The organism is Mycobacterium sp. MS1601, from assembly GCF_001984215.1.
Taxonomy (GTDB): domain Bacteria; phylum Actinomycetota; class Actinomycetes; order Mycobacteriales; family Mycobacteriaceae; genus Mycobacterium.
Window position 1 is genome coordinate 1,929,324 of the sequence record NZ_CP019420.1, and the last position, 55,227, is coordinate 1,984,550.

Annotated in this window: 60 protein-coding genes (2 of these 60 running past the window's edge); 21 read left to right on the forward strand and 39 right to left on the reverse strand. The window is 66.5% G+C overall.

Annotated elements, in window-relative coordinates; translation table 11 throughout:
• From BVC93_RS09465 to carD, 6 genes are all read right to left on the reverse strand, one after another.
• Window positions 1-175 carry the 5' end (the start) of a glycerophosphodiester phosphodiesterase gene (locus tag BVC93_RS09465; RefSeq protein WP_083736942.1) on the reverse strand. It extends 794 nt beyond the left edge of the window, so only the first 175 of its 969 coding nucleotides appear in the window; its start codon is at window positions 173-175; its stop codon lies off the left edge, out of view.
• Window positions 176-237: 62 nt separating this feature from the next.
• Window positions 238-1,179: a 23S rRNA (guanosine(2251)-2'-O)-methyltransferase RlmB gene (gene rlmB, locus BVC93_RS09470; protein ID WP_083736943.1), complete on the reverse strand. Its 942-nt coding sequence runs from the start codon at window positions 1,177-1,179 to the stop codon at window positions 238-240.
• Window positions 1,180-1,181: 2 nt separating this feature from the next.
• A complete protein-coding gene (cysS, locus tag BVC93_RS09475) occupies window positions 1,182-2,564 on the reverse strand; it encodes a cysteine--tRNA ligase (protein WP_236950426.1) in 1,383 nt (460 codons plus the stop codon).
• Between the two features lie 49 nt (window positions 2,565-2,613).
• Window positions 2,614-3,099, reverse strand: a complete 486-nt coding sequence (gene ispF, locus BVC93_RS09480; RefSeq protein WP_083736945.1) for a 2-C-methyl-D-erythritol 2,4-cyclodiphosphate synthase — start codon at window positions 3,097-3,099, stop codon at window positions 2,614-2,616.
• Window positions 3,096-3,758 (reverse strand): 2-C-methyl-D-erythritol 4-phosphate cytidylyltransferase, encoded by a 663-nt coding sequence (gene ispD, locus BVC93_RS09485; protein WP_083736946.1) that lies wholly within the window; start codon window positions 3,756-3,758, stop codon window positions 3,096-3,098. The genes ispF and ispD overlap by 4 nt, the downstream gene beginning before the upstream one ends.
• A 2-nt stretch (window positions 3,759-3,760) precedes the next feature.
• A complete protein-coding gene (gene carD, locus BVC93_RS09490; RefSeq protein WP_083736947.1) occupies window positions 3,761-4,249 on the reverse strand; it encodes an RNA polymerase-binding transcription factor CarD in 489 nt (162 codons plus the stop codon).
• Between the two features lie 331 nt (window positions 4,250-4,580).
• Here carD and BVC93_RS09495 point away from each other — a divergent pair, with 331 nt between their 5' ends.
• From BVC93_RS09495 to disA, 3 genes are all read left to right on the forward strand, one after another.
• Complete coding sequence (locus BVC93_RS09495; protein WP_236950306.1) at window positions 4,581-5,153, forward strand: hypothetical protein; 573 nt, start codon at window positions 4,581-4,583, stop codon at window positions 5,151-5,153.
• 104 nt (window positions 5,154-5,257) lie between these two features.
• Window positions 5,258-6,760 carry a DNA repair protein RadA gene (gene radA, locus BVC93_RS09500; RefSeq protein WP_083736948.1) on the forward strand — a complete coding sequence of 501 codons (1,503 nt, stop codon included), beginning with the start codon at window positions 5,258-5,260 and terminating at the stop codon, window positions 6,758-6,760.
• Window positions 6,757-7,839, forward strand: a complete 1,083-nt coding sequence (disA, locus tag BVC93_RS09505) for a DNA integrity scanning diadenylate cyclase DisA (protein WP_083736949.1) — start codon at window positions 6,757-6,759, stop codon at window positions 7,837-7,839. The genes radA and disA overlap by 4 nt, the downstream gene beginning before the upstream one ends.
• 6 nt (window positions 7,840-7,845) lie before the next feature.
• Here disA and BVC93_RS09510 read toward each other — a convergent pair whose 3' ends face one another.
• Together BVC93_RS09510 and BVC93_RS09515 are read right to left on the reverse strand one after the other, a co-directional pair.
• Window positions 7,846-8,643, reverse strand: a complete 798-nt coding sequence (locus BVC93_RS09510) for a hypothetical protein (protein WP_083736950.1) — start codon at window positions 8,641-8,643, stop codon at window positions 7,846-7,848.
• 82 nt (window positions 8,644-8,725) lie between these two features.
• On the reverse strand, window positions 8,726-9,343 hold the full coding sequence (locus BVC93_RS09515) for a carbonic anhydrase (RefSeq protein ID WP_083736951.1): 618 nt from the start codon (window positions 9,341-9,343) through the stop codon (window positions 8,726-8,728).
• Here BVC93_RS09515 and BVC93_RS09520 point away from each other — a divergent pair.
• On the forward strand, window positions 9,342-10,337 hold the full coding sequence (locus BVC93_RS09520) for an A/G-specific adenine glycosylase (protein WP_083736952.1): 996 nt from the start codon (window positions 9,342-9,344) through the stop codon (window positions 10,335-10,337). The two genes, BVC93_RS09515 and BVC93_RS09520, sit on opposite strands and share 2 nt — an antisense overlap.
• Here BVC93_RS09520 and BVC93_RS09525 read toward each other — a convergent pair.
• Window positions 10,334-11,299 (reverse strand): GlxA family transcriptional regulator, encoded by a 966-nt coding sequence (locus tag BVC93_RS09525; protein WP_083736953.1) that lies wholly within the window; start codon window positions 11,297-11,299, stop codon window positions 10,334-10,336. The two genes, BVC93_RS09520 and BVC93_RS09525, sit on opposite strands and share 4 nt — an antisense overlap.
• Before the next feature lie 71 nt (window positions 11,300-11,370).
• Here BVC93_RS09525 and BVC93_RS09530 point away from each other — a divergent pair, with 71 nt between their 5' ends.
• The gene (locus BVC93_RS09530) at window positions 11,371-11,565 is read left to right on the forward strand and encodes a hypothetical protein (RefSeq protein WP_083736954.1); all 195 of its coding nucleotides are present in this window, start codon (window positions 11,371-11,373) and stop codon (window positions 11,563-11,565) included.
• Here the strand turns inward: BVC93_RS09530 and BVC93_RS09535 are convergent.
• Window positions 11,539-12,309, reverse strand: coding sequence for an alpha/beta fold hydrolase (locus BVC93_RS09535; protein ID WP_083736955.1), 771 nt, complete (start codon window positions 12,307-12,309; stop codon window positions 11,539-11,541). The genes BVC93_RS09530 and BVC93_RS09535 overlap by 27 nt on opposite strands.
• 23 nt (window positions 12,310-12,332) lie before the next feature.
• On the opposite strand from BVC93_RS09535, the gene mhuD reads away from it, so the two are divergent.
• The 3 genes from mhuD to BVC93_RS09550 are packed head-to-tail and all read left to right on the forward strand — an operon-like array spanning window position 12,333 to window position 15,390.
• Complete coding sequence (gene mhuD, locus BVC93_RS09540) at window positions 12,333-12,644, forward strand: mycobilin-forming heme oxygenase MhuD (protein WP_068914705.1); 312 nt, start codon at window positions 12,333-12,335, stop codon at window positions 12,642-12,644.
• Complete coding sequence (locus BVC93_RS09545) at window positions 12,625-13,971, forward strand: serine hydrolase (RefSeq protein WP_192860247.1); 1,347 nt, start codon at window positions 12,625-12,627, stop codon at window positions 13,969-13,971. The genes mhuD and BVC93_RS09545 overlap by 20 nt, the downstream gene beginning before the upstream one ends.
• A gap of 54 nt (window positions 13,972-14,025) precedes the next feature.
• Window positions 14,026-15,390, forward strand: a complete 1,365-nt coding sequence (locus BVC93_RS09550) for a GGDEF domain-containing protein (protein ID WP_083736956.1) — start codon at window positions 14,026-14,028, stop codon at window positions 15,388-15,390.
• A gap of 9 nt (window positions 15,391-15,399) precedes the next feature.
• Here BVC93_RS09550 and BVC93_RS09555 read toward each other — a convergent pair whose 3' ends face one another.
• From BVC93_RS09555 to lysS, 6 genes are all read right to left on the reverse strand, one after another.
• Window positions 15,400-15,948, reverse strand: coding sequence for a histidine phosphatase family protein (locus BVC93_RS09555; RefSeq protein ID WP_083736957.1), 549 nt, complete (start codon window positions 15,946-15,948; stop codon window positions 15,400-15,402).
• Window positions 15,945-16,748 (reverse strand): CbtA family protein, encoded by an 804-nt coding sequence (locus BVC93_RS09560; RefSeq protein WP_083736958.1) that lies wholly within the window; start codon window positions 16,746-16,748, stop codon window positions 15,945-15,947. The genes BVC93_RS09555 and BVC93_RS09560 overlap by 4 nt, the downstream gene beginning before the upstream one ends.
• Window positions 16,749-16,767: 19 nt before the next feature.
• Window positions 16,768-16,983, reverse strand: coding sequence for a CbtB domain-containing protein (locus BVC93_RS09565; RefSeq protein WP_083736959.1), 216 nt, complete (start codon window positions 16,981-16,983; stop codon window positions 16,768-16,770).
• Between the two features lie 220 nt (window positions 16,984-17,203).
• The gene (gene clpC1, locus BVC93_RS09570) at window positions 17,204-19,720 is read right to left on the reverse strand and encodes an ATP-dependent protease ATP-binding subunit ClpC (RefSeq protein WP_083736960.1); all 2,517 of its coding nucleotides are present in this window, start codon (window positions 19,718-19,720) and stop codon (window positions 17,204-17,206) included.
• A gap of 284 nt (window positions 19,721-20,004) precedes the next feature.
• Complete coding sequence (lsr2, locus tag BVC93_RS09575) at window positions 20,005-20,346, reverse strand: histone-like nucleoid-structuring protein Lsr2 (RefSeq protein WP_083736961.1); 342 nt, start codon at window positions 20,344-20,346, stop codon at window positions 20,005-20,007.
• Between the two features lie 133 nt (window positions 20,347-20,479).
• Complete coding sequence (gene lysS, locus BVC93_RS09580; protein ID WP_083740932.1) at window positions 20,480-21,982, reverse strand: lysine--tRNA ligase; 1,503 nt, start codon at window positions 21,980-21,982, stop codon at window positions 20,480-20,482.
• 38 nt (window positions 21,983-22,020) lie between these two features.
• On the opposite strand from lysS, the gene BVC93_RS09585 reads away from it, so the two are divergent.
• A complete protein-coding gene (locus BVC93_RS09585) occupies window positions 22,021-23,265 on the forward strand; it encodes an alanine racemase (protein ID WP_083736962.1) in 1,245 nt (414 codons plus the stop codon).
• Between the two features lie 22 nt (window positions 23,266-23,287).
• On the opposite strand, the gene BVC93_RS09590 is transcribed toward BVC93_RS09585, so the two are convergent.
• The 11 genes from BVC93_RS09590 to ftsH all read right to left on the reverse strand — a co-directional run bounded on the left by BVC93_RS09590 (window position 23,288) and on the right by ftsH (window position 34,267).
• Window positions 23,288-24,100 (reverse strand): type III pantothenate kinase, encoded by an 813-nt coding sequence (locus BVC93_RS09590; RefSeq protein WP_083736963.1) that lies wholly within the window; start codon window positions 24,098-24,100, stop codon window positions 23,288-23,290.
• Window position 24,101: 1 nt separating this feature from the next.
• Window positions 24,102-25,034 (reverse strand): pantoate--beta-alanine ligase, encoded by a 933-nt coding sequence (gene panC, locus BVC93_RS09595; RefSeq protein ID WP_442929075.1) that lies wholly within the window; start codon window positions 25,032-25,034, stop codon window positions 24,102-24,104.
• A 2-nt stretch (window positions 25,035-25,036) separates the two neighbouring features.
• Window positions 25,037-25,948, reverse strand: coding sequence for a Rossmann-like and DUF2520 domain-containing protein (locus tag BVC93_RS09600; RefSeq protein ID WP_083736965.1), 912 nt, complete (start codon window positions 25,946-25,948; stop codon window positions 25,037-25,039).
• A 39-nt stretch (window positions 25,949-25,987) separates the two neighbouring features.
• Window positions 25,988-27,193, reverse strand: a complete 1,206-nt coding sequence (locus BVC93_RS09605) for a DUF6779 domain-containing protein (protein WP_083736966.1) — start codon at window positions 27,191-27,193, stop codon at window positions 25,988-25,990.
• 82 nt (window positions 27,194-27,275) lie between these two features.
• Window positions 27,276-28,760 (reverse strand): sugar transferase, encoded by a 1,485-nt coding sequence (locus BVC93_RS09610; RefSeq protein ID WP_083736967.1) that lies wholly within the window; start codon window positions 28,758-28,760, stop codon window positions 27,276-27,278.
• A gap of 171 nt (window positions 28,761-28,931) precedes the next feature.
• A complete protein-coding gene (locus tag BVC93_RS09615; RefSeq protein ID WP_083736968.1) occupies window positions 28,932-29,408 on the reverse strand; it encodes a DUF3180 domain-containing protein in 477 nt (158 codons plus the stop codon).
• Window positions 29,408-29,929, reverse strand: a complete 522-nt coding sequence (gene folK, locus BVC93_RS09620; RefSeq protein WP_083736969.1) for a 2-amino-4-hydroxy-6-hydroxymethyldihydropteridine diphosphokinase — start codon at window positions 29,927-29,929, stop codon at window positions 29,408-29,410. The genes BVC93_RS09615 and folK overlap by 1 nt, the downstream gene beginning before the upstream one ends.
• Before the next feature lie 108 nt (window positions 29,930-30,037).
• Entirely contained in the window at window positions 30,038-30,412 is a 375-nt protein-coding gene (gene folB / locus BVC93_RS09625) for a dihydroneopterin aldolase (RefSeq protein WP_083736970.1), read from the reverse strand.
• The gene (gene folP, locus BVC93_RS09630; RefSeq protein WP_442929076.1) at window positions 30,405-31,214 is read right to left on the reverse strand and encodes a dihydropteroate synthase; all 810 of its coding nucleotides are present in this window, start codon (window positions 31,212-31,214) and stop codon (window positions 30,405-30,407) included. The genes folB and folP overlap by 8 nt, the downstream gene beginning before the upstream one ends.
• A gap of 20 nt (window positions 31,215-31,234) precedes the next feature.
• Window positions 31,235-31,855 carry a GTP cyclohydrolase I FolE gene (gene folE / locus BVC93_RS09635; protein WP_083740933.1) on the reverse strand — a complete coding sequence of 207 codons (621 nt, stop codon included), beginning with the start codon at window positions 31,853-31,855 and terminating at the stop codon, window positions 31,235-31,237.
• A gap of 33 nt (window positions 31,856-31,888) precedes the next feature.
• Entirely contained in the window at window positions 31,889-34,267 is a 2,379-nt protein-coding gene (gene ftsH, locus BVC93_RS09640; protein ID WP_083736972.1) for an ATP-dependent zinc metalloprotease FtsH, read from the reverse strand.
• 243 nt (window positions 34,268-34,510) lie between these two features.
• Here ftsH and BVC93_RS09645 point away from each other — a divergent pair, with 243 nt between their 5' ends.
• Window positions 34,511-35,692: an LLM class flavin-dependent oxidoreductase gene (locus BVC93_RS09645; protein ID WP_083736973.1), complete on the forward strand. Its 1,182-nt coding sequence runs from the start codon at window positions 34,511-34,513 to the stop codon at window positions 35,690-35,692.
• Window positions 35,692-36,711 carry a zinc-binding dehydrogenase gene (locus tag BVC93_RS09650; protein WP_083736974.1) on the forward strand — a complete coding sequence of 340 codons (1,020 nt, stop codon included), beginning with the start codon at window positions 35,692-35,694 and terminating at the stop codon, window positions 36,709-36,711. The genes BVC93_RS09645 and BVC93_RS09650 overlap by 1 nt, the downstream gene beginning before the upstream one ends.
• Window positions 36,712-36,973: 262 nt before the next feature.
• Here the strand turns inward: BVC93_RS09650 and BVC93_RS09655 are convergent, their stop codons facing one another.
• From BVC93_RS09655 to BVC93_RS09680, 7 genes are all read right to left on the reverse strand, one after another.
• Complete coding sequence (locus BVC93_RS09655) at window positions 36,974-37,624, reverse strand: nitroreductase (RefSeq protein WP_083736975.1); 651 nt, start codon at window positions 37,622-37,624, stop codon at window positions 36,974-36,976.
• 1 nt (window position 37,625) lies between these two features.
• The gene (locus BVC93_RS09660) at window positions 37,626-38,348 is read right to left on the reverse strand and encodes an SDR family NAD(P)-dependent oxidoreductase (RefSeq protein WP_083736976.1); all 723 of its coding nucleotides are present in this window, start codon (window positions 38,346-38,348) and stop codon (window positions 37,626-37,628) included.
• The gene (locus tag BVC93_RS09665) at window positions 38,345-38,830 is read right to left on the reverse strand and encodes an SDR family oxidoreductase (RefSeq protein ID WP_335583128.1); all 486 of its coding nucleotides are present in this window, start codon (window positions 38,828-38,830) and stop codon (window positions 38,345-38,347) included. The genes BVC93_RS09660 and BVC93_RS09665 overlap by 4 nt, the downstream gene beginning before the upstream one ends.
• The gene (locus BVC93_RS34600) at window positions 38,764-39,090 is read right to left on the reverse strand and encodes an NAD-dependent epimerase/dehydratase family protein (RefSeq protein WP_335583129.1); all 327 of its coding nucleotides are present in this window, start codon (window positions 39,088-39,090) and stop codon (window positions 38,764-38,766) included. The genes BVC93_RS09665 and BVC93_RS34600 overlap by 67 nt, the downstream gene beginning before the upstream one ends.
• On the reverse strand, window positions 39,087-39,842 hold the full coding sequence (locus BVC93_RS09670) for an SDR family oxidoreductase (protein WP_083736977.1): 756 nt from the start codon (window positions 39,840-39,842) through the stop codon (window positions 39,087-39,089). The genes BVC93_RS34600 and BVC93_RS09670 overlap by 4 nt, the downstream gene beginning before the upstream one ends.
• The gene (locus tag BVC93_RS09675) at window positions 39,839-40,246 is read right to left on the reverse strand and encodes a cupin domain-containing protein (protein WP_083736978.1); all 408 of its coding nucleotides are present in this window, start codon (window positions 40,244-40,246) and stop codon (window positions 39,839-39,841) included. Before BVC93_RS09675 ends, BVC93_RS09670 begins: the two co-directional genes overlap by 4 nt.
• A gap of 193 nt (window positions 40,247-40,439) precedes the next feature.
• The gene (locus BVC93_RS09680) at window positions 40,440-40,775 is read right to left on the reverse strand and encodes a YnfA family protein (protein ID WP_083736979.1); all 336 of its coding nucleotides are present in this window, start codon (window positions 40,773-40,775) and stop codon (window positions 40,440-40,442) included.
• A 470-nt stretch (window positions 40,776-41,245) separates the two neighbouring features.
• Between BVC93_RS09680 and BVC93_RS09685 the strand changes: the two genes are divergently transcribed.
• Window positions 41,246-41,968 (forward strand): SIMPL domain-containing protein, encoded by a 723-nt coding sequence (locus BVC93_RS09685; protein ID WP_157516836.1) that lies wholly within the window; start codon window positions 41,246-41,248, stop codon window positions 41,966-41,968.
• Here the strand turns inward: BVC93_RS09685 and BVC93_RS09690 are convergent.
• A complete protein-coding gene (locus BVC93_RS09690) occupies window positions 41,961-44,168 on the reverse strand; it encodes a molybdopterin-dependent oxidoreductase (protein WP_083736981.1) in 2,208 nt (735 codons plus the stop codon). The two genes, BVC93_RS09685 and BVC93_RS09690, sit on opposite strands and share 8 nt — an antisense overlap.
• A gap of 168 nt (window positions 44,169-44,336) precedes the next feature.
• Between BVC93_RS09690 and BVC93_RS09695 the strand changes: the two genes are divergently transcribed.
• Genes BVC93_RS09695 through BVC93_RS09730 form a run of 8 tightly spaced genes read left to right on the forward strand, consistent with a single transcriptional unit; the run spans window position 44,337 to window position 50,666 of the window.
• Window positions 44,337-45,413 carry an LLM class flavin-dependent oxidoreductase gene (locus tag BVC93_RS09695; RefSeq protein ID WP_083736982.1) on the forward strand — a complete coding sequence of 359 codons (1,077 nt, stop codon included), beginning with the start codon at window positions 44,337-44,339 and terminating at the stop codon, window positions 45,411-45,413.
• The gene (locus BVC93_RS09700) at window positions 45,410-46,180 is read left to right on the forward strand and encodes an amino acid ABC transporter ATP-binding protein (protein ID WP_269466574.1); all 771 of its coding nucleotides are present in this window, start codon (window positions 45,410-45,412) and stop codon (window positions 46,178-46,180) included. Before BVC93_RS09695 ends, BVC93_RS09700 begins: the two co-directional genes overlap by 4 nt.
• A 9-nt stretch (window positions 46,181-46,189) precedes the next feature.
• Window positions 46,190-46,861, forward strand: a complete 672-nt coding sequence (locus BVC93_RS09705; protein WP_083736983.1) for an amino acid ABC transporter permease — start codon at window positions 46,190-46,192, stop codon at window positions 46,859-46,861.
• A complete protein-coding gene (locus tag BVC93_RS09710) occupies window positions 46,854-47,600 on the forward strand; it encodes an amino acid ABC transporter permease (RefSeq protein ID WP_083736984.1) in 747 nt (248 codons plus the stop codon). Before BVC93_RS09705 ends, BVC93_RS09710 begins: the two co-directional genes overlap by 8 nt.
• Window positions 47,601-47,613: 13 nt before the next feature.
• Entirely contained in the window at window positions 47,614-48,369 is a 756-nt protein-coding gene (locus BVC93_RS09715) for an SDR family NAD(P)-dependent oxidoreductase (RefSeq protein WP_083736985.1), read from the forward strand.
• A gap of 32 nt (window positions 48,370-48,401) precedes the next feature.
• The gene (locus BVC93_RS09720) at window positions 48,402-49,298 is read left to right on the forward strand and encodes an ABC transporter substrate-binding protein (RefSeq protein ID WP_192860250.1); all 897 of its coding nucleotides are present in this window, start codon (window positions 48,402-48,404) and stop codon (window positions 49,296-49,298) included.
• The gene (locus BVC93_RS09725) at window positions 49,295-50,080 is read left to right on the forward strand and encodes an SDR family NAD(P)-dependent oxidoreductase (protein ID WP_192860251.1); all 786 of its coding nucleotides are present in this window, start codon (window positions 49,295-49,297) and stop codon (window positions 50,078-50,080) included. The genes BVC93_RS09720 and BVC93_RS09725 overlap by 4 nt, the downstream gene beginning before the upstream one ends.
• Before the next feature lie 31 nt (window positions 50,081-50,111).
• Window positions 50,112-50,666 carry an Lrp/AsnC family transcriptional regulator gene (locus tag BVC93_RS09730; RefSeq protein WP_083736988.1) on the forward strand — a complete coding sequence of 185 codons (555 nt, stop codon included), beginning with the start codon at window positions 50,112-50,114 and terminating at the stop codon, window positions 50,664-50,666.
• Here BVC93_RS09730 and hpt read toward each other — a convergent pair.
• From hpt to dacB, 4 genes are all read right to left on the reverse strand, one after another.
• Entirely contained in the window at window positions 50,663-51,238 is a 576-nt protein-coding gene (gene hpt, locus BVC93_RS09735; RefSeq protein WP_083736989.1) for a hypoxanthine phosphoribosyltransferase, read from the reverse strand. The two genes, BVC93_RS09730 and hpt, sit on opposite strands and share 4 nt — an antisense overlap.
• 71 nt (window positions 51,239-51,309) lie before the next feature.
• Window positions 51,310-52,287, reverse strand: coding sequence for a tRNA lysidine(34) synthetase TilS (gene tilS, locus BVC93_RS09740; RefSeq protein WP_083736990.1), 978 nt, complete (start codon window positions 52,285-52,287; stop codon window positions 51,310-51,312).
• Window positions 52,266-53,309 (reverse strand): zinc-dependent metalloprotease, encoded by a 1,044-nt coding sequence (locus BVC93_RS09745; RefSeq protein WP_083736991.1) that lies wholly within the window; start codon window positions 53,307-53,309, stop codon window positions 52,266-52,268. Before BVC93_RS09745 ends, tilS begins: the two co-directional genes overlap by 22 nt.
• Window positions 53,306-54,679: a D-alanyl-D-alanine carboxypeptidase/D-alanyl-D-alanine endopeptidase gene (dacB, locus tag BVC93_RS09750; RefSeq protein ID WP_083736992.1), complete on the reverse strand. Its 1,374-nt coding sequence runs from the start codon at window positions 54,677-54,679 to the stop codon at window positions 53,306-53,308. Before dacB ends, BVC93_RS09745 begins: the two co-directional genes overlap by 4 nt.
• Window positions 54,680-54,741: 62 nt before the next feature.
• Here dacB and BVC93_RS09755 point away from each other — a divergent pair, with 62 nt between their 5' ends.
• Window positions 54,742-55,227, forward strand: the 5' portion of a protein-coding gene (locus tag BVC93_RS09755) for an inorganic diphosphatase (protein ID WP_083736993.1). Its footprint extends 3 nt past the window's final position; only the first 486 of its 489 coding nucleotides appear in the window; its start codon is at window positions 54,742-54,744; its stop codon lies off the right edge, out of view.

Genomic DNA, 55,227 nt, shown 5'->3' on the forward strand with positions numbered 1-55,227 from the left:
CCAGTGTGCTGACGCCGAGTTCGATCGATTTGGCGAAGGCCCGCAGTGATTCCTCGGTGGTCTCCCCGCGGCCACCGCGATGGGACTGCAGATCGAACTCCGCGGGTTCGGCAGATGCTGGCGGAGCCGCAGCAACCGCGAACGTCAGGGCCGCCAACGCGGCGAAGGTGCGCACACTGTCGACGTTAGCGGTGATCAGTGCCCGATGCCGCCCGGCACCGAGATGTCACCGAGTGTTCAATTGCGGCGCTGGCGTGCGATCTCGGCCAGCACCACACCAGCTGCCACCGAAGCGTTCAGCGACTCCGTGGGGCCGGCCATCGGGATGGAGACGATGGCATCGCAGTGCGATCGCACCAACCGCGACAACCCTTTTCCTTCCGATCCCACAACCACCACCACAGGACCGCTGGCGTCCAACTGGTCCAAGGTGGTGTCGCCTTCGGCGTCCAGACCGATGACCGTGAGGCCGGCGTCGGACCAATCCTTCAGTGTCCGATTGAGATTGGTGGCTCGTGCCACCGGCAGCCGGGCCGCTGCCCCGGCACTGGTGCGCCAGGCGACCGCGGTGACCGAGGCCGAACGACGCTGCGGAATCACCACACCCTGTCCACCGAAGGCAGCCACCGACCGCACGATGGCGCCGAGGTTACGCGGATCGGAGATGTTGTCCAGCGCCACCAGCAGAGCCGGGTGCACATCGGACTTGGCGTTACGCAGCATGTCATCGGGGTGGGCGTAGATGTACGGCGGCACCTGCAAGGCGATGCCCTGGTGCAGGCCGTTGGTGCTCATCCGGTCCAGATCGGTGCGGGGCACCTCCAGAATCGGGATACCGGAATCAGCTGCGCGCGTGACGGATTCGGTGAGCCGTTCGTCGGCCTCGGCACCGAGGGCCACGTACAGCGCGGTGGCGGGCACCCCGGCCCGCAGACACTCCACCACGGGATTGCGCCCGAGCACCATCTCGGTGTCGTCGGTTTTCTTGGGCCGCCCCTGCGCCGCCTTGGCGGCCCGGTTGGCCTTCTTGGCCGCTGGATGGTTGGGACGCTGATGAGCCGGTGGTGTTGCGCCACGACCTTCGAGACCGCGGCGACGAACGCCGCCGGAACCCACGGTAGGTCCCTTCTTGGTTCCGGCTTTGCGCACCGCGCCTCGGCGCTGCGAGTTGCCAGCCACCTTCAGACCTCTTCTTTTCGGTTGTTGTCCAACAGTGCCCACTGCGGACCGTCGGCGGTGTCGGTGACGTCGATACCGGCCTCTTTGAGCCGGTCGCGGATCTGGTCGGCGGCGGCCCAGTCACGCGCTGCACGGGCTTCGGCCCGGCCGGCCAGGGCCCAGTGCACCAGGACGTCCACCGCGGCCAGTGCGGCCGAGGTCTCGTCGCGCAGCTCCCAACGCTCATCGAGGGGGTCACAGCCGAGGATCCCCATCATGGCGCGGATGGACGTGGCCGCCGCCATGGCTGCGTCGTGATCACCGGCGTCGAGCGCGCGGTTGCCGTCCGCTCGGGTGGCGTGCACCTCGGCCAGTGCCATCGGCACCGAAAGGTCGTCGTCGAGAGCGGCGGCGAACTTCTCGGTCCAGGTGCCGGGCACCACCGCACCCACCCGGGTGCGGACCCGGTGCAGGAAGTCCTCGATGCCGGTGTAGGCCTTCACCGCGTCCTGCAGCGCCACCTCGGTGAACTCCAGCATCGAGCGATAGTGCGCGCTGCCCAGGTAGTAGCGCAGCTCTGCGGGCCGAACACGTTGCAGCACAGCCGGAATGGACAAGACATTGCCCAGCGACTTGCTCATCTTCTCGCCACCCATGGTGACCCAGCCGTTGTGCAGCCAGTATTGGGCGAAGCCGTCTCCGGCCGCCCGCGCCTGGGCTATTTCGTTCTCGTGGTGCGGGAAGATCAGATCCATACCGCCGCAGTGGATGTCGAACTCGGCACCGAGGTACTCGTGGGCCATCGCCACACACTCGGAGTGCCAGCCCGGACGTCCGCGGCCCCACGGAGTCGGCCACGCCGGCTCCCCTGGTTTGGCGCCCTTCCACAGGGTGAAGTCGCGCTGGTCACGCTTGCCCGTGGCCACACCTTCACCCTGGTGCACGTCGTCGACGCGATGCCCCGACAGCGCCCCGTACTCCGGGAAGCTCATGACGTCGAAGTACACGTCACCTGCACCGGTGTAGGCGTGCCCACCGTCGATCAGCCGCTCGATCAGTTCGACAATCTGGGTGATGTGCCCGGTAGCCCGGGGTTCGGCAGACGGCGGCAGCACCCCGAGGGCGTCGTAGGCCGCGGAAAACGCCCGTTCATGGGTGGCGGCCCACTCCCACCAGGGCCGGCCCGCAGCGGCGGCCTTGGTGAGGATCTTGTCGTCGATGTCGGTGACGTTGCGGATGAAGGCCACGTCCAGTCCCTTGGCGAGCAGCCAGCGGCGAAGCACGTCGAACGCCACGCCGCTGCGAACATGCCCGATGTGGGGTAGACCCTGCACAGTGGCGCCACAGAGGTAGATGGAGACGTGACCGGCACGCACCGGGACGAATTCACGCACGGCACCGGACATGGTGTCGTGGAGTCGCAGGCCGGTCACGACGTGCCAGCTTACCGGCCGATCAGGCCTCGGCCGTCATCGGTAACACCAGCGCGGTCGCAACCGCGGCCATACCCTCGCCGCGACCGGTCAGACCCAGGCCGTCGGTGGTGGTGGCCGACACCGACACCGGGGCGCCCAACAGCTCTGACAGCAGCAGTTGCGCCTCGTCGCGGCGGGGGCCGATCTTGGGCCGGTTCGCGATCACCTGCACCACCGCGTTGCCGATCCGGTAGTCGTGTTCGGTGAGCAGCGACCGCACGTGGCGCAACATGTCCGCACCGGTCACCCCCGCCCAGCGGGGGTCGTCGACACCGAACACTGCGCCGATGTCGCCCAGCCCCGCCGCTGACAGCAGCGCATCGCAGAGGGCGTGGGCGGCGACGTCGCCGTCGGAGTGGCCCGCGCAGCCGTCGGCGCCGCCGAAATACAGGCCCAGCAGCCAGCAGGGACGACCGGGTTCGATCGGATGGACGTCGGTACCCAGACCGACCCGGGGTATCGTCACCGGCTCACCAGCGCTTCGGCCAGCACCAGGTCCATCGGAGTGGTGATCTTGAAGGCCATCGGATCTCCCGGGACGGTCTGCACCTGCCCGCCGATACTCTCCACCATCGAGGCGTCGTCGGTGAAGACACCGGTACGGCCGTAAGCACGCCGGAGCACGTCGGCAGTGAATCCCTGGGGCGTCTGCACCGCACGCAGCCCAGCGCGCTCGGGGGTACCAAGCACCACCCCATTGGCGTCCACCGCCTTGATGGTGTCCGCCAACGGAAGCGCCGGGACCGCGGCGGTATGCCCTTCTTCGAGGGATTGCACCACTCGGGCAATCAGCGCGGGCGGTGTCAACGGGCGGGCAGCGTCGTGCACCAAGACAAAATCGGCGTCCGCGGCAGCATCAAGGGCCGCACGCACGGATTCGGTGCGATCAGCACCACCGGCAACCACCCGGACATCAAAATCAGGATCGCCGAGGATCAGCGCCGACTCGTCCGTCCGCGTCGCAGGCACAGCCACCACAACGGCGTCGACGACACCCGACTCACGCAGCCCGGTGATCGCACGTTCGATAAGAGTGAGCCCGCCCAGATGGACGAATGCTTTGGGAAGTCCGGCCGCCAGCCGTTCACCTGAACCGGCGGCCGGAACTATCGCAACAGTGCGCACCGTCAGGAAGCGGTGGCCAGAACCTCGTCGAGGATGGTCTCGGCCTTGGCGTCATCGGTGTTCTCGGCGAGCGCGAGCTCACCCACCAGGATTTGACGGGCCTTGGCCAGCATGCGCTTCTCGCCTGCCGAGAGCCCACGCTCCTGATCGCGGCGCCACAGGTCGCGGACGACCTCAGCAACCTTGTTCACGTCACCCGACGCGAGCTTCTCGAGATTGGCCTTGTAGCGGCGCGACCAGTTGGTCGGCTCCTCGGTGTGAGGCGCGCGCAGAACCTGGAACACCTTGTCCAGACCCTCCTGCCCGACCACATCACGCACACCGACATACTCGGCATTATCAGCGGGAACGCGAACCGTGAGATCGCCCTGAGAAACCTTGAGAACGAGGTATTCCTTCTGCTCGCCCTTGATGGTTCGGGTTTCGATCGCTTCGATCAATGCAGCACCGTGGTGTGGATAGACGACGGTGTCTCCGACCTTAAAAATCATCAGTTTCGAGCCCCTTTCGCATAGCCAGGATAGCACGGTAGCGAAACAGGCGTGTTCCAACGATGCAGGTCAGGGGGCACAACCGCGGCCACAGGGGGTTGACATGGGTCAGATTCCGTGCAACGGGCGAGGATCACGGGGCCTGCACCTGCCCACCCCGGACACCTTCAGCAATCCCCGAAGTCACACCTGCTGATGATCTTGAATAGCCCTCAGGCAACCCTTGGGTACCGCCGCGCCCTGGCACCTACTACAGTCCATAGTCGAAAATCCACAGCCGAACGAACAACCCAGAGTCGATCTCGTGGCGGCCAGTAGCAGGAGGCTCTCAGTGCGGACGGACAGCACCATCAAGAAGATCTTCGGGATCTCCCTGTTCTCGGTGTGCGCGGCCACCGCTCTGGTGGGCTGCGGCGCCGGCCAGATCTCTCAGGTCGCCACCCAGGAGCCTGCCATCAACGGCACCGGTGGCACCGTCGAGAACGTCACGCTGCGCAACGTCCACATCCAGGCCGTGCAGACCACCGACGCGCTGGAACCCGGCACCGATGTCGACTTGATCTTCACCGCCACCAACCAGTCCCCCGATACCGCCGACCGCCTGGTGAGCATCACCTCCGAGGTCGGCACCGTGACCTTGAGCGGCAACACCGAACTGGCCGCGGGCGGGCTGCTCGAGGTCGGCCAGCCCGACGGAATCGAGGAGCTGGCCGCACTCAAGGAATCCGCTGACGGCGCCGAGGCCACCGTCGCGCTGACAGAACCCATCAGCAACGGTCTGACCTACCCCTTCACGTTCACCTTCGAGCGGGCCGGCGAGAAGGTTCTCGAGGTGCCGATCTCGGCGGGTAACTCCGGCCGCCAGGCGGCCACCGGCGTCGGCCCCGGAGAGGGCGGGCACTAGGTCGGTCGCCGGGAGAGCGGGCCGGCCTGCCTCTGCCACTGACCCCGAGCTCGACCATGCGTGTCTGATGCCGATGTGTCGGACACGGCGGTTACGGTCACGCCGTGGCTAAAACCGGAGGCACCAAAGCTCGCTCGCAGTATCGCTGTTCGGAATGCCAGCACGTCACGGCCAAATGGGTGGGCCGGTGCCCGGAATGCGGCACCTGGGGCACCGTCGATGAAGCGCCGGTGCTCACCGCACTGGGCGGCACCTCGCTACGACAGATCGCGCCGTCCTCGGCAGCAGTGCCCATCAGCGCAGTCGACCCCGCCCGCACCCGACACGTCAAGACCGGCGTCAGCGAACTCGACCGCGTGCTCGGCGGAGGTATCGTCCCCGGTTCGGTGACTCTCCTGGCCGGTGATCCCGGGGTGGGCAAGTCCACCCTGCTGCTCGAGGTGGTGCACCGCTGGGCGCAGAAAGGCATGCGCGCGCTGTACATCTCCGGCGAGGAATCGGCCGGCCAGATCCGGATGCGCGCCGAACGCACCGGATGCACGCATGACGAGGTGTATCTGGCCGCGGAGTCGGATCTGCACACCGTGCTGGCGCACATCGAGGCCGTCAAACCCAGCCTGGTCATCGTCGACTCCGTCCAGACACTGTCCACCACCGACACCGACGGAGTCACCGGCGGTGTCACCCAGGTGCGGGCCATCACCACGGCGCTGACCGGCTATGCGAAGTCCGCCGCGGGTCCGGGCGTGGCGATCATCCTCGTGGGCCACGTCACCAAGGACGGCGCCATTGCAGGGCCGCGGTCACTCGAACACCTCGTGGATGTCGTCCTGCACTTCGAAGGCGACCGCAACACCGCGCTGCGGCTGGTCCGCGGAATCAAGAACCGCTTCGGCGCCGCCGACGAAGTGGGCTGTTTTCTGTTGCACGAGAACGGAATCGAGGGGGTCGCCGATCCGTCGGGACTGTTCTTGGATCAGCGCCCGGAACCTGTGCCCGGCACGGCTGTCACCGTGGCGCTCGACGGTAAGCGCCCGCTGGTCGGAGAGATCCAGGCGCTCATCGGCCAGGAGGCGGCCTCGCCCCGGCGGGCGGTCAGCGGTGTGGATCATTCGCGTGCCGCGATGGTGGCGGCGGTGCTGGAGGCCAGGGCCGGCCTGAGCATGGGCAAACGCGACATCTACCTGTCCACCGTCGGGGGCATGCGGCTCACCGATCCGTCAGCCGATCTGGCGGTGGCGCTGGCCATGGCCACCGCTTACGCGGGTACCTGTCTGCCGGCAGCCACCATCGTCTTCGGCGAAGTGGGCCTGGCCGGTGACCTGCGCCGGGTGACGGGGATGGACCGTCGCCTCGCCGAAGCCTCCCGGCTCGGCTTCAACCGGGCGATCGTGCCGCAGGGCGCCATGGACACCAGGAACAAGGGCATCAAGAACATGCACATCCTCGAGGCCTCGACCGTCAGCGCGGCGTTGCGAGCCATGTTCAACATCGCCGTCCAGCCGTCCAGCAAACCCACCGAGGTGCGGATGGGAGCCCGACCGGACCTCAAAGTGGTGGACGGTGACACGCGGGAGATCGCCACAGGCGACAATGACATGCTGTGACGCCGACCAACAAGCCGACACTGCGTGAGACGGTGGGGCGCCTGGCGCCCGGCACCGCGCTGCGGGACGGCTTGGAACGCATTCTTCGTGGCCGCACCGGTGCGCTGATCGTGCTGGGCTACGACGACAGCGTCGAGGCCATCTGCGACGGCGGGTTCGCCATCGACGTGCGCTACGCACCCACCCGTCTGCGTGAACTGTCGAAGATGGACGGTGCCGTGGTGCTGTCCACCGACGGCAGCCGGATCATGCGAGCCAACGTGCAGTTGGTGCCGGATCCCTCGATCCCGACCGACGAGTCGGGCACCCGGCACCGCTCAGCGGAGCGCTCGGCCATCCAGACCGGCTTCCCGGTGATCTCGGTCAGCCATTCCATGAGCATCGTGACGGTGTACGTCGCAGGCGAACGTCACGTGGTGGCCGATTCGGCGACCATCCTGTCGCGAGCCAACCAGGCCATCGCCACACTCGAGCGCTACAAGGCCCGCCTCGACGAGGTGAGCAGGCAACTGTCCACCGCCGAGATCGAGGACTTCGTGACGCTGCGGGATGTGATGACCGTGGTGCAGCGACTCGAGTTGGTCCGGCGGATCAGCCAGGAGATCGACAACGACGCGGTGGAACTGGGAACCGACGGCAGGCAGCTGCGGCTGCAGCTGGAAGAACTTCTCGGCGGCAATGACACCGCCCGTGAACTGATCGTGCGCGACTACCACGCCAATCCCGAACCGCCCACCAAGGCGCAAGTGGCCAGCACCCTCGATGAACTCGACAGCCTGTCGGACACCGAGCTTCTGGACTTCACCGCGCTGGCACGGGTGTTCGGCTATCCCTCCACCGTCGAGGCACAGGACATTGCGCTGGCCGCCCGCGGCTATCGCGCCATGGCGGGCATTCCACGGCTGCAGTTCGCCCATGTGGATCTGCTGGTTCGGGCTTTCGGGTCGCTACAGGGCCTCCTGGCAGCCAGTGCCACCGATCTGCAGTCGGTCGAGGGCATCGGCTCCATGTGGGCCCGCCACGTCAGAGAGGGGCTGTCCCAGCTCGCCGAGTCGACGATCGCCGACCGGTTGGTCTAGGTCGCCTCAACCGACCGGAGCAGGCGCTGCCGGGGCCGGTGCCGGTTCGACCGGCTGCGCACCTGGAGGCGGAACCTCGACCGGTGGTGGCGGCGCATTGGGATCGGCCAGGATGAACGGCACCGTCGCCGACCTCAGGTTGCCCAGCTGGACCACCAGGTTGTAGGTGCCGGGACCGATCGGCTGACGGGGCAGCGGGCACTGCACCTCCGAACCCATCCCGGTCCAGGTGACCTCGGTGGTCACCTGCTCGCCGGGGGCGAAGGTCTTGACCAGCGTCTCGTTGGACGGCGCGCAGTCGAGGTTGGACCACAGCCGCTGGTTGTCCAGCGAGTACACATAGGCGGCCAGTACCGCGGCACCGACATCACGCTGGCAGGCCACCAGGCCGATATTGGTGACCACCATGGTGAACTTCGGTTGATCGCCCATGGCGTACTGCGGCTGGCTGGTGATGCCCTTGACGGCCAGCGTCGAGTCGGGGCAGTCATCGCCTTCCTGCAGCACGGGCGGCGGCACGACGGCGACGGTGGGCGTCGGCGTGGGCGGCGGCGCCTCCACTGCAGGCGGCACCACCGGCGACTTCACCTCGGGGGTCGGGGTGGGAGCCAGCGGACCCTGCGCGGTGTTGGCCTGGTCGTCGCCGGTGTTCTGAGGCTCGGTCGAGGAACCACCACTGGTGACGACCACCAGGACGATCGCCACCACGACGGCGATGACGAAAACCGCGATACCCAGAGCCAACGCCCGGCGTCGGCGATAGATCTCCGGCGGGAGTTGACGATGAGGTTCGGTTTCCAGCACTTACTCACGGTAAGCCCAGGTCATGGAGAGGCGTCCGACCTGAGTCGGCGTGTCGCCGACCGGGAATCCGGGTGCGAGTGTGCTATTCGCCGATGTCGCCGAGACGGGTGCGCAAGGCCACCTTGCCGTCGGCCAGGTGATAGGTCAGGCCGACGATGGCCAGCTTGCCCTCCTTGACCCGCTCGGAGATCAGGGTGGAGCGTTCCATCAGCTGGGCACCGGTCTCCACGACGTGACGGGCCTCGAATTCGTCGACCCGGCTCAGGCCGTCCTTGCGGCCCAGCAGGATCGACGGGGTGACGCGCTCGACCACGTCGCGGATGTAGCCGCCGGGCACCGACCCTTCGTCGAGGGCAGTGATGGTGGCCTTGACCGCGCCGCAGCTGTCGTGGCCGAGGACCACGATCAAGGGCACGTTGAGCACACCGACGGCGTATTCGATGGACCCGAGCACCGCCGAGTCGATGACGTGGCCTGCGGTGCGGACCACGAACATGTCACCGAGGCCCTGGTCGAAGATGATCTCGGCGGCTACCCGGCTGTCCGCGCAGCCGAACACCACAGCGGTGGGTTTCTGCGCCTCGGTGAGGCTGGCCCGGTACTCGATGCTCTGGCTCGGGTGCTGAGGTTCGCCTGCGACGAAGCGCTCGTTACCCTCTTTGAGTGCCTTCCATGCGGTTACTGGGCTGGTGTTCGGCATGGAACACATTCTGCACCGAGCCCGCGGGCGTGACGCGGTGAGTGTCGATCCCGGTGAGGTGGTGACCTGGTTCGACCGGGTTCGCCGTGATCTGCCTTGGCGTCGCCCGGAGGTCAGCGCCTGGCAGATCCTGGTCAGCGAGTTCATGTTGCAGCAGACCCCGGTGGCGCGCGTCGAGCCGATCTGGCTGGCATGGATCGCACGTTGGCCCACCCCGTCGGCGACGGCCGCCGCCGGTGCCGCCGACGTGCTGCGCGCCTGGGGCAAACTGGGCTATCCGCGCCGGGCCAAGCGCCTGCACGAGTGCGCGACGGTGATCGCCACCCACCACGACGACGTGGTGCCCGATGACGTGGACGTGTTGCTCACCCTGCCCGGCGTCGGCAGTTACACCGCGCGTGCCATCGCCTGCTTCGCCTACCAGCAGTCGGTGCCGGTGGTGGACACCAACGTTCGCCGGGTGGTGGCCAGGGCCGTGCACGGGATGGCCGATGCGGGCGCTCCGTCGGCCAAACGCGACGAGGCGGAGGTGGCCGCGCTGCTGCCCGACGACGACAGCGCACCCCGGTTCTCGGCCGGGCTGATGGAGCTGGGTGCGCTGGTGTGCACGGCGCGCAATCCGAAGTGCGGCGTGTGCCCATTGTCGGAATGTGCCTGGCGTTCAGCGGGTTTCCCACCATCGACGGCGCCGGCCAAGCGGGTGCAGAAGTATGCCGGCACCGACCGCCAGGTGCGTGGGCGATTGATGGATGTGCTGCGCGCCAGCGATACTCCGGTGACACGTGCACAACTCGACGTCGCGTGGTTGACCGATACCGCCCAGCGGGATCGGGCACTGCACTCGCTACTTGTCGACGGCTTGGTGGAACAGACCCAGGACGGGCGCTTCGCCCTGAGTGGCGAAGGCGCCGATGCGGCTGTGGGAGCACCCTCCAGCGAAGCGAGGGGGCGGACACAGCCGCTGAGAAGCCAAGCAGACAACACCAAAAGCTAGGCGGTGGCCTGGCAATCCTCGCAGGCGAAGCGACGGCGGTAGTCCGACGGGGTGATGCCGATGACCCGGCGGAAGTGGTGGCGCAGCAGTGTTGCCGTGCCGAAGCCCGCCTTGTCGGCAATCCGGTCGATGTCCAGACTGGTCTCTTCCAGCAGCCGCCGCGCATAGAGCACCCGCTGATCGGTTACCCACTGCATCGGTGTGCGTCCGGTCTCCTCGACGAACCGTCGCGCGAAGGTGCGGGCCGACATGTGCGCTCGGTTGGCCAGCGACGCAACGGTATGCGGCTTCTGCAGATTCGCCATGATCCAATCCAGCTGTGGCGCAAATCCTTCCGAGTGGCTGGCCGGTATGGGCTGGTCGATGTACTGACGCTGTCCGCCGTCACGCTGCGGCGGCACCACCATGCGACGGGCGATGGTGTTGGTGGCCGCGCTGCCGATCTCGCGGCGCACCAGGTGCAGGCACGCGTCGATCCCCGCCGCGGTGCCCGCGCTGGTGATCAGATTGCCGTCGTCGACGAAAAGAACGTTGCGGTCCACCCGCGCGGTGGGATAGCGGCGGGCCAACTCGTCGGCATGCATCCAGTGCGTGGTGCAGGGCCGGCCGTCCAGCAGACCTGCCGCACCGGCCACGAATGCGCCCGAACACACGGTCAGGATGATCGAGCCGGCCTTGGCGGCAGCACGCACGGCATCCAGCGCCTCCTGCGGGTAGTTCAAGGAGGCAATGGCCGGAATGGCCACCAGGTCCGCACCGAGCAGCGAACTGAAGTCGTATTCGGGGGTGAGGGTGGCACCGACCGACATGCGCAGTGGCGCACCCGCAGTGGGTCCGCAGATCTTGTAGTCGAAATTGGGGACGCCCTGTGCGGAGCGGTCGATGCCGAACACCTCGCAGATGACGCCGAACTCGAAGGGCGCCACACCGTCCAGCACCAGCGCTGAGACACTTCTGATCATGGCAGCATCTTATCCTTCGTCGGCAGTTCTGCCACTGTCGACCGGATCTTGTGGTCCGCAAACTTGCTGCCATGACGCTCGCACTGACCTACACACTTCTCATCACCTTGCTGCTCGCCCCGTTCGCACTCACTGCGGCACTGGCCGCCTGGGCCCGCCGCGACGACTATCTGGACTGGAAGCTGGAGCAATTCCGCTTCACCGCACCCATGGTGGGCAACCTCTTCGACCCTGTTGAATCAGGAGTCCGTAGCCGTCGTCGGTAGGAACTCCTCGACCACACGCCGATATTCCACCTGCGCATCGTCGTGGACGAGGTGGCCGGCGGCCGGCACCAACTGATATGTCGCACGGTGGCCGATCTCGAGCATGCGGCGCATCTGCCCGGCCGGGGCAACCGAGTTGCCCGCTTCGATCAGCAGTGCCGGGACGCGCACCGCCGCCCACTGGTCCCAGTAGTCGCGTCGGCCCCACTCGGCAGCGATCTGGACCCACCGGTCGACCCGGCCGTGCAGCCGCCAGCCCGAAGCCGTGCGGTCGAACGCCTCCAGGAAATACCTACCCGCCACATCGCCGAAGATGTCGATGACGGCCTGCTCACTGGCGAAGTCCACCGGCAGATTGAGCAGCCACGGCTCCCACGGGCCGGTGGTCCGGCCACGGAAGTCGGGCGCCATGTCCTCGACCACCACCGCCGAGACGAGTTCGGGACGCTGGGCAGCCAGGCACCAGCTGTGCAGTCCACCCATCGAATGCCCGATCAGCCGCACCGGCCGACCCAGACCGGAAACCGCATCTGCGAGATCGTCGACAAACCTTTCGGTGCTGATCGGGTGGGGGTCGTCGACTTCACGGCCGCGGTGCCACGGCGCGTCGTAGGTGTACACCGAACCGTGAGCGGACAGCCACCCCAACTGACGCGTCCAGGTGCTGCCGCGCCCCATCAACCCATGTACCAGCACCAGCGGATCGCCGTGCCCGCCCTGGTATGTCAGCGGTTCAGTCGTCATAGCCCAGGCGGTAGCCTAACGCCATGTCCGTGGTGAAGATCAACGCAATCGAGGTACCCGCCGACGCCGGGCCGGAGCTGGAGAAGCGCTTCGCCCACCGTGCACATGCGGTGGACAATCAGCCCGGCTTCCTGGGGTTCCAGCTCCTGCGCCCGGTCAAGGGTGAGGATCGCTACTTCGTGGTCACGCAGTGGGAGTCCGAAGAGGCGTTCCAGGCGTGGGCCACCGGGCCCGCGGTCGACGCCCACAAAGGCCAGCAGACCAAACCGGTGGCCACCGGTGCCTCGCTGCTGGAATTCGAGGTCGTTCTCGACGTTGCCGCCACCAAACCGTAATTCGCTGGCGCTGCTGGGCGCCGCCGTTTTGACCGCCTCGGTGATCAGCGGCTGCGCACCCAGCTCGACACCACCGGCCAACGCCGGGGACGCCGGTGTGCGCATCAGCACGGGCACACCCCAGGGGGTCCGGGCCAAGCAGATCATGGACATGCTCAACTCGGGCTGGCCCATCGGACCCGACGGCACCAAGACGCTGGCCGCCCCAGATCTGGTCGAGTACGTCTGGCTCACCATGGATTCCATGTGGTACGACCGGCCGTACACTCTGGCAGGTGTGGAATTCGGCGCCGGCACAGCGACTTTGCGCCTGGTGACCTCGTACGGAGGCCGTCAGGACATCGAGTTGCGGGTCAACGACGGCACCCTGCTGGACCGTTTCCGGGTCACCAACCAGCCGCCACAGATCGACTCGTGGGATGACGTCGATGCCGCACTCTCGAAAACGGGCGGCAAGTACTCCTACCGGGTCTCGAGAGTGACCGATGGCCGCTGCGTCCAGCTGGCGGGCAGCAACACCGCCGAATCTCTGCCGCTGGCTTCGATATTCAAGATGTACGTGCTCTACGCCGTCGCCGATGCCGCCCGCGCGGGCACCCTGTCCTGGGATGAAGAGCTCACCATCACCAGTGAGGCCAAGGCGGTGGGGTCCTCGGGCTTCGACAAACTGCCGCCTGGATCCCGGGTGCCGGTGCGGCTGCTGGCGGAGAAGATGATCGCCAACAGCGACAACATGGCCACCGACCTGTTGATGGCCCGTGTCGGCCACGAGGCGGTGGAGCGGGCGCTGGTGGCCACCGGGCACCATGATCCGGCCAGCATGACACCCTTCCCCACCATGCACGAGCTGTTCTCGATCGGCTGGGGCAAACCCGACGTGCGCGAGGAATGGAAGAACGCCACCCCCGCTCGCAGAGCCGAGCTGCTGAAGGAAACCAATTCCCGCCCCTACGAACCGGATCCGACCCGTAACACCTCACCTGCGTCGGCCTACGGCGCCGAGTGGTACGGCAACGCCGAAGACATCTGCCGAGTGCACGCCGCGCTGCAGCGGATCGCCACCGACCCCGCCGCCGCCCCGGTCCGCGACATCATGTCGACCATCCCCGGCATCGACCTGGACCCGAAGCAATGGCCCTACATCGGGGCGAAGGCCGGCAATCTCCCCGGAGATCTCACCTTCAGCTGGTACGCCGAAGACCGCTCCGGCCAGGGCTGGGTGGTGAGCCTGCAGACCAATTTTCCGCGCTTCCACGGGCCCGGCACCGCAGGCTGGCTGATGTCGGTGATCAAACCCATGTTCGCGATGATCCCGCACCAAAACTGATGGTGGCGGCGTCGACGACGCAAACCAAATCGTTGCCTTGGCTAAGATCTCAGAGTGGTTGAATCCAAGGCGACACCCGACGACGAGCCGGTGATCACCGCGCCGCCCTCGGCGTGTGTCGAACTGGCGTTGACCTACTTACCCGAAATCCACCGCCGTGCCGATGGGCTGGCAGCCGATTTCTACTCCACCCTGATGTCCAGATCCGAGTCGCACAGGTATCTGAACAACAACGACGTTCAAACGCGACTCAAGACGGAGCTGGCCCGGTGGATACGCCACGTCTTGTCAGCTGACGCGTTCAACGACGTGGCGTCCTTCGAGGCACGACAGCAGCAGATTGGACAAATCCACGCTCGACTGCGGATTCCCATCCACCTGGTCAACATGGCCGCACTGAGGCTGCGTTCGCAGATCTCGGACATTGTGCGCGCGCGCGTTGACCAGCCTTGGCAGGACCGCTACGACGTGATGCGTTTTCTCGACGGCTGGATCGACGGAGCAATCACCGCGATGAGCCGCTCCGGCATCCGGCAAATCGTCGACCGCACCAGACTCGAAGAGTCCTACCGGCTGTTCTCCCTGGACCAGGACATGAACCTGGAACGTGAACGCCAACGCGCCAGCCTCTTGGAATGGTCACAGTCGACCCTGTTTGCCACGGTGCACAGCACAGGCGAACCCAGGGTTGGGCCCCTGGGACTCGCCGCCTTCGGGCGTTGGGTTCGCCACCGTGCCGAGCTCATGTTCGGAAGCGCGCCCCAGTTGCGAGAAATCGGTGAGGCGATCGCCCATATCGACGGCGACGTCGTCCCGTTGCTGGTATCACAGGACCTCGCTCACCGGGTCGAGTCACTACATGCCCTCGGCACCGAGGTGGAACGGATTCTGGCCCTGCTCGGCGACATGTTCGCCGGCCTCTCCGAACTCGAGATCGGCCGCGACGCGCTGACCCGCACACTGAACCGGCGATTCCTGCCCTCGATCCTGTTACGCGAGATAGGTTTTGCCGCACGCACTTCCATGAGCCTGTGCGGGTTGATGATCGATGTGGACAATTTCAAGGAGATCAACGACGAACACGGGCATCACGCAGGTGATGCGGCGCTGCGTACCCTCGCAGGAATCCTCGCCGACAATGTCCGCTCCACCGACTTCGTGTTCCGTTACGGCGGGGAGGAATTCTTCGTCCTGCTGATCGAGACCGAGTTGCAGGAAAGCATCATCACAGCGGAGAAGATCAGACAAGCGGTCGCCGAGACCGATTTCACCCTCAACCAAACTCGGATCGATGTCACGGTGTCCATCGGAGTGGCGGCCCACGAGGGCCATCCCGACCCCGACGAGTTGGTCAAACGTGCCGACAGCGCCATGGCACAGGCCAAGCGTGATGGCCGGAACCGCGTGGTGGTGAACTGAATTCGGCTCTCACTGGTTGCGCAGCGTCCAGGCATGGCCGCGGAAATGCAGCACCGTACTGCTCACCGGCGCGACATCGATGCGCCAGAACGATTTCGGCGGCGCGTCGAGCGTGACCAGGACAGCCGCCCGGATGACAGCCGGGTGGGTGACGGCGACCACCCGGCCGCGCATGGCGCTCACCCCGGCCATCCAACGACGCACCCGGGCAATCAGATTCACCACTGATTCGCCGCCGTGCGGCGCGACGCCGGCATCGGTGAGCCAGAGCGCGAGCTCGGCTGGGTCCACGCGGCCGAGGTAGTCACCACGCCACCGCCCGCAGTCCAGATCCGCGAGGTCGGGTTCGACCCGAGGTGAAAGGCCGAGCAGTTCGGCGGTCTGCAGAGCTCGCTGCTCAGGTCCGCACAGCGCGTGGTCGACCGTCCCAGTCTCGACTGTGGCATCGGCCTGTCGGGAACCGAGGGCGTTGAGGGGTTCATCGGTGGGAAATCGCCCGGCTGACATCGCATCCGTCATGCCGTGGGAGACAAGTGTCAGCCGGACGACTTCACTCACCGAGTGAGCGCGTCCTGCCGCTTGCCGTCCAGCAACTTGGACACCAGGGCGGCGAACACCAATCCGATGGTGGCGTAGATGACCACCTGGGTACCAAGAGAGTAGAGCCGGAACTCGTAGAGCACGTCGGCCGGGAAACCCTCGTAGACGATGACTCCGGCGTCGTCGAGCAGCGGCCCCGGTGTCTCGGCGATGGTCGGCAGGATCAACATCACGACGGCCACCGCCACGACGTAGGCGGCCCCCGCCGCCAGTGTCGCATTCCACGCCCCGAGCTTGGGGACCCAGCTACGCCCCAGGGCCACCGCTGCGATCAGCAGCGCCCCCGAGAGGACCACCATCGCGAGGTAGAGCAGCGTCCGCTGCTGGATGGTCTCGTCGAGACTCAATGCCGGCGGGCTCGCCGGGTACTTCAGCGACGGCACGATGTAGAGGCTCACCAGCATGCCGCCGGCGATGTAGAGCGACAGAAGGCGCGCCGAGACGTCACCAACTCGGCCGTAGGTCACCGCGAACACCACAGCGAACAGCGCGGCGATGGCGAGGCTGAACAGCAGCACACCCAAGCCCATGCCGATGTTCATCTGGACGGCGCGGGTGAAGCCGCCGCCCTCTTCACCGTGGCTGTGGGCAGCGACTCCGGCCGCATTCTCGATGGCTTCATGGGCGGCACCGACACCGTCCTCGTAACCGATGGCCTGCTCGATCTGCGGTTCGACAAAAATCCGCGCGAACAGGAACGCGAAAACACCGGCCACGAAGCCCGCGAGGAGACCGCGACCGATGATCTGCTTCTCCATATTTACTTGTCCCCCGGTCTCAGTGGCAGGGGAAGCCGAGGAGGTGGCGAGCGTCGTGTACGAATTCGTGGATGTCGGTGTTGCTACCGAACACCGACGTCGCACCCTGGTCCATACCGATGAAGTAGAGCACCAGCAGAGCCAGGAAAGCCGTCAGCGACAGCCACAGAGCGGCCTTGGTCGCCGAGAAGTCGATCGCGGGCGCTTTGCCGTTGTATGCCTCTGGTGAAGTCATTTCGCTGTTCCTTTCAGGGAATTCGCGTCCCATCCGAAGTGACGGATCAACGGGGTCTGACTATCACAGTGGCGCGACCGTTCTGGAGTCTCACCAGATTCCTCGTCCGTCGAGTACATCAGCATTCTAAGCATCCAGGAGCGGAAATGGGCACCGGGTCGGACAAACAGCAAAACGGCCGGCCACCCTGAGGGTGACCGGCCGCTTCACGAACCGATGCTTACTCGGCGGCAGTGGCCGCCAGGTCGGGCTCTGCCGAGGACTTCGGCGCACCGTGGAAGGTGAACCGCGCATCCTCGCCCGCACCCACGCCGTCCCAGTTCTCGACGTCGACGGTGACCAGCTGACCCGGGCCGACCTCTTCGAAGAGGATCTTCTCCGAAAGCTGGTCCTCGATCTCGCGCTGGATGGTGCGACGCAGCGGCCGCGCCCCCAGCACCGGGTCGAACCCGCGCTTGGCCAGCAGGGCCTTGGCGTTGGCAGTCAGCTCCATCGTCATGTCCTTGGCAGCGAGCTGCTTGGACACCCGGCCGATCATCAGGTCGACCATCTGGATGATCTCGTCCTGCGTCAGCTGGTGGAAGACGATGATGTCGTCGATACGGTTGAGGAACTCCGGCCGGAAGTGCTTCTTGAGCTCGTCGTTGACCTTGAGCTTCATCCGCTCGTAGTTGTTCTCGCCGCCACCGGAGGTGAAGCCCAATCCCACGGCCTTGGAGATGTCCGAGGTACCCAGGTTGGAGGTGAAGATCAGCACGGTGTTCTTAAAGTCGACCGTGCGGCCCTGGCCGTCGGTGAGACGACCGTCCTCGAGGACCTGCAACAGGGTGTTGTAGATCTCCTGGTGGGCCTTCTCGATCTCGTCGAACAACACCACCGAGAACGGCTTGCGGCGCACCTTCTCGGTGAGCTGGCCACCCTCTTCGTAGCCGACGTACCCGGGAGGTGCACCGAACAGCCGCGACGCGGTGAAGCGGTCGTGGAACTCACCCATGTCGATCTGGATGAGCGCGTCGTCGTCGCCGAACAGGAAGTTGGCCAGCGCCTTGGACAGCTCGGTCTTACCGACACCGGACGGGCCGGCGAAGATGAACGAACCGGACGGGCGCTTGGGGTCCTTCAGACCTGCACGGGTACGACGGATCGCCTTGGAGACGGCCTTGACGGCATCCTCCTGGCCGATGATCCGCTTGTGCAGCTCGTCTTCCATGCGCAGCAGACGAGTGGTCTCCTCCTCGGTCAGCTTGAACACCGGGATACCGGTCCAGTTGCCCAGCACCTCGGCGATCTGCTCGTCATCGACCTCGGCAACCACGTCGAGATCACCTGAGCGCCACTGCTTCTCGCGCTCGGCGCGCTGCGCCACGAGCTGCTTTTCACGGTCACGCAGGTTCGCCGCCTTCTCGAAGTCCTGCGCGTCGATCGCAGACTCCTTCTCCCGGCGCGCGTCGGCGATCTTCTCGTCGAACTCACGCAGGTCTGGCGGAGCGGTCATCCGGCGGATACGCATCCGGGCGCCGGCCTCGTCGATCAGGTCGATCGCCTTGTCCGGCAGGAAGCGGTCGTTGATGTAGCGGTCGGCCAGGGTGGCCGCGGCGGCGATGGCACCGTCGGTGATGGACACCCGGTGATGCGCCTCGTACCTGTCGCGCAGCCCCTTGAGGATCAAGATGGTGTGCTCGACGGTCGGCTCACCCACCTGGACCGGCTGGAAGCGGCGCTCCAGGGCGGCGTCCTTCTCGATGTACTTGCGGTACTCGTCGAGGGTGGTGGCGCCGATGGTCTGCAGCTCACCGCGGGCCAGCTTCGGCTTCAGGATCGAGGCCGCGTCGATGGCACCCTCGGCAGCACCTGCACCCACCAGCGTGTGCAGCTCGTCGATGAACAGGATGATGTCGCCGCGGGTGTTGATCTCCTTGAGCACCTTCTTCAGGCGTTCCTCGAAGTCACCGCGGTAACGGCTGCCCGCGACCAGTGAACCGAGGTCCAGGGTGTAGAGCTGCTTGTCCTTCAGCGTCTCGGGCACGTCGCCGTGCACGATCGCCTGGGCCAGGCCCTCCACGACGGCGGTCTTGCCGACGCCGGGCTCACCGATCAGCACCGGGTTGTTCTTGGTGCGCCGGCTCAGCACCTGCATGACGCGCTCGATTTCCTTTTCGCGGCCGATGACCGGATCGAGCTTGCCTTCCATGGCGGCGGCGGTGAGGTTGCGGCCGAACTGGTCGAGGACCAGCGAGGTCGACGGGTTGCCCGTTTCGCCGCCTCTTCCTCCGGTGCCGGCTTCGGCGGTCTCCTTGCCCTGGTAGCCGCTCAGCAGCTGGATGACCTGCTGACGCACCCGCGTCAGCTCGGCGCCCAGCTTGACCAGTACCTGGGCCGCGACGCCTTCACCCTCGCGGATCAGGCCGAGCAGGATGTGCTCGGTGCCGATGTAGTTGTGACCAAGCTGCAGCGCCTCACGCAGCGACAGCTCGAGCACCTTCTTGGCTCGGGGGGTGAACGGAATGTGACCGGACGGCGCCTGCTGACCTTGGCCGATGATCTCTTCGACCTGACTGCGCACTCCCTCGAGGGAAATGCCCAGCGACTCGAGCGACTTGGCTGCTACGCCCTCACCCTCGTGAATAAGTCCCAACAGGATGTGCTCGGTACCGATGTAGTTGTGGTTCAGCATCCGGGCTTCTTCTTGAGCCAGGACGACGACCCGACGGGCACGGTCGGTGAATCTCTCGAACATCCGTGTTTACCTGCTCTCCTTGACTAGGCGGGCGCCAACGCGGCGAGCGCACAGCACCTGCTGTCCACTGTAATGGGCGGCTGCCTCAGGTGCTTTACCTTGGGTGCCCCTCCTATGTGGATGCACCAGAGCAACGCAGGGAAATGCGGTTTCGTTTCCCGTGGTCGTAATTCTTCGCTTCGCCGCTAGCGAACGCCCGGCTGATGGGCCCAGCCGGGCCCTCTCTCACCGGCTCTCCCCGTGGCTTCGCCGGGGAGATCCATGGTCGCCGACTCGTCGACCGGCTAGGTGGCGGCGTGGAAGGCGTCGATGACGTCGGCGGGGATGCGCCCGCGAGTGGACACGTTGTGTCCGTTACGGCGCGCCCATTCCCGAATGGCGGCACTCTGCTCGCGGTCGATGGCGGCGCGGCCTTTACCCGTGGCGGCAGCGCGGCCCCGGCGACGACCGCCGACCCGGCGGCTGGCTTCCACCCACGGCTTGAGCGCATTGCGGAGTTTCGTGGCGTTTTTACTCGAAAGGTCGATCTCGTAGGTCACACCGTCGACTGCGAATTCGACAGTTTCGTCGGCGGCACCTTCACCATCAAAATCATCAACCAAGGTGACGGTTACTTTTTTCGCCATTCGCTCACTGAACCCTTCTACAAGTGGACCCGTACCGGGCGCGCCGGATTGGCAAGCTACCCGTGAGTATCCAATGTGCCACAGCAATCTAGCATTTAACAACTCACGCGCAGTCGACTTTGCCGATCGGTGGCTAGCTGTGTCGCCTCACAATCGGGAACAAAACCGTCTCACGAATTGACAACCCGGTTAACGCCATCAACAACCGGTCTATACCCATTCCGGTTCCCGTGGTCGGTGGCATCGCATATTCCATGGCAGCCAGGAAATCCTCGTCGAGCACCATGGCCTCGTCATCGCCCGCCGCGGCGGCTCGAGCCTGCGCGGCGAAGCGCTCCCGCTGCACTATCGGGTCGATCAACTCCGAATAGCCGGTGGCCAATTCGAATCCGCGAACGTAGAGGTCCCATTTCTCCGTCACCCCCGCGATACTGCGATGCTGCCTGGTCAGCGGAGTGGTCTCGACGGGGAAATCGCGCACGAAAGTGGGTTCCCACAGATGATCACCGACCAGGTGCTCCCACAGCTCTTCCACCAACTTGCCGTGGCCGTACCCGCGATCACGCGGCAGCTCGAGACCGAGACTCGCTGAAATTGACCACAGTTCGTCGACAGGAGTATTTGGAGTCACCTCCTGACCCAGCGCCGCAGACAAAGACGGATACATCGAAATCGCGGTCCACTCGCCGTCGATATCGTAGAGGCTGCCATCCGGCAGTGGCAGTTGCCGGGTTCCGATGGCCTCGTCGGCGACTTCCTGAATAACCTCACGCGTGACAGCCGCAGAATCGTCATAAGTTCCATATGCCTGGTATGTCTCGAGCATCGAGAATTCAGGAGAATGTGTTGAATCCGCCCCTTCGTTTCGGAAGTTGCGATTCAGCTCGAAGACCCGATCCAGGCCGCCGACGACGCAGCGCTTCAAGAACAGTTCGGGCGCGATCCGCAGATACAGATCTGAGTCCAGCGCATTGGAGTGCGTGATGAACGGACGCGCCGCGGCTCCGCCTGCCAATGTCTGCAGCATCGGGGTCTCGACTTCGAGGAAATCGCGGCGTTCCAGGGCCGAGCGCACCGCCCGCACCACGGCGATGCGTTGGCGAGCCACCGTGCGGGCCTGAGGCCGGACGATGAGGTCCACGTAGCGCTGCCGCACCCGCGACTCTTCGCTCATCTCCTTGTGCGCCACCGGCAGCGGTCGCAGCGCCTTGGACGCCAAATTCCAGCTGTCGGCCAGCACCGACAGTTCACCACGCTTGGAACTGATCACCTCACCATGGACGAACACGATGTCGCCGAGGTCGACGTCGCTTTTCCAGGCGTCCAGAGACTGCTGCCCCACACCGTTGAGACTGATCATCACCTGCAGGTGGGTGCCGTCTCCGTCCTGCAGGGTGGCGAAACACAATTTGCCGGAATTACGGGCGAACACCACCCGGCCCGCCACACCCACCGAATCTCCGGTGGCCGTGTCGGCGGCCAACTCGGGATAGGCCGCACGGATCTGCGCCAGCGTGTGGGTGCGCTTGACCTCGACGGGATACGGGTCCACACCCGCCTCGAGTAGACGTTCCCGCTTGGCCTGGCGGATACGGAACTGTTCGGGAAGGTCGTCGGCGTCGTCGGCGGTGTTGATATCGGCAGAGCTCACGACGGTCCAGCTTAAATGAACAGATGACCGCACTGATCGACGCCGCAGCCGTTGCCGCGCTGGCGACCGAACCGCTGGACCGGCGAGTCAAGGGTTTGCCTGCGGCGTGGGCGGGACGCACACCTGCCGAGATCACCGCCGCAGGGGCCGACTTCTTCGCCGAAGGCCCGCTGTCGCCGGTGTGTGTCCTCGACGCGGCGGCACTGACGCACAACCTGACGACGATGGCAGGGTGGTGTGCCGAGCACGGCGTCGAACTGGCCCCGCACGGCAAGACACACATGTCGCCACAGCTGCTGGCCAGGCAGTTCGACGCAGGTGCCACCGCGGTGACCGCCGCCACGATCAGCCAGGTGCGCACCTTCCGCGCGTTCGGTGTCCGGTCGGTGGTGTTGGCCAACGAATTGGTGGACGCCGCCGGATTACGCTGGGTGGCAGCCGAACTCGACGCCGATCCAGGTTTCCAGTTGGTGTGCTGGGTGGATTCGACGGCCGGGGTGGCACTGATGGACCGCGAGTTGGCCGGGATGAGCCGTCAGCTCGACGTCTGCGTCGAGGTCGGCGCGGTAGGCGGCCGGACGGGCTGCCGCAGCCCAGCGGATGTCGACGCGGTGGCACGTGCGGTGACCGGATCGACCCACCTTCGGTTGGTGGGCGTGGCCGGGTACGAGGCGGCGTTGGGGCACGACGTGTCCGAACCCGCGCGTGCCGTCATCGCCGAGTACCTGACAAGCCTGCGTGACACCGTGTTGCGGCTGGCGCCCCTGATCGACACCGATCAGATCCTGGTCACCGCCGGCGGCAGCACCCACTTCGACCTGGTCGCCGACGTGCTGACGCAGTGGCCGGCCGATATGCGGGTACGCACGGTACTGCGCAGCGGCTGCTATCTCACCCACGATGAGGGGCTGTACCTGCGCACGTCACCGCTGACGCGCGACGACCACGACGCCCTGCGACCGGCGTTGAGCGTCTGGGCCCATGTGCTGTCCGTCCCGGAGCCCGGGCTGGCGCTGGCGGGTGTCGGCCGCCGCGACATCTCCTTCGATCAGGGCATGCCGGTGCCGCGCAGGCCGGCCGACGCGGCGGTGACCAAGCTCAACGACCAGCACGCGTTTGTACAGTGGCCCGACGGCTCGGCACCGGCGGTGGGCGACTGGCTGGAATTCGGGATCTCGCACCCATGCACGACTTTTGACAAGTGGCCGCTGATCCCGGTGCTGGATGCGCAGCGCCGGGTGGTGGAACTGGTCCGGACGTTCTTCTGAAGTTCTCGTGGCCCGGCCCGCGCTAGGTCGCGCTGCGTAGTTTGCGCTGATGGTCTCGATTGCGCTCATACACCAGCCGCAGCCCGTCGAGCGTCAGGTAGCGGTCCAGCACCGCCTCGGTGCGCAGATCCGGCAGCAGCAGCGGCGCGGTGTGCCCGGTGGCGACCACCACCACGTCGTCGCCGCCGAAGCCATCGATGTCACTGCGGATCCGGCCGATCAGGCCGTCCACCAGTCCGGCGAAACCGAAAACGGCCCCGGCCTGCATGCATTCCACGGTGTTCTTGCCGATAACCGAGCGCGGTCGGGTGAGCTCCACCCGTCGCAGAGCCGCTGACCTGGCGGCGGCGGCATCGGAGGACACTTGGATACCCGGGGCGATTGCTCCGCCGAGGAACTCGCCTTTGGCCGACACCACATCCACACAGATCGACGAGCCGAAGTCGACCACGATGGCAGGGCGTCGATGTTTGTGAAAAGCGGCCAGACAGTTGACAATCCGGTCGGCACCCACCTCTTTGGGGTTGTCCACCAGCAGTGGCACCCCGGTGCGGATACCGGGTTCGATCAGGACGTGGGGGACGGTCGGCCAGTACTGGTCGAGCATCACCCTGACCTCGTGCAGCACCGACGGGACGGTGGACAGGCTCACCACGCCGGTCAGCTGATCGGAGTCGTCACCGATCAGGCCGTCGATGGTCAGCGCCAGCTCATCGGAGGTGACCTCGGCTTCGGTACGAATCCTCCAGTGCTGCACCACTTTTGCATGGTCTCCTGATCCGGAGACCAGCCCGACCACGGTGTGTGTGTTGCGGACGTCGATTGCCAGCAGCACGTCAGTTTCTCCAGGGCAGTTCGCGGTGCTGCTCGGCGCCGGCGTACTCGCCCTGCGCGCCGGCGGCGTTGCCCAGTTCGATCGCGATGTTGTCGAGAAGTCGGGTGTTGCCGAGCCGCCCCGCGACCAGCATTCGGCCCGCACCCGGTGCCGGGTTCTTCTCCAGCCAGGTACCGCGGACCTCCAGATAGTCCACGTCGATGGCCGGCACTTCATCGAGCACCGCCCGCGCGGAATCGATTGCAGCCACGGCGCCACCGGAGGCCGCATACATTCCGGCCAGCAGTGCGGCAGACAACGCGCCGGCCTGCTCGCGCTGCTCGGCATCGAGGTAGCGGTTGCGCGAGGACATGGCCAAACCGTCGGCTTCGCGCACGATCGGCACGCCGACGATGCGGGTGTCGACGTTGAGGTCGGCGCACATCTGCCTGATCAACACCAGCTGCTGGTAGTCCTTCTCACCGAAGAACGCCCGATCCGGCCGGATGATCTGCAGCAGCTTGAGCACCACCGTCAACATTCCCGCGAAATGTGTTGGCCGAACCGCACCTTCGAGTTCGGCGCCCAGCGGCCCCGGATGTACCGAGGTGCGCGGGCCGTCGGGATACATGGCCGAGGCACTCGGGGTGAAGACGATGTCGACATCCTCGGCGCGCAGCAGTTCCAGATCGGAGTCGAGGGTGCGCGGGTAAGCGTCGAGATCCTCGTTCGGGCCGAACTGCAACGGGTTGACGAAGATCGACACGACCACCACCGCGCCCGGCACCCTCTTGGCGGCCCGCACCAGCGCCAGATGCCCGTCGTGCAGAGCTCCCATGGTGGGCACCAGCATCACCCGCCGGCCGGTGGTCCGCAGGGCCCGGCTGACATCGGACACCGCAGCCGGTGTGGTGTAGGTGTTGAGCTGACCGGCGGTGAACGCCGGGGATTTCACTATCACCTGTTGAGCACCTCGAATACCTCCTTGGGCGCGTGGGCGCGCTGTGCGGTGCGCAGCGACGCCGCGCGGTAAGCCTGCGCGAGTTCGGGATCGACCTCGGCGAGAGCGCTCAGATGGGCAGCTACGGCTCCTGCGTCACCGCGGGCCACCGGCCCGGTGAGCGCGGCCTGTCCTCGTTGCAGAGTGTTGTCCAGTGCGGCCCGGGCCAGCGGAGCGATCACCCGTTCAGCAAGCCCGCCAGGGTACTCGCCCACCAACTCCTGCCCCAGCAGCTCCTGTCCGGCGATGGCAGCGCGCAAGGCCTCGACCGCATCGGCGATCACCGTCACCAGATGGTTGCTGGCATGGGCCAACGCCGCATGGTAGAGGATACGGGCGTCCTCGCGGACCCGGAACGGCTCACCGCCGACCTCGAGCACCAGAGACTGGGCTATCGCATAGCCGATCTCGTCGGCGGCGGTGATCCCGAAGCAGGTGCCGGGCAGGCGTTCGATGTCCTCGTCCGAGCCGGTGAACGTCATCGACGGATGAATCGCCAGCGGTATGCAACCCTGCGCGGTCAACGGTTGCAGCACACCGATTCCGTTGGCACCCGAGGTGTGGACCACGATGGCTCCCGGTGTCACCGCCGAGGTGGCCGCCAGCCCGCGCACCAGAGTGGCCAGTTCAGCATCGGGCACCGCCAGGATCAGCAGTTCGGCGGCCCGCGCGACGTCATCGACCGGTAGCACCGGGGTGTCGGGCAACCTGCGCTCGGCCCGCAGGCGCGATGCGCTCGAGATGGCGCTGCAGGCGACGACGACGTGCTCGGCGTTCTCCAGCGCAACACCGAGGGCGGTACCGACCCGGCCCGAGGAGATGATGCCCACCTTCAGTCGGGCCGGGCGCAACCCGTTGGGGGTCCCCATGCTGGCAAAGATTAGTCCCACTCGTGCTCCGAGTGGCAATCAGTCCTCACGCCTGCGCCGGCGGCCACCACTACCTGTGGTGCCGGCCTGCAGCCTGGCCAGGAGATCTGCCACCGACTGTCCACTGTCGGAATCACCGGAATCCGGGCCGCGATGCCGCGACGGCTGATCCGACTCGTCTGCAGGTGGTGGCGAGGCAGACGACGCCGGCTCCGCGCTGTCCGGGGCCGGTGGTGCCGAATGTCGGCCGCGCGGAATCTCCGGACCGACCGCGTCACCACCACTACCGGAGTGCCGTCCGCGCCGCTCCGGCTCGGGTGACGGCTGCGGGGCCACCGAGGGTTGCGGGGTGACCGAGGGCTCTGGGGACGGCGAGGGCTGCGAGGACGCTGGCGCCGGTCGCGGAGCCTGCTGCGGAGGTGGCGGCGGGGCGGGCCTCGGGGCCGCGGTGGGCGAAGACGCAGCCGGCGTGGGGCGAGCCGGCGGACGCTCCTGGGTCTTGGGCTGAGGCTGGACCGGCTTCGGTTTGGGTCTCGGCGCGGGGGCGGCCTGCGGGGGCGGCGGCCCCGGCCGCACCGGCGGGATCCAACCCGTCTCCTCGCTGGGACGCCGGTGGGAACCGCGGTAGCCATCCTCGGGCCTACGCGGCTGCTGGATCAGAGGCTCTTCGGGGACATCGATGATCGGGCTCTCCGCGGGTTCGGGGTACCGGTGTTCGTCTCGTTCCTCGCGGACCGAGGTGATCCGGCTGCTGGCGACCCTACCGGGCTTGGACGGTCGGCTGCGATCGGTCTCGAGTGCCGGTCGGTGCGCCAGGTCTGTGTCGAACAGAATTTCCAGATTGGTTCTCAGCGCTGCCAATTCAGCACGCAACGCGGCCACCTCGTCGGCTTGCTGAGCGCGCAGCTCGGCCGACAGTTCACGGCGCAGGTGCGTTTCCACACTCAGCTCGTACTCGCGGCGGGCCGAGATCTCACGATCCAACTGCAGGTCGTAGACATGCTTGAGGTCGCGCACCTTGGCCTGGTCGCTGTCGCTCTGCCTGCGGTAGATCACCGAGACGAAAGCGGCCACGACCGCCGCCCACAACGCGAGGAGCACAGCCAGCCGCAGCAGTTCGACGCGGCTGGTGAACACCAGCGCGCAGCTGGCACCGATGGCCAGGATCAGCAACACCGTCAGCAATGCCCAGCCCGGCCTGCGGCCGCCGCGCCGAGCCCGGGCGCCGCGGGACAGAACGGTCATGGGGCGACTGTACCCGGGCGACGTCGCTGCGCGTGTCGCCGCGTACGGCGATTCGTACGGTCTTGTCTGCCGGTCAGGGGCATCAAGCCCGCGCCGACACTTTTTCCCGCGAACGCAGAACAGCGGGCAACGTCATCAGCAGAATCTGCAGATCCAGTGCCAGTGACCAGTTTTCGATGTAAAAGTTGTCCCACTCGGCGCGGTCGTCGATGGAGGTCTGCCCGCGCAGGCCGTGCACCTGCGCCCAGCCGGTCATCCCCGCCTTGACCCGATGCCGCTCCCCATAACGCCGGATCTGGGTGTTGAAAAGTTCCACGTACTCGGGGCGTTCCGGGCGGGGTCCGACCAGACTCATGTCGCCCTTGACGACATTGAGAAGTTGCGGGAGCTCGTCCAAGGAGGTACTGCGGAGCCACTTTCCGATTCCGGTGCGCCGATCGACGCCCTCCACCCCGCCCGGAGCGCAACCGTGACGCAACACGAAAGCCTTCTCGGAATCGCGCAGCGCTCGCATCGAGCGGAACTTCAGGCAATCGAACACGATTCCATCTCGCCCGATCCTTGGTTGGCGATAGAACACCGAACCCGGTGACGAGAGCTTGACGGCAGCCGCGAGCAGGATGAAGAACGGGGAAATGGCCAACAGGATGCCGGCAGCCACGACTCGATCCGAGATGTACTTGACGGTGAACTGCCAGCTGTTGGGGTTGGTGCTGCACAGATCGAGCACCGGCATCCCGCCCACGTAGTCCAAGCGGGACCGCTTGCTGACCGCATCGAACAACCGCGGCACCACCCAGACGGTCAATCCCGCCAGCCGCGCGGTCCTGATGGCGGGTACCAGATCTTCATCTCTGGTCAGCGAGAACGCGACAACCACCGCCTCGGCTCCGGTGTCTCGGATCGCCGCTGCCATCTTCTCCGGGGTGCCCGCCGCCGGAAGCGGGCAGACCGAGTGGGCCGCTGAAGATGGTGTCGCATCAGCATCGACAAAGCCCACCGGCACAATCCCGTACTGCGGATTGTCGATGAAACGCTGGGCCAGGTGACTTGCAACCAACCCGTTGCCCAGGATCAGGGTGCGCGATTGCAGATAGTGACGCCGCCGCAAGGCTCGCTTGAGCGAGATCGCAGAGACCCGGCCGACCGGCAGCAGTGCCGCAGTGGCCAACCACACCTTCGCCACCGTGTCGCCCAGGTCCCCGGACACACCGGTGACCACCATGCCGGCCAACAGCAGCATCGCCGCCAGAGCGGCCGTCATCTGCACCGCTATGTACTCGTCGACCAGATTCTTGTGCAACCTACGCCGATAGGTCGACCGCGCCGCAAACAGGACAAGGACCATCGGGGCGTAGCACGACATCATCCACACCGGCGGCATCGGCAGCCCGCTGCTGTGCGCCCAGTACAACCCCACGGCGGAGGCGATACACGCTGCCGCCGCATCGGCGACAAAGCTGACGGCCAGCCCGAGCGAGCCCATCGGCAAACGGATCCGGGCAGCGATCTCCCGAAGCATCAGCGGTGACGTCATGCGCTCGTCATGCGCCAACCGCACCGCCATGTGCTACCGCCTTCTGCTCACGAGAACTACGAGGAAGCACAGTGCATCGCCCGGCGGTTACCGTAATTCGACGGCTTCTTCAGTGAGCATCTGTAACCCGTGCGCGGGCTGGCGAAACATCGACAAAAGTGACAGATCGGTAACGCCGCGGCCCGCCAGGAGATCCTGCCGCTACTCGGTAGCGCCCTCGGGACCGTCAGACGTGTCCGGCGGCGACTTGCAGCAATGCTGCAACCACAGTGCCGCGCCGATCAGCACCAGCGCGCACACCGCGGCCACCACCGCACCGGCGGTGTCCTCCCCGGCGACGCGGACACTCGTGCGACGCGGAATCAGGTAAGCCAGCACCGCAATCCACCACCCGAGCACCACTGCACCCATCCATGCCGACGCCTTGGCGATCACCACGCTGCGCGCCACCGCCAGTGGGTGCACCCGGCCGCCGCCGACTCCGATCTCCCCGTTGTTGATCTTGGCTCGTAGGTGCCAGCCCCAGACCGCCTCGGCGACACCCACCGCCGCCAGGGACAGTCCGGTCCACACCGTCAGCGGAGGGAAGTACCGGTAGGACATCAGCACCAGGAGGTAGCCGATGACGGCCGCGGCCACCACCGCGCCTGCGAGATCACGTTTGCGGGTGGGTCCCATCAGTCGGCGACACCGAGCACCAGGGGCGTCAACCGCACGCCGTCACGGTCGTCGGCAGGCAGCTCGGACAGCAGCTGCGACACCGGCACCACGGTGTCGGTGACCGTCAACGTCGCGTCCGGGTCCACCGCCAGCCACGGGATCAGCACGAACGCACGCAGGTGGGCCAGCGGATGGGGCAAAGTCAGTCCGTCGTCCCGGCAGATCTGCTCACCGGCCTGGTCATGGCAGGCCACCAGATCGACATCCAGGGTGCGCGGTCCCCACTTCTGCCCGCGGATCCGTTCGGCAGCAGCCTCGAGTGTCTGGGCGAAGTCGAGCCAACCGTGACCGTCGAGACCGGGGTCCTCGGCGGTCACCACGGCATTCAGGAACGCACCTTGGTCAACTCCACCCCACGGGTCGGTCTCGTACACCGGCGACACGGCCCGCAACCGGTCACCGAGCGCGTCCACCACGGACTGCAGACGAGCCAGCCGGTCACCGAGATTGGAACCGATGGACAGGACCACTGTGCTCATGCGCGATCCGCTCCCCCGCTCGTCCCTCGCGTACTCGCTACTCGCTCGACGCTCATGCGCGATCCGCTCCCCCGCTCGTCCCTCGCGTACTCGCTACTCGCTCGACGCTCATGCGCGATTACCCCGACGCGACCTGCGGGCCACCACCGCGACATCGGCGAAGTCCAGCGGGATCGGCGCCTTCGGTTTGTGCACCACCACCTCGACGGCGTGCACCCGCTCGTCGGTCATCACGTCCTCGGCGATCGCGGCCGACACGGTCTCGATCAGGTTCCTGGGCTCGCCGCCCACGATCGCGGCGGCCCGCGCGGCCAGCACCCCGTAGTCGTAGGTGTCCTCGAGCTGGTCGGAGGCCGCTGCGGCGGCAAGGTCGATCCACAGCGTGATGTCGACCACGAACTCCTGACCGTCGCGCCGCTCGTGGTCGAACACACCGTGATTGCCGCGAACAGTCAACCCGCGCAGCTCGATTCGGTCAGCCATGACTCGCACCTCCGGAGTTCCAGGCGTCCGCGACGGCGAGCGCGTCCACCGAGGCGCGCACATTGTGCACCCGCACTCCCCAGGCTCCATGGGTGGCCGCCAACGCGGAGATCACCGCGGTGGCGGTCTCGCGGCCATCCGGCGGACGGACACCGTCGGCGCCGGCCAGCAGGGCGCCGAGGAAGCGTTTTCTCGACGCCCCGATCAGGACGGGGAACCCGGTTTCGACGAACTTCGGCAGCGCCTTGAGCAGCTGCCAATTGTGTTGTGCCGTCTTGGCAAACCCGAGACCAGGGTCGATCACCAAATTGGCGGGGTCCACACCGGCGGCCACCGCGTCGTCGACGGTGCGCAGTAATGCGTCGCGCACGTCGGTCACCACATCCCCATAGTCCGGCACGGTGTGCGGATCCTGCGCCGAGACCGGCCGCCAGTGCATCAGGATCCAGGGCACTCCCGCTGATGCCACCACTCCGGCCATCGCCGCGTCGGCGCGGCCACCGGACACGTCGTTGACGATGGCGGCGCCGTGTTCGAGGGCCGCTGCTGCCACATCGGCGTGCATGGTGTCGATGCTGACGGTGACCCCTTGGGCGGCAAGCCTTTCGACGACGGGCAGCACCCGCGCCTTTTCGATTTCGGGCTCGACACGTTGGTGGCCGGGACGGGTGGACTCACCACCCACGTCGATGATGGCGGCTCCGTCGGCCACCAAGCCCAAACCGTGCCGCACAGCTGCATCAGGCGAAAGGTAGCGCCCACCGTCGGAGAACGAATCCTCGGTGACGTTGACGATGCCCATCACCTGCACGTGTGGAGAGTTCACTTTCGCAGGATGAGATCCAGCGCCTCGGCCCGAGATGCCTTGTCCGTCTTGAACTGTCCGCGAACAGCCGAGGTGGTGGTGACAGCACCCGGCTTGCGGATACCGCGCATCGCCATACAGAGGTGCTCGGCCTCCATCACGACGATGACACCACGCGGGTCCAGTTTGCGCATCATCGCATCAGCCACCTGGCCGGTCAGCCGTTCCTGGACTTGCGGCCGCTTGGCGTAGAGGTCGACCACGCGGGCCAGTTTGGACAGTCCCGTCACCCTGCCGTCGACCCCGGGGATGTAGCCGACATGGGCCACCCCGTGGAAAGCCACCAGGTGGTGCTCACACGTCGAGTACATCGGGATGTCCTTGACCAGCACCAGCTCGTCATGTTGCTCGTCGAACGTGGTGTTGAGTACGTCGTCGGGATTGGTGTACAGCCCGGCGAACATCTCCTGGTATGCCCGAGCCACCCGCGCCGGGGTGTCCACCAGACCTTGCCGGTCCGGGTCCTCGCCGATGGCGTACAGCAGTTCCCGCACCGCCGCCTCCGCGCGCGCTTGGTCGAACTCCGGGCGACTGTACGTCGCCGCGTGGGAGTTGGGCTGCGGCGCCGACGCCGCCAGGCCCCCAGTAGCCACTCGAGCCTCCGCTCTATGTCAGCCGTGGTCGGGTCGGTTGTGTCGACCCGCATCCTCGCCCCGGGAGTCCGGCCGTTCGCCGCCCTCCGGTCCAGGCTGACCATACTGCGGGGGGTAGGGCTGGTACGGGTAGGGCTGTTGCTGCCCCGGATATCCACCCTGGCCTTGGTAGCCGCCGGAATGCTGTCCCGGGTAGCCACCCGACGGCGGACCCCAGCCACCTGACGGCGGAGCGGGCTGCTGACCGGACGGCGGATACCACGGGCCCTGCGGCGGCTGCGGCGGCGGTTGCTGGCCGCGAGGCGGCCAACCCGGCGCGTGCCAACCGGCGGGAGCGCCGTAGTCCGGCTGCTTTGCGCCGGGAGCACCGTTGGAACCGTTGGGTGCGCCGTTGGATCCGTTGGAGCCGTTGTTCTTGCGTTCGGCCTCGCGGATCGCCTGCTTGAACGCCGGCTCGGGCAGCGGCTTGGGCCACTCCTCGCCACGCTCGATCGCCAGCTCGCCCGGAGTCTTGATGGGCGGCTTGTCGGACGGCACCCGGCCGCCGAAGTCGTCGAACGCGGTGATGCGGGGACGCTTCTTCACCGCGCTGAGGATGACCTCGAGTTCGGCGCGATGCAGCGTCTCCTTCTCCAGCAGCTCGCCGGCCAGTACGTCGAGGACGTCGCGGTTCTCGCTGAGCACCTCCCAGGCCTCGGTGTGCGCGGCTTCGATGAGCTTGCGCACCTCTTCGTCGATCTCGCGGGCCACTTCGTGGCTGTAGTCGGCCTGCGTGCCCATGGAACGGCCCAGGAACGGGTCACCGTGTTCGGTGCCGTACTTGACCGCGCCCAGCTTGGCGCTCATGCCGTACTCGGTGACCATGGCGCGGGCGATACGGGTGGCCTGCTGGATGTCCGACGACGCACCGGTGGTGGGCTCGCGGAAGATCAGTTCCTCGGCCGCGCGCCCGCCCATGGCGAACACCAGCCGGGCGATCATCTCCGAGCGGGTCATCAGGCCCTTGTCGTCCTCGGGCACCGAGACGGCGTGGCCGCCGGTACGGCCGCGCGCCAGGATGGTGACCTTGTAGATGGGCTCGATGTCCGGCATCGCCCACGCCGCGAGGGTGTGCCCACCCTCGTGGTAGGCGGTGATCTTCTTCTCTTCCTCGCTGATGATCCGGCTCTTGCGGCGGGGCCCGCCGATCACGCGGTCGACGGCCTCTTCGAGCGCCGCGCCGGAGATGATGGTGCCGTTCTCGCGGGCGGTCAGCAGGGCCGCCTCGTTGATGACGTTGGACAGGTCGGCACCCGACATACCCACGGTGCGCTTGGCCAGACCCTCGAGGTCGGCGTCCTCGGCGATCGGCTTGCCCTGCGAGTGCACCTTCAGCACTGCGCGCCTGCCGGCCAGGTCGGGCGCGGTGACCGGGATCTGGCGGTCGAAGCGGCCGGGCCGCAGCAGGGCCGGGTCCAGGATGTCGGGACGGTTGGTGGCCGCGATCAGGATGACGCCCTGGCGGTCGCCGAAGCCGTCCATCTCGACCAGCAGCTGGTTGAGCGTCTGCTCACGCTCGTCGTGCCCGCCACCCAGGCCGGCGCCACGTTGGCGGCCCACGGCGTCGATCTCGTCGACGAAGATGATGCAGGGGTTGTTCTGCTTGGCCTGCTCGAAGAGATCACGCACGCGGGAGGCGCCGACACCGACGAACATCTCCACGAAGTCCGAGCCGGAGATGGTGAAGAACGGCACACCCGCCTCGCCTGCGACCGCACGGGCCAACAGCGTCTTGCCGGTTCCCGGCGGGCCGTAGAGCAGCACGCCCTTGGGGATCTTGGCGCCCAGAGCCTGGTAGCGCGACGGGTTCTGCAGGAAGTCCTTGATCTCGTAGAGCTCTTCGACAGCCTCGTCGGCGCCCGCGACGTCGGCGAACGTGGTCTTGGGCATGTCCTTGGTGAGCTGCTTGGCCTTGGACTTGCCGAAGCCGAAGCCCATCCGGCCGCCGGACTGCATGCGGGAGAACATGATGAACAGGCCGACGAGCAGCAGCAGCGGAAGCATGTAGATCAACAGCGAACCGAGGACGCTGCCCTGGTTCACCACCGTGTTGATCTTGACGTTCTTGTCGCTGAGGTCGTTGAACAACGTGACGCCGTACCCGGTGGGGTACTTCGAGATCACCTGGGTGGAGTTCTCGGTGTCGCCGTTGCCCTCTTTGAGGTCGAGGCGGATCTGCTGCTCGCGGTCGTCGATCTGCGCGCTGTTGACGTTGTTGTCGCTGATCTGGGCGAGTGCGACGGACGTGTCGACGGGCTTGTAGCCGCGAGTGTCGTCGGAAAAATAGAAGAACGACCATCCGAGCAACAGCACCACGGCGATCACCGTGAGCGTGCGGATCAGGGTTTTACGGTTCATCAATATCGTCGGCCGGCATGCATGTCCTGCCAGCCAGGTCCTTCCAATGCGCGCGGGGAGAACTTCAAGGCTACCGCTAGGCCAACGATCCGCAGTTCCCACGGGCACCGAATCGTGATTTGGTGGGACTGTGCGGACGTCAACCCAGCGTTTGGTCGAGTCCTACGGGGCTGGACTCCAGCTGATCGAAGCGAGCCGACCAGCAGCTTCCCAGGTGCTGCTGAACATCGTGGCGGTGGTGCGGTGAACCGTCCGCTGAACTTCGGCGCCTTCATCACGCCCTTCCATCCGGTGGGACAGTCCCCCACCGTTGCGCTGGACTACGACCTGGAGCGGGTGGTGGCACTGGACCGGCTCGGATTCGACGAGGCCTGGTTCGGGGAGCACCATTCCGGCGGCTATGAGCTGATCTCCTGCCCCGAGGTGTTCATCGCCACGGCCGCGGAGCGCACCAGGCACATCCGCCTGGGCACCGGTGTGGTGTCACTGCCATACCACCATCCGCTCATGGTCGCCGACCGCTGGGTGCTGCTGGACCACCTGACCCGGGGCCGGGTGATGTTCGGGACCGGACCGGGCGCGCTGCCGTCGGACGCTTACATGATGGGCATCGACCCGGTGCGGCAGCGACCTATGATGCGCGAATCGCTCGAGGCCATCCTCGCGCTGTTCCGCGCAGCCCCCGGCGAGCGGATCGACCGGCAGACCGACTGGTTCACGTTGCGCGAGGCTGCTTTGCAGGTGCGGCCGTACACCTGGCCCTACCCGGAGATCTCGACCGCGGCCATGGTGTCGCCGTCGGGGCCGAGGCTCGCCGGGGCGCTGGGCACCTCACTGTTGTCGTTGTCGATGTCGGTGCCGGGTGGGTTCGCCGCGCTGGAGGATGCCTGGCAGATCGTCACCGATCAGGCCGAGAAGGCCGGGCGCGCGCAACCCGACCGGGCGAACTGGCGGGTGCTGGGCATCGTGCACCTGGCCGACAGCCGTGACCAGGCGATCGACGACTGCACATATGGCCTGCAGGATTTCGCGAAGTACTTCGGGGCCGCGGGCTTCGTGCCGCTGTCGAACACGGTGGACGGCACACCGCCGAATCCGCGGCAATTCGTCGCCGACTACGCCGCCAAGGGCAACTGCTGCATCGGCACGCCGGACGACGCCATCGCCTACATCTCGGGTCTGTTGGAACAGTCGGGGGGATTCGGCACATTTTTGATGTTGGGTCATGACTGGGCGGACCCGAGGGCCACCCTGCATTCCTACGACCTCTTCGCGCGCAAGGTGATCCCGTACTTCAAGGGCCAGTTGGCAGCACCTCAGGACTCCCACGACTGGGCCAGCGGCAAGCGCAGGGCACTGCTGGGCCGGGCGGGTGAGGCGGTGGTCAACGCCATCGAGGAACACACCCAGGAGAGCCAGCGGTGATGCGTGCCAGCGTGTTACGCAACGGCGCCATGGTGTTGCGCGACGACGTCCCGGATCCGGTACCCGGACCCGGCCAGGTGCTGGTGGAGGTACGGGCGTGCGGCATCTGCGGATCCGACCTGCATTTCGCCCGACACGGCGCCGAGATGATCGAACTCGCCAGACAGGTTCGCGACACGCCCATGAACACTGATCTGGACCTCGACGCCGACGTCTTCATGGGCCACGAATTCAGTGCCGAGATACTCGAAGCGGGCCCCGAGACCGACGCCCCGGCGCCGGGAACCCTGGTGACCTCACAGCCGATCCTGGTGTCCGGGGACCGAATCGATGGAATCGTGTTCAGCAACACCGTGATCGGTGGCTATGCCGAACGGATGCTGCTCTCGGCGCCGCTGCTGCTACCGGTGCCCAACGGGCTCGACGCACGGCGGGCGGCGCTGACAGAACCGTTGGCTGTCGGCATCCACGCCGTCAACAAATCCCGTATCCGCCCCGACGACACCGCGGTGGTGATCGGCGCCGGACCGGTGGGCATCTCGATCATCGCCGCGTTGCGCGCGGCCGGGGTGGAATCCGTCGTCGCCGCGGACTTCTCACCTGTGCGGCGCACTCTGGCGCAGACCATGGGAGCTTCCCGGACGGTGGATCCGGCGATGCAGTCACCGTTCGACGTGGCGCGGCCCTCGGTCGTGTTCGAAGCCGTCGGTGTACCCGGCATCATCGATGAGGCGATCCGCATGGCGCCGAGCAATTGCCGATTGGTCTCGGTGGGCGCGTCGATGCAGCCGGACACCGTGCGCCCGGCGTTCGCCGCCATGAAGAACATCACCGTGCAGTTCGTCTTTGGCCACAGCCCAAAAGAGTTCGCGTCAGCGCTGACCGCCATTGCCGACGGGGTGGTGGATGTGTCCCCGATGATCACCTCGACGGTGAGTCTCGACGGAGTGGGCGCGGCGTTCACCGGCCTGGCCGATCCGGAACGACACTGCAAGGTCCTGGTGACGCCTCAGGCGTGACATGGCATTGGGCGGCCGTGGTGTGACGTGACCATTGTCGCAGCTCACGCGATGAATCGAACGGCCTCGCGTGAGGCCGTCGATGCTGTCAACGCCGTCGGAACGTCACAGACCCGCCGCTCCGATCTGGACCTCACGTCCAACTGAATCGCCAGGTACTGATGGGGAATACGGGACGAGCAGCGACCGGGCGCTACCCACACCGGCCAAACCTCTGCCAACCGCCAGAATCTCTCTCCCAATCAAGGCCTTTCGTCGCTGGTCATTTCACGAACACGACGTTCTTCGTGAGATCGTTACGGGGTATGGTCAGCCGATTCGCCGCGAAGGCCGGGTCCGCATAGCCGATGCACAGCCCGCACAACAGCTGCAGTTCGTCAGGGATACCGAGATGTTCGCGCACCACATCGGGATAAAGCGTGGTGGACACCTGCACGCAGCTGTCGAGGCCACGCTCGGTCAGCGCCAGCAGCAGAGTCTGTAGGAACATGCCCACCCCAACGGCATCGGGCATGCCGAGATCGCGGTGCATGCAGACCATTCCGGCCACGGGGGCGTGGAAGAACTCAAAGTTGCGTAGCTGGGCGTTCCATCGGGCTGCCCCGTCCTCACGGGCAATCCCCATAGCGCCGTACACCTGCGCGCCCAGTTCACGACGTAGGGCGGCGAAGGAGTCCGGCAGGCCCGTTGCCGTGGGAGGGTTGGTTCGTGCCCGCTCAGACAGCGCGGCGGCGAGTGCGTCGCGACGCTCCCCCGAGGCGAGCAACAGCTGCCAGGGTTGCACGTTGGAATTCGACGGTGCCCGCATGGCCAACGTCAGCGCCTCGTGGAGGAGCTCTGGTGGAACAGGTTTGTCGGCCAAGAACATTCGTGAAGAGTGCCTACGGTGCACGATCTCGGCGAAGGTGTTCATCTCATACCGCCGATCCGCCGCCGTCGACGTGCAACGTGGTTCCGGTGATGAAGCTGGCACGCGGCGAGGCAAGGAAGAGGATGGCTTCGGCGATCTCGACGGGATCTGCGGTGCGCCCCAACGGCAGTGCCCTGCCTAGTTCTTCGTTAACGTCACCCCATTCTGCGGCCACTCCCTCGGTGGCGGTGGGTCCGGGCGCCACACTGTTGACTCTCACTCCGTGGCTGCCGAATTCCGCCGCCCAAGTCCGAGTCATCGATTCCAGCGCGGCCTTCGACGAGCTGTACACCGATGCACCTGCCACACCCTTGCTCGCCACCATCGACGTGACATTGACGATGGAACCACCGCCGCGGCGGATCATCGCCGGTACCACCTCGGCCACCAGAAAGTACACGCCGCGCACGTTGATCGCGTAGGTGCGTTCGAAGGAGTTGACGTCCTGGTCCACTGTCATGGCCCCCGGGAAGCTCGCCGCGTTGTTGACCACGATGTCGCCATCGAAGTGACGGGCCAGGTGGTCCACGGACGCCAGGTCGGTCATATCGGCCATGATGAACCGAACCCGGTCCCCCAGTTCTGCTGCGGCAGCAACACCCTTGGCGGCGTCGCGACCTGTGATGGTCACCATGGCGCCTGCGGCGGCGAGCAGCCGAGCCGTGGCCTTGCCGATACCAGCCGTGCCGCCGGTGACCAGGGCACTGTGCCCCTGCAATTCGCTCATCGCTTGGCCAGCCACTCGGCCAGGCTGGTGGCGGACAGCTGACCGTCCGGGCCGGGGACCATGCTGCTGCGCTGAACCGGGACGCCGAAGTAAGCCGCGGTGGGGTCGGTGAGCACCGGGATGTCCGTGCCCTGCTGGGCCAGCACCAGCTTCGCCATCGCGGCAAAGGCCATGGGCTCCGGGCCTGCGATGTTGCGTACCCCGTTGACGGGTGTGCCCGTCGCCACGTCGGCGACCTCGGTCGCGACGTCGTCGGCAGCAATGGGTTGGATCAGCGCATCCGGAGCGTGCACGGTGCCGTCGACGATCAGTGCTGCGGTGATGAGTTCGGTCAACTCGTGGAACTGGGTGGCGCGCACAATGGTGTAGGGCACGCCCGAGGCGGCGACAGTCATCTCCTGCAACACTTTTCCTCTCAGGTACCCACCGCCCTGCAGACCGGCGCCGACCCCCACGATGGACAGCAGGACATAATGGCGCACATCGGCCTTCTCGGCGGCGGCGGTGAGATTGGCCGAAGTGCCACGAAGAAGGCCAGTGCGGCGTCGTCCTCCATGGTGGGTGAGTTCAGAACGTCGATCAGCACGTCGGCACCTGACAGTGCCTCATCGAGGCCCACGCCCGTTGTGGCGTCCACGCCGGATTGCCGGGATGCGGCGGTGATGCGGTGCCCGGCTGTGGACAGCAACGACACCAGCCGGGTGCCGATCTGACCGGTGGCTCCGACAATGGTGATGTTCATGATGGATTCCGTTTCGGGCTGTCCAGCCACTGGTCGAAGGTCAGGTCCCCGGTCGCGCTGCCCGGGGTGCCCCGCAGCACACCGGAAGCCACTCCACGCCAGTACTTTCCGGGGAGGGCCACCCCGATGGGGCGCTTGCGTACGCCGTCATGGGCAAAGGTCTTGCGCACCAATCCCATCAGCGTGTCGTCACGCGGGCCCACCAGGTCGGTGGCGCAACCGCACGGCCCGGCTTCGGCCAGGTCGACCAGCCGCTGCGCGACTTCCGCGGCGGCGACGGTGCGCACCAGCATCTTGGGCACAAGGGCCACCGGACCCAACGTGCCCTGCGCCAGCGCTTGGCAGACGAACTCGTGGAACTGGGTAGCCCGCATGATCGTCCACGGCACCTGGGCTTGCATCACCACTTTCTCCTGCGCGACCTTGCCTGCGTAGTAGCCGGTGTTGATCGCGTCGATGCCGACGATCGACAGCACCAAATGGTGTCCGACGCCGTTGGCGCGTTCAGCATCGTGGAGGTTACGGGTGGCATCGGTGAAGAACTGCACGGCTTTTGCGGTGTTCATCGTCGTCTGGCTGCTGACGTCGATCACCACGTCCGCGCCCGTCAGCGCCTGCGTGAGACCCGCACCGGTGGTGACGTCCTGGCCCGAGTTGCGCGACAATGCCACCACGTCGTGGCCCCTGCGCCCCGCTTCGGCCACCACGTGGCGTCCGACGGTGCCGGTAGCGCCGGCGATCACGATCTTCATTTCGCCGGAACCCGGCGGTCGCGACGATCCTCGAGTTCGGCGTCGTCGACGATGACGAACATCTGCTCGCCGGGTTTGCACATCATGGTGACCAGGAACCGCAGCGGAACGTCATCGCGGTTGTTGCCATCGGAATAGTGAATGACGTCACCGCCCGGTTCCCAGAACGCCTCCCCGGCCTGGATCACTCGCGGTGCCTCACCTTCCAGCTCGAAGAGCATCTCGCCTTCGAGGACGTAGCCGAAACACGGCCCGCCCGGGTGGCGGTGCGGCGGTGCGCCCGTATCGCCGGGTCCCCATTCGATGATCGAGGTCATGACGTGCGCGTCGGCGGGAATCACCGGCGGCTCGACGCTCTGGATCACCTTCATGGCGCCCAACAATTTCTCGAACACGTCCGACATGACGCTGCCTCCAGATCTGTTCCGATGTGACTCTTCGAGCCTCGCACCGGAGCAGGAGCGTGCGAATCACGGAAAACCCGTAGTCCGTCCGTAGTGCACCGGGCGGTTCCCTCCGGTGCGCTGCACCCCCGGTCTGGGAGTCACGCTGGAAAATGCTCAGCTGGACGGCATCTCACTGCCGATCACACTGCGCTCATGCGCCTCGAGGGGCATACATGATGACAGCGACACCCAGAAGGCAGATAACCGCGCCGATGACATCCCATCGATCAGGCCGGAAGCCGTCCAAGGCCATGCCCCACACCAAAGAGCCGGCGACAAACACCCCGCCATAGGCGGCAAGGATGCGACCGAAGTTGGCGTCGGGCTGCAAGGTCGCAACAAAGCCGTATGCACCCAGCGCGATGACTCCCAGCCCGACCCAGACCCAGCCACGATGTTCCCGAACACCCTGCCAGACCAGCCACGCTCCGCCGATCTCGAGGAGCGCGGCGACCACGAACAGGGCCACGGACTTGGCGGTCATCATCAGGGCTGCTCCGTCTCAGGGGTATCGGTGGGAGGAGTTCCCAGCCGACCGTAGTGGAGCAGGCTCGGCGAGGACGCTGCGCGTCGGCAAGACACCTGCGAAACTCGCATCACAGCCGTCCCTTCCATGGTAAATGGGAAACCCGCCCGACCTTTCTGATCGGCCTCTTGTGACCGCACTCCGAGCACCCGACGCAGCGCTCACCGGTGAACTCGCGGAACTGCGCGAGTGCCGGCGGAACACCTGCTGCACCAGCATGATTGGGCCGGTTCCTGATGCCGGAACCATCGACCACGACTCCCGGCCGGTCACCACCGGCACCCCAGAAATGGGGTCACGGGCGCAGCCCGCGCCCGCGACTGGCAGATGTCGAGGCGCGCCGGCACACCGATAGCACCGTCGCTCGGGTCCACACCCGCAGGACTCGTTCCTCGCCCGGTCATCGGTCGCCGCACTATAAAGTGCGAAGCATGCGATCCCGCCTCACCGCCGTCCTTCTCGCCGGTCTCACCGCCGCCGCGGTCACCGCCTGCGACGCGGCCCCACCCGCGCCTCCGCTGCCCGGTGACACCCCGCGGCAGGTGACGGTGGTCGGGGAAGGCGACGTCCAGGGCACGCCGGATCTGATGACCGCCAGCGCCGGCATCAGCGTCATCGCCTCCGACGCCACCGACGCGATGAACCAGTCCACTGATCGTGTCAACCAGGTCAGGACCGCACTGGTGGAAGCGGGCATCGACGAATCCGACATCGCCACCGCCAACTTCTCCCTGCAGCCGCAGTACGGGGCAGACGGCGTCTCCGCCGAGCCCGTCGGCTACGAGGCCAACAACACCATGAACGTCACCATCCGCGACACTGCCGTCGCGGGCCGGGTGCTGGCACTCATCCAGTCCAGCGGCGGCAACGCCACCCGCATCAACTCGGTGGCCTACTCCTTCGCCGACGACTCGGAGCTGGTGAAAGACGCCCGTACCAACGCCTTCGAAGACGCTCAGGCCCGCGCACAGCAGTACGCCGACCTGTCCGGCCTGGAGCTGGGCAAGATCATCTCCATCTCCGAGACCGGCGGCGGTACGCCACCGCCGACGCCGATGCCGATGGAACGCGCCATGGCTGCCAGCCCGGTTCCGCTGTCGCCGGGCCAGCAGACGGTGTCGTTCTCGGTTACCGCAATCTGGGAACTCAGGTAGCCGAGACCTCAACCGGCAACCCGTTGAGCACCGCGGTGCCCGACAGCGGGTCCAGGAAGCTGCCGTCGTTGAGCTGGTTGACATTGACGCCCGGCTGCGTTGCCGCGACGTCCAACCGGGTGCCGTCCTGCCCGTGACCCCAGCCGTGTGGGATGGAGACCACCCCGGGCCGGATGGTGTCGGTGACCTCGACCGGGACGGTCAACTCACCGCCCGGTCCTTTCACCACCGCCGTGTCTCCCAAGCCGAGGTTCGCCGCGTCGTCCGGATGGATCTGCAGGGTGCAGCGGTTGGAGCCACCGGCCAGCGCGGGCACGTTGTGCATCCAGCTGTTGTTGGAACGCAGGTGCCTGCGCCCGATCAGCACGAATCGGTCGGGCACCGCATCCAGGGTGGCGGCCAGGCGCGCGGCGTCGGCCACCAGAGCGTCAGGAGCGAGTTCCACTGCGCCGGAGGCGGTCCGCAGCACCTCGGGAATGCGCGGCTGTAGCGGCCCCAGATCAACGCCGTGCGGAGCGTCCTTCAACCGCTCCAGGTTCAGCCCGTCGGGACGCGCGCCGAAGCCGTCGCCGTAGGCCCCCAGGCGCAGCATCATGTCGAGGCGCCTCTCGTATCCGGTATCGCCGGTCAGCTGGGCCGCCAACACCTCGGGGTCCAGCCCGGCCACCGGCGACTGCGGGTCGGCGACGGCCTTGCCCAGCGTCATCGAGATCACCTGCTGATCGGCCAGCGACGGGTCGGCGTCCAGGCCGGCGCCCAGGATCAGCAGTGCGATGCGGGAGAGGATCTCGGGTTCACTGGGCCTGTTCCCCAAGGGCAGCACCGGTGGTGAATACCGGGCGTTGTTGTGCACCGCGAGGTTGTTGAGCGCGAAGTCGAAGTGTGCAGCCTGCGACGGCGGTGGCGGCGGCAGCACGACGTCGGCGTGGCGGGTGGTCTCGTTGAGGTAGGGATCGATGCTGAGCATGAAATCGACACCCTCGAGTGCAGCTGCCAGGCGTTGCCCGTCCGGCGCCGAGAGCACCGGGTTGCCCGCCACAGTGATCAGCGCCCTGACCTGACCATCACCCGGGGTGATGATTTCCTCTGCCAGCGCGGTGGCCGGGAACTCCGAGGCCACCTCCGGATATCCGGAGACCCGGCTGTGCCAGCGTCCGGTGCTGAAACCGCGACCCGGTTTCGGTGTCCGTGGGGCCGGGGCGGTGGGCCCGAGGGGGAACATGGCACCACCTGGCCGGTCCAGATTGCCGGTGAGGATGTTGATGACGTCGATGAGCCAACTGCCCAGGGTGCCGAACTCCACCGTCGACGTCCCGATCCGGCCGTACACCGCGCACCGCGGTGCCGCCGCGATGGAGCGGGCCAGATCGCGGATGTCGTCGACCGTGACACCGCAGTACCTGGCGACGGCGGTGGGTGGGAAGTCGGCGGCCAGGGCCCGCACCTGCTCGACGCCGGTGACGTGTCCGCCGATACCGCCGAGATCCGGCGACGTGAGTCCCTCGGCGAACAGCACGTTGACCACCGCGAACAGCAGCGCGGCATCGGTGCCCGGGCGCGGTGCCAGGTGGCAGTCGGCCATCTCGGCGGTGCGGGTGCGACTTGGATCGATGACGGTGAGCCGACCGCCGCGACGGCGCAGTGCTTTGAGCTTGCCACCGAAATCGGCTGCGGTGGCGACACTTCCGTTGGACACCAGCGGGTTGGCGCCGATGACCACCAGGTGGTCGGTGCGGTCGAGGTCGGGCACCGTGAACGCGAACGCGTTGCCGTACAGACAGCCCTGCGCCACCTGCTTGGGCATCTGGTCCAGGGTGCTGGCACTGAACACGTAGCGGGTGCCCAGCGCTTTGATCACCAGCGGTGCGTAGAGCGCACCGGCGATGGTGTGGGCATTGGGATTACCCAGGTAGATGGCCGTCTGCTTTCCCGCAACCCGGCCCAGTCCGTCGGCCACCGCCGCAAAGGCCTCATCCCAGGTTGTCTCCACCAACTCACCGCCACGGCGTACCAACGGCCGGGTGAGCCGGTCGGGGTCGTTGTCGAGTTCGGCGAAGCTGGCGCCTTTGGGGCAGATGAACCCCGCGCTGAACACGTCGTCGCGATCTCCCCGGGCACCGGTGACCCGGTTGTCGTCGATGGTGAGAACCAACCCGCAGGTCGCTTCACACAACGGACAGATGCGCAGAGCAGTACCCATGGCAACAGTCTGCCGATCGAAAGCCGAAGCATGCAGAAATGTTTCACTCGAAAGTCAATCACCCAATAGTTGCTTGTATTCGTAATGCAACTGGAGCGTGAATCAACATATACGTAACACTATTTGCCTACTCTGCCTTTCGAACGAAAAGTAGCGGAAAGGACGTGGATGATGCAGATCGGCCTTGGCGTGTTCACGGGCGAGGTCCTCCCGGAGCAGGAGATCTCCCAGACGCGCCAGCTGCGGGACGAGATCGAACAGATGCGCACCGCCGAACAGGTTGGCCTGGATGCCGTGTGGATCTCCGAGCACCACTTCCTCGACAACGGCTACGTCGGCAGCGTGTTGCCCTACGCGGCCGCGGTGGCTCAGGCCACCGAGAGCATCACCGTGGGCATCTCGGTGGCACTCGCGCCGCTCTACGACCCCATCCGGCTGGCCGAGGACACCGCATTCCTCGACCAGCTCTCCGGAGGCCGGGCGGCACTGGGCGTGGCACTGGGTTACCGCGACATCGAGTACCAGGGCTTCGGGACCACGCGCTCCCGGCGCGTCCGCCAGATGGAAGACCTGTGCCTGCTGCTCCGCCGGGCGTGGGCCGACGGACCTATCGATTTCGAGGGAACTACCTACTCACGTAACGGTTTCGAGGTCTTTCCCAAGCCGGTCCAACCCGGTGGGGTGCCGCTACTGATGGGTGGGCATGCACCGGCCGCGATCGAACGAGCCGCACGGCTCGCCGATGGGTTCATCATGGACGGCGGCACCGACTCCCGAAAGTTCAAGGAACTGGGTCACAATCGCGATCTGTTCAGCCGCGTCGCCGAACTCGTCGGCGAATACCGAGCCGCACTCGACAATGCCGGCAAGGATCCACTGGCCGCCCCGGTGTATCTGACCCTCGGCGGGTTCCTGCACGAAGACGGTGCCGACGCCGCATGGCAGACCGTCCAGGACGGTTACATGTACACCCGCCGGGTGTACGGCGACTGGTACGGCCTGCCGCCCGCCGAGTACGCCGACTGGTACCCCGACCGGATGCCGCCGGAAGAACACGCCGCCCGCCGCAGTGAGATCTGGCTGGGCTCACCCGATGAGCTGGCACCCGGCTTCCGCAGACTGCGCGACGTCGTGGGCGACTCACTGCACGTGATGTTCCGCTGTCGATACCCCGGGATCTCTCACGAGGACACGGTGAAATCCATCCGCCTGCTGGGCCAGGTGCGTCAGGAGGTACTGGCGTGACGGCCACCCCCTTGGTGCGAATGCGTGGCATCGGTAAATCCTTTGGCACCAACACCGTTCTCGCCGGGGTTGATCTCGACATCGCACGCGGTTCGGTGGTGGTCATCCTCGGCCCCAGCGGTTCCGGGAAGTCGACCCTACTGCGGACCATCAACATGCTTACCCCACCCGATGCCGGCACGGTCGAATTCGACGGCGAGATCCTCCGACCCGCCACCGCAGGCTTGCCGTGGCGCTACCGCGCCGAACGCAGGGAGCTGGCTCGGCACCGCCGCGAGATGGGCATGGTGTTCCAGCACTTCAACGTCTTTCCGCACATGACGACGTTGGCCAACGTCACCCTGGCGCTGCGCAAGGCCCAGGGGCTCAGCGGGCCGGAGGCCAAAGAAGTTGCGATGGAACGCCTTCGAGCCGTCTCCCTGGACGCCAAGGCCCAGGCCTACCCGGATTCCCTGTCCGGAGGCCAGAAGCAGCGCCTGGCCATCGCCCGCGCCCTGGCGCTCAAGCCCAAGCTGATGCTGTTCGACGAGGCGACGAGCGCACTGGACCCAGAACTCGTCAAAGGGGTGCTCGATGACATGCGTGAACTCGCCGCCACCGGCATGACCATGGTGGTCGTCACCCACGAGATCCCCTTCGCCCGAGACGTCGCCGACCGCATCGTCTTCATGGCTGACGGCCGCATCGTCGAAGAAGGACCCGCAGCCCAGTTCTCCGACCCGCTTCACGAACGCACCCGCGCCTTCCTCTCGGCGCTGGCCCCCTAGGCGCGGCAGATGTTGTTCAACGAGCGGATCATCGCAGAAGCACTCCCCGCGATGCTCGAAGGACTGGTACTCACCGTCGAGATCGCGGTGTGGGGCATGGTGGTGGCCCTTGGCATCGGGCTCGGCGTCGCCGCCGTGGGGCTGTCCCGCTACGGGGCGCTGCGGGCCGCCGCGAACTTGTGGCTCACATTGCTGCGCGGGGTTCCACTGCTGGTCTTCATGTACTGGCTCTACTACGGCATGCCACAGGCCACCGGGGCGAACCTCGGCCCGTTCCTGGCAGCAGTCCTGGCACTGGGACTGACCGGCTCGGCCTACATGGCCGAAGTGTACCGGTCCGGCCTGCAGGCTGTCGATGTCGGGCAACACGAGGCGTCGGCCGCGCTCGGCCTGCCCGGAATGACAGCCTTCTGGCGGGTGACGTTCCCACAGGCGGCCAGGTTCATCATCGGCCCGTCTATCAACGTGTTCGTCGGACTGCTCAAGGGTGCCACCATCGTCTCCGTCATCGGCGTCGCCGACATGCTCTACGTGGCCAAACAGGTCTCGACACGGTCCTTCGCCCCCTTCGAGCTGTACTCCACAGCAGGTGTCATCCTGATCGCCATCACCGTCGTGGTGGCCCTCGCCGGCCTGTTGATCGAACGGCGTCTGGACCGGGGACGGGTGCGCCATGGGTGATTTCGAGCTCGACTTCTCCCCGGTATGGGTGAACATGCCGAAGCTGCTGGCAGGATTCGGGGTCAGCATGCTGGTCGCAGTGGCAGCCATGGCGGCCGCACTGCTGGCTGGTATCGGCATCGCCCTGTTGAGCACCTCGCGGTGGCGCACACTGCGCTGGCTCGCGTTCTCCTACATCCAGGTGTTCCGCGGCGTGGCCCTGTACGTGCTGATCATCTGGGTGTACTTCGGCCTCGCGATCAGCCTGCAGGTCAGTTTCGCACCCATTCCGGCCGGGATCATCTCGCTGGCACTGCTCAACAGTGCGTACCTGGCAGACATCATCCGCACCGGTCTGCAGCGTCTCGACCCCGGCCAACGCGAAGCTGGTGACACGCTGGGGCTGGGCCGCACCACAACCATGCTGCACGTCGAGTTGCCGCAGGCGCTGCGGGCGATGATCCCGGCGATCGGCAACCAGTTCACCGACGTACTGAAGGACACGTCGCTGCTGGCGATGATCGCTGTTCCCGAACTCATGTTCCAGTCGCAGCGCCTGGCACAGACCTCGTTCTCCCCGTTCGAGTTCTACAGCTTCGCCGCCGTGCTCTACATCGTCGCCGTCGCATTCATCACCTGGGGAGTGCGCCGCCTCGAACGCTCCGGCCGCGGGCGCAGCACCCACATCGAACCGGTTGCCGTCGACCAAGTGACCGAGACACCGCTGCCGGTGTCCACAGTGCCCGAAACGCGAAGGTAAGGACCCGCAAGCGATGACCACCGCAACCCCCCGCACCGTGCTGGTGACTGGCGCCGGATCCGGAATCGGCCGCGGCATTGCCACCGCGTTCGCCGACGCGGGTGACCATGTGGCGGTGCTCGACCGCGACGAAGCCGCCGCGGCGGCCACGGTCGAGTTGATCATCGCAGCCGGCGGGTCAGCGAAGGCACACGGACTGGACGTCTCCGACACCCTGGCCGTCCGTGAATGTGTGGCCACGCTGGCTCGCGAACACGGCACATTGGACGTCCTGATCAACAACGCCGGCGTCGCCCGTGCCAAGCCGTTCGCCGATTACGACGTGGCGGACTGGGATCTGATGCTCGGCGTCAACGCCAAGGGCGCGTTCTTCGTCCAGCAGGCGACCGCCGAGCACATGGTCGCCGCCGGTCGCGGCAAGGTCGTCAACATCGCGTCCACCGCCGCCTTCGTGTCGTCGTCGACTCCCGAGAGCATCTACGACCTGTCCAAGGCAGCCGTCCGGCAACTCACGGTGTCCACCGCCGTCGAACTCGCCCCACACGGAGTGAACGTCAACGCCATAGCACCGGGCACCATCGCCACCGACTTGACTCTCGCCGTGCTCGACACCCCGGAGAAACTGTCCAAGGCCGGCCAGAAGATCCCGGCGCGCCGACTCGGCACACCGGCCGACATCGCGGGCGCCGCACTGTTTCTGGCGTCCGACGCCGCAGATTACATCCACGGGCACACCCTCGTCGTCGATGGTGGCTGGCTCCTCGAATGAACCCCTCAACCCACCATCGAAAGGCACTCTCCATGACCGAATCCCCGCGCATCTTCGGTTCTCGACGCGCCATCCTGACCGGCGGCCTGGCCGTTGGCTCCGCAGCGGTAGTGGCCGCCTGCACCAGCACGGCGTCGCCGTCCGGCTCAGGGTCCGCCGCCTCCTCCGATGATCTGTTGCAGCGCATCATCTCCGACGGAAAAGTGCGCCTGGGGGTGGATCTGACGTTTGCGCCCTTGCAGTTTCGCGACGACAACGACGAGCCCACCGGCTACTCGATCGAACTGACAAAGATGATCCTGGCCGATCTCGGAGTCGAGATCGAATGGGTGGAGATGGAATTCTCGCAGCTGTTCGCCGGTCTGGTCGCCGACCGGTTCGACATGACCGGGATCCCCGCGACCATCCTGCCGTCACGGGCCCAGCAGGTTCTGTTCAGTACCCAGCCGGCGTTCATCGAATCCAATGTGATCCTGCAGCGTCCCGGACTGTCACTACGTAGCGAAGCCGACTTGAACAACCCCGACATCACCATCGCGGTGCTGGCGGGGTCGTCTCAGGAAGCCGCGGTGCCGCTGCTGTACCCCAACGCCAAAACCAAGAGCCTGGGCAACCAGGAGGCCATCCAGGACGTCGCCTCGGGGCAGTCCGACGTCAGTATGCTCAGCGAGTTCAACATCGCCGATGCACTCGAGCAGTACCCGAATCTGACTGTGCTGCCGGGTCCTTCGTCCTTGGTGGACGTCAACACCTACTTCGTGCCGGCCGGCCAGTTCGGCCTCAAGTCCTACATCGACAACGCCCTGCTGTACCTCACCTCGCACGGCACACTCGCCGGGCTGTGGAACCAGTGGGTGGGCAATGCCGCCACTGCCGCGGGTCTACCGACGGTGCCGGTGCGATTCCCCTACCTCAACGGAGCCGCGTGACCCCGTTGGGGTCACGCGTACTCAGCGACGGCGCCACCGTCGTCACCGGAGCGGCAGGTGGGCTGGGCTCACGCACAGCCCACCTGATCGCTGCGGCCGGTGGTGACCTGGTGCTCGTCGACCGCGACGAGCACCGGTTGGCGCACACAGCCCAAGACTTGCGCAGCCACGGAGTGCGGGTGCTGACGGTTGTCGGCGACGTCGCCACCGAGGAACTCGCCCACGCTGTCGTGGCCGCCGGGCGAACTCTGCCCGGTGGCCTGGGGCGGGCGTTCCTCAACGCCGGTATCGACCCACTGGCGGCCCGCTCCGTGGTCGACACCGACGTGGCGTTGTGGGACCTGGTGATGGCGGTCAACGTGCGCTCGGCGTTTTTGCTCACGCGCGCGCTCATCCCGGAGCTCATCGACGGCGGGGGTGGGTCGATCGTGATGACCGCTTCCAGCGCAGCGCACCGGGCGGCTACCGACGAGGCCGCCTACACCGTATCCAAAACCGCACTTCTTGGCCTGGCCCGTTCCATCGCCGTCGACTTCGGCGCCAACGGGATCCGGGCCAACTGCGTCAGCCCGGGCCCACTGGAATCCGTCATGACCGACCGCCGGATCGACATGAGCGCGGCCGAACTGGAACGGCGGCGCAGCGTGGTCGAGTCGATGGTTCCGTTGGGGCGCGAGGGCAGCTACGACGAAGTGGCCCGCTGCGTGGTCTTTCTCCTGGGGCCCGACAGCTCCTATGTGACGGGCACAGCGCTGGCCGCCGACGGCGGGCTGGTTAGCTGAGGGTCCGCCGAAAGACGAGGAATCACAGACCATGACGACTGGTTCGGGAGACCACACAGGGATGCAGGGCCTGTCCAAAGCGGTGGCTCGCGCCAGCGCGCGCGTCGACCTCGATGACACCGACCGCGCAATCCTGGCCCTACTGGCTGCCGACGCCAGGATGTCGCAACGACAGATCGCCAAGCAGATAGGCATGTCGGCCCCGTCGGTCGGCGAGCGCATCGCCAAGCTGGAACGGTCCGGGGTGATCAAGGCCTACTCGATCACCGTCGACTGGGCCGCCGTCGGCCTTCCGATCCTGGTCTATCTGCCCGTCACCATCGCACCGGGAACCGATCTGGAGGAACTGCTCATGCAGTTGCGTGCGGTTCCCGAACTCGAACAGCTGTCCGTGGTGACGGGAGGCTACGACCTGGTCGCACGATTCCGGGTGAGCGACTACAACCACCTGCAGAAGATCCTGCTCGATCGGCTGTACCCGATCCGTGGACTACAGCGCTTCGAGACGCTGCTGAGCCTCGGCGAGGTGCCGGTGGAAGACCTGTGGACACGCACGTTCGGCGTGCCGGCAGATCCCGAGAGTTAGTGGCTGTAGACCTTCGGTTCCAGCGTCCCGATGTAGGGCAGATCCCGATAGCGTTCGGCGTAATCGAGGCCGTACCCGACGACGAACTCGTTGGGGATGTCGAAACCGATATAGCTGACGTCGAGTTCGGCACGTACCGCCTCGGGTTTACGCAACAGAGTGCACACCCGCAACGAGCGGGGATGCCGGGTGGCGAGGTTGCGCAGCAACCACGACAACGTGAGCCCCGAATCGATGATGTCCTCGACTATCAGCACGTCGCGGTCGTGGATGTCACGGTCCAGATCCTTGAGGATGCGCACCACGCCGGACGACGACGTGGACGAACCGTACGAGCTGACGGCCATGAACTCCAGTTGGGTGGGCAGCGGGATCGCCCTGGCCAGATCGGTGACGAACATGACGGCGCCTTTGAGGACCGTGATCAGGAGCAGGTCCTGACCTGCGGAGGCGTCACGGTAGTCCGCGCCGATCTGCGCTGCCAGTTCGGCAGTCTTGTCCCGGATCTGTTCCTCCGAGAGCAATACCGACCTGATGTCCCCGGGATACAACTCGGCGGTATGCGAAGGCACGAGTCACAGCTTAGCCGGGTCGACGAGGCGGTGACGAAGGAGCCGGGGTGGGGGGCTCAGGGTCCGGCTCATCAGATCTGGCCCGAAGGCCGGACCGGCTCGCGATAGAGCACCAGATGACCGTCGCGGCGGCCCGCGAACAGCCGCTGATCGCGCAGTCGGCTGGGCACCGCCACCCCCCCTTGGCCGTGCCAGGTGGTCACGAGCGCGTCGACCGCCCTGATCTGTTTGTCGGTGAGCCCGACGGCTCCACCCGCCAGCAGCCAGCGTCGCAGGACCCGGCGCCGCACGGCAGCCGGGTGATCAGCCACCGCGTCCACGGGCAGCCGGTCGCTTCTGACGTCGAGCCAGATCTGTTCAGCGAGCGCGTCGAGGACGTCACCGTCCTCCTGTAGCGCTGCCGCCGTGCGGGCCAGCGCAGGCGCGACCCCGCCGCCCAGGATGTCTTCCAGCAGAGGCAGGACCTCGATCCGCAGTCGCGACCGGGTGAACCGGCTGTCGATGTTGTGCGGGTCCTGCCAGGGTGTCAGGCCCAGTTCCTGACAGGCCGCCTCGGTGTCGTGACGGCGTAGGTGCAACAAGGGCCGGCCCCACGGCGGATCCCATGACCTGATCCCAGCGATGGACCGCGGACCCGAACCGCGCCCCAGGCCCATCAGCACCGTCTCGGCTTGATCATCGAGGGTGTGGCCGATCAGCACCGGCGCGTGGTCGCGTGCCTGCTGCAGCGCCTCGTACCGGGCGGTGCGGGCGGCCGCCTCCGGACCACCCGCGGTGCCGACCTTCACCGTAAGAACCTGTGCATCAACACATCCCAGTTCCAGCGCGTGCGCACGCGCTTTTCCTGCCACCGCAGCGGAGCCAGGCTGCAGGCCGTGATCGACGACGAGGGCAACGGTGGGCAACACCGCGGCAGCACCAGCTGTCAACGCCAGCGAATCCGCGCCGCCGGACAGTGCGACGCACCAGCGTTTCGCCTCGGGGACGTGGCATTTCGCGAAGGCGGACACCGCGGCGGCGATGCGGCCTACAGGACTCTGTCGATCCATTTCTCGGGGTGATCGATCTCGTCGGGAAGCGGAAGGGTCTCACTGTTGGTCCACACCGTATTGAACCGGTCCATGCCGACCCGGCCCACCACGTCGTCGACAAACGCCTTGCCCCTGGTGTACTGCGCCAGCTTGGCGTCCACACCCAACAGTGCACGCAGAATCCGTTGCAGCGGTGGCTGCTTGCGCGTCCTGCGCTCTTCGAACCTGTGCCGGATCGAGGCGACTGTGGGTACCACCGCCGGGCCCACCGCGTCCATCACGTGATCGGCGTGCCCCTCCAGCAGGGTGCCGAGCACCAACAGTCGGTCCAGCGCCTGACGTTGCTCATCCGACTGAACGGCGCGCATGAGGTCCAGGACGCCACCGCCAGTCGAATCTCCTTCTGCGCGGCGTTGTTTGACGAACTCACTGAGCCTGCCGACCATGGCCCCGAAGTCGTCACTGCTGTCGGCGGTGAGCACCTCCAGCGTCGATTTCATGTAGCCGGCCAGCCACGGGTTGGCGGTGAACTGGACGCGGTGCGTCACCTCGTGCAGACACACCCACAGTCGAAAATCCTTGGGCGACACCCGGAGTTGGCGCTCCACCGCGATGATGTTCGGATAGACCAGCAGTAGGCAGCCGCCGCCGTCGTCCGTCAAAGACACGAACGGGTCGTACTGCCCGAGGATGCCCGAGGACACGAACGCCAGCACCGCCCCCGTCTGGGCGCCGGTGACGCGGCCCGTCAGGACACCCTTGGGCGTCGCCGCACCGCCCGTCATGGCGCGCATCGATTCCGTCGCGGCCTTGATCCACTCGGGGCGATCCACGATGCGGGCCTCGGGCACCGTGCCGTCGGTATGCAGTCGGGTGACATCACGCACCGGCGGCTCCGCCGCTTTGGACGACTCCGCCAGCTGTGAAATCGCCTGGTGCCGGGTGTATTCGGTGGCGGGTGGAGCAGAACGGGCGAGCTTCGCCCCGACCGTGGCCGCAAAGCCCCAGTCAACCGCCGCTCCGATGGAACTACCGCTCATTTCTCGCACCCACACGACCGTAGCGTGGCCGCCAGCACGTCGAGCGCGATGCGGCCGGTGGGCCCCGCGTCGTTGGAGACGAACGCGAAGGTGAGGACCCGGCCGCTGGCATCGGTGATCACACCTGCCAGCGTATTGGTGCCCGTCAGACTCCCGGTCTTGGCCCGTAGCCAGCCGGCTGCGGTTCCGGTGACGTCATCGTGGTACCGGTTCGACAGCGTGCCACTTCCCCCCGCGACGGGCAGCAGGTCCAGCAGTGGGCGCAGCCGCGGGTGTTCCTGGCCTGCGGCCGCCAACATCACGTCATCGAGGGTGTGGGCGGTCAGCCGGTCGTCGATCGACAGGCCGCTGGAATCGAGCAGATGGGCGCCGTCGAGGTTGATGTCGGCGTCGCGCAACTGCTCCAGCACCGCGTCGGCGGCACCAGCGAAGCTGAGCGGTTTGCCCGCGGCGGCCGCGACCTCTCGGCCGATGGTCTCGGCCATGACGTTGTCGCTGGCGCCCATCATCTGTCGCAGGCGCTCGATCAGCGGCGCCGACTGCACCGAGACGATCTCCGAGCCCTTCGGCGCGCGCGGCACCAAAGTGACCCTGGCCGGGTCGACCCCCAGACCCGCGGCCAGCGCCCGGCCGGCATCCAGGGCAGGGGTGTGCGAGCGTCGAGAGTCATAGCTGGTGGGCTGGGTGCGTCCGGCATCGAGCATCACCGACTGGATGGGTGCGATGTCGCCGAGGTCGATGTCCAGCGGGTCCCAGCCCGGCGCCATGTCCGGGCCGGTGTACAGCGAGGTGTCGACCTGAACATCGGTCACCTTGATGCCGCGGGCGCGGACCCCGTCCACCAGATCACTGATCCGCGCGGCATCGCGGTACCAGGTGTCCTCGTCGGCCGGGGCTGCCGAGAGCACCGGATCACCTCCACCCACCAGCACGATCACTCCCGGCGTGGTGCCGGCGTACACCGTTGTGGTCAGCCGCTCGTCGCGGTCGAGCGTCAGCAGCGCAGCGGCCGCGGTCAGCGATTTGTTGGTCGAGGCCGGTTGCATCGGCACGTCGTCGCGTTGCTCCCACAACACCTCACCGGTCGAGGCGTCGGTGATGCGGCCGGTCAGGTTCCCGAGATTCGGGTCGGCCAGTGCCTGCGCGAGGGCACGGGCCAGCCCGGCCCGGGTGGGCGACGGCGCCCCGTCGGCCACCGGGACCACAGCCGGGTCGGCGGTGACGGCAGCGGGCTGCGCGGTGATCTGCGGGTCGGGCTGCTTCTTGCCGCCGGTGACCAGCGCGGCAACGGCCACCACGATGGCGACCAGCACCACGACTCCGGCGCCGAGCGCCAGATGCGTGGACTTCCGCCAACGACCGGGACGCATGCAGTGCAGAGTAGCGCTGCACTAGGGTTTGTCCCGACGACTACAGACTTCAGGAGAGCCACGTGGAATTCGACGTGACCATCGAGATCCCCAAGGGACAGCGCAACAAGTACGAGGTGGACCACAAGACCGGACGGGTCAAGTTGGACCGCTACCTCTACACGCCGATGGCCTACCCGACCGACTACGGCTTCATCGAAGACACTCTCGGCGAGGACGGCGATCCGTTGGACGCCCTGGTTCTGCTGCCGGAATCGGTGTTCCCCGGTGTGCTGGTCGAGGCCCGCCCGGTCGGCATGTTCAAGATGGTCGACGAGGCCGGCGGCGACGACAAGGTGCTCTGTGTGCCGGCCGGCGACAAGCGCTGGGACCACATTCAGGACATCTCCGACGTGTCGAAGTTCGAGCTGGACGCCATCCAGCACTTCTTCGTGCACTACAAGGACCTCGAGCCCAACAAGTTCGTCAAGGGTTCCGACTGGGTGGGCCGCGAGGAAGCCGAGGCCGAGTACTTGCGTTCGGTCGAGCGGTTCAAGACCTCCGGACAC

What these genes read in the sequence shown, in the direction of transcription:
- cysS (WP_236950426.1), bottom strand. Translation starts at nt 2,564, where the DNA reads ATGTCCGGTGCCGTGCGTGAATTCGTCCCGGTGCGTGCCGGTCACGTC.
- carD (WP_083736947.1), bottom strand. Translation starts at nt 4,249, where the DNA reads ATGATTTTTAAGGTCGGAGACACCGTCGTCTATCCACACCACGGTGCT.
- BVC93_RS09520 (WP_083736952.1), top strand. Translation starts at nt 9,342, where the DNA reads ATGGAACACATTCTGCACCGAGCCCGCGGGCGTGACGCGGTGAGTGTC.
- BVC93_RS09515 (WP_083736951.1), bottom strand. Translation starts at nt 9,343, where the DNA reads ATGCCGAACACCAGCCCAGTAACCGCATGGAAGGCACTCAAAGAGGGT.
- BVC93_RS09525 (WP_083736953.1), bottom strand. Translation starts at nt 11,299, where the DNA reads ATGATCAGAAGTGTCTCAGCGCTGGTGCTGGACGGTGTGGCGCCCTTC.
- BVC93_RS09530 (WP_083736954.1), top strand. Translation starts at nt 11,371, where the DNA reads ATGACGCTCGCACTGACCTACACACTTCTCATCACCTTGCTGCTCGCC.
- BVC93_RS09535 (WP_083736955.1), bottom strand. Translation starts at nt 12,309, where the DNA reads ATGACGACTGAACCGCTGACATACCAGGGCGGGCACGGCGATCCGCTG.
- mhuD (WP_068914705.1), top strand. Translation starts at nt 12,333, where the DNA reads ATGTCCGTGGTGAAGATCAACGCAATCGAGGTACCCGCCGACGCCGGG.
- BVC93_RS09560 (WP_083736958.1), bottom strand. Translation starts at nt 16,748, where the DNA reads ATGGAGAAGCAGATCATCGGTCGCGGTCTCCTCGCGGGCTTCGTGGCC.
- BVC93_RS09565 (WP_083736959.1), bottom strand. Translation starts at nt 16,983, where the DNA reads ATGACTTCACCAGAGGCATACAACGGCAAAGCGCCCGCGATCGACTTC.
- clpC1 (WP_083736960.1), bottom strand. Translation starts at nt 19,720, where the DNA reads ATGTTCGAGAGATTCACCGACCGTGCCCGTCGGGTCGTCGTCCTGGCT.
- lsr2 (WP_083736961.1), bottom strand. Translation starts at nt 20,346, where the DNA reads ATGGCGAAAAAAGTAACCGTCACCTTGGTTGATGATTTTGATGGTGAA.
- BVC93_RS09585 (WP_083736962.1), top strand. Translation starts at nt 22,021, where the DNA reads ATGACCGCACTGATCGACGCCGCAGCCGTTGCCGCGCTGGCGACCGAA.
- BVC93_RS09600 (WP_083736965.1), bottom strand. Translation starts at nt 25,948, where the DNA reads ATGGGGACCCCCAACGGGTTGCGCCCGGCCCGACTGAAGGTGGGCATC.
- BVC93_RS09605 (WP_083736966.1), bottom strand. Translation starts at nt 27,193, where the DNA reads ATGACCGTTCTGTCCCGCGGCGCCCGGGCTCGGCGCGGCGGCCGCAGG.
- BVC93_RS09610 (WP_083736967.1), bottom strand. Translation starts at nt 28,760, where the DNA reads ATGGCGGTGCGGTTGGCGCATGACGAGCGCATGACGTCACCGCTGATG.
- BVC93_RS09615 (WP_083736968.1), bottom strand. Translation starts at nt 29,408, where the DNA reads ATGGGACCCACCCGCAAACGTGATCTCGCAGGCGCGGTGGTGGCCGCG.
- folK (WP_083736969.1), bottom strand. Translation starts at nt 29,929, where the DNA reads ATGAGCACAGTGGTCCTGTCCATCGGTTCCAATCTCGGTGACCGGCTG.
- folB (WP_083736970.1), bottom strand. Translation starts at nt 30,412, where the DNA reads ATGGCTGACCGAATCGAGCTGCGCGGGTTGACTGTTCGCGGCAATCAC.
- folP (WP_442929076.1), bottom strand. Translation starts at nt 31,214, where the DNA reads ATGGGCATCGTCAACGTCACCGAGGATTCGTTCTCCGACGGTGGGCGC.
- ftsH (WP_083736972.1), bottom strand. Translation starts at nt 34,267, where the DNA reads ATGAACCGTAAAACCCTGATCCGCACGCTCACGGTGATCGCCGTGGTG.
- BVC93_RS09650 (WP_083736974.1), top strand. Translation starts at nt 35,692, where the DNA reads ATGCGTGCCAGCGTGTTACGCAACGGCGCCATGGTGTTGCGCGACGAC.
- BVC93_RS09655 (WP_083736975.1), bottom strand. Translation starts at nt 37,624, where the DNA reads ATGAACACCTTCGCCGAGATCGTGCACCGTAGGCACTCTTCACGAATG.
- BVC93_RS09660 (WP_083736976.1), bottom strand. Translation starts at nt 38,348, where the DNA reads ATGAGCGAATTGCAGGGGCACAGTGCCCTGGTCACCGGCGGCACGGCT.
- BVC93_RS34600 (WP_335583129.1), bottom strand. Translation starts at nt 39,090, where the DNA reads ATGAACATCACCATTGTCGGAGCCACCGGTCAGATCGGCACCCGGCTG.
- BVC93_RS09670 (WP_083736977.1), bottom strand. Translation starts at nt 39,842, where the DNA reads ATGAAGATCGTGATCGCCGGCGCTACCGGCACCGTCGGACGCCACGTG.
- BVC93_RS09675 (WP_083736978.1), bottom strand. Translation starts at nt 40,246, where the DNA reads ATGTCGGACGTGTTCGAGAAATTGTTGGGCGCCATGAAGGTGATCCAG.
- BVC93_RS09680 (WP_083736979.1), bottom strand. Translation starts at nt 40,775, where the DNA reads ATGATGACCGCCAAGTCCGTGGCCCTGTTCGTGGTCGCCGCGCTCCTC.
- BVC93_RS09685 (WP_157516836.1), top strand. Translation starts at nt 41,246, where the DNA reads ATGCGATCCCGCCTCACCGCCGTCCTTCTCGCCGGTCTCACCGCCGCC.
- BVC93_RS09690 (WP_083736981.1), bottom strand. Translation starts at nt 44,168, where the DNA reads ATGGGTACTGCTCTGCGCATCTGTCCGTTGTGTGAAGCGACCTGCGGG.
- BVC93_RS09695 (WP_083736982.1), top strand. Translation starts at nt 44,337, where the DNA reads ATGATGCAGATCGGCCTTGGCGTGTTCACGGGCGAGGTCCTCCCGGAG.
- BVC93_RS09705 (WP_083736983.1), top strand. Translation starts at nt 46,190, where the DNA reads ATGTTGTTCAACGAGCGGATCATCGCAGAAGCACTCCCCGCGATGCTC.
- BVC93_RS09710 (WP_083736984.1), top strand. Translation starts at nt 46,854, where the DNA reads ATGGGTGATTTCGAGCTCGACTTCTCCCCGGTATGGGTGAACATGCCG.
- BVC93_RS09715 (WP_083736985.1), top strand. Translation starts at nt 47,614, where the DNA reads ATGACCACCGCAACCCCCCGCACCGTGCTGGTGACTGGCGCCGGATCC.
- BVC93_RS09720 (WP_192860250.1), top strand. Translation starts at nt 48,402, where the DNA reads ATGACCGAATCCCCGCGCATCTTCGGTTCTCGACGCGCCATCCTGACC.
- BVC93_RS09730 (WP_083736988.1), top strand. Translation starts at nt 50,112, where the DNA reads ATGACGACTGGTTCGGGAGACCACACAGGGATGCAGGGCCTGTCCAAA.
- tilS (WP_083736990.1), bottom strand. Translation starts at nt 52,287, where the DNA reads ATGGATCGACAGAGTCCTGTAGGCCGCATCGCCGCCGCGGTGTCCGCC.
- BVC93_RS09745 (WP_083736991.1), bottom strand. Translation starts at nt 53,309, where the DNA reads ATGAGCGGTAGTTCCATCGGAGCGGCGGTTGACTGGGGCTTTGCGGCC.
- dacB (WP_083736992.1), bottom strand. Translation starts at nt 54,679, where the DNA reads ATGCGTCCCGGTCGTTGGCGGAAGTCCACGCATCTGGCGCTCGGCGCC.